The organism is Bacillus sp. MMSF_3328 (assembly GCF_030733525.1).
GTDB classification, from domain to species: domain Bacteria; phylum Bacillota; class Bacilli; order Bacillales; family Cytobacillaceae; genus Bacillus_AB; species Bacillus_AB infantis.
This window is the reverse complement of the sequence record NZ_JASHIV010000021.1, coordinates 1-57,671: the sequence shown is the minus strand read 5'-3', so window position 1 is coordinate 57,671 and position 57,671 is coordinate 1. Positions and strand designations below refer to the sequence as shown.

Annotated in this window: 49 protein-coding genes (1 of these 49 running past the window's edge); 4 read left to right on the top strand and 45 right to left on the bottom strand. The window is 41.3% G+C overall.

The window, feature by feature from the left end:
* From RBB45_RS22280 to RBB45_RS22110, 35 genes are all read right to left on the bottom strand, one after another.
* Positions 1 to 726: the 5' portion of an iron-containing alcohol dehydrogenase gene (locus RBB45_RS22280; protein ID WP_306010377.1), read on the bottom strand. Its footprint begins 468 nt before the window's first position; only the first 726 of its 1,194 coding nucleotides appear in the window; the start codon lies at positions 724 to 726; its stop codon lies beyond the left edge, outside the window.
* Complete coding sequence (locus RBB45_RS22275) at positions 726 to 1,826, bottom strand: Ldh family oxidoreductase (RefSeq protein ID WP_371931654.1); 1,101 nt, start codon at positions 1,824 to 1,826, stop codon at positions 726 to 728. Before RBB45_RS22275 ends, RBB45_RS22280 begins: the two co-directional genes overlap by 1 nt.
* The gene (locus tag RBB45_RS22270) at positions 1,798 to 2,490 is read right to left on the bottom strand and encodes an RraA family protein (RefSeq protein ID WP_306010375.1); all 693 of its coding nucleotides are present in this window, start codon (positions 2,488 to 2,490) and stop codon (positions 1,798 to 1,800) included. The genes RBB45_RS22275 and RBB45_RS22270 overlap by 29 nt, the downstream gene beginning before the upstream one ends.
* Before the next feature lie 83 nt (positions 2,491 to 2,573).
* Positions 2,574 to 3,596, bottom strand: a complete 1,023-nt coding sequence (locus tag RBB45_RS22265) for a LacI family DNA-binding transcriptional regulator (protein WP_224949188.1) — start codon at positions 3,594 to 3,596, stop codon at positions 2,574 to 2,576.
* 83 nt (positions 3,597 to 3,679) lie between these two features.
* A complete protein-coding gene (locus tag RBB45_RS22260; RefSeq protein ID WP_022544457.1) occupies positions 3,680 to 4,579 on the bottom strand; it encodes a carbohydrate ABC transporter permease in 900 nt (299 codons plus the stop codon).
* Positions 4,580 to 4,590: 11 nt separating this feature from the next.
* A complete protein-coding gene (locus tag RBB45_RS22255) occupies positions 4,591 to 5,481 on the bottom strand; it encodes a carbohydrate ABC transporter permease (protein ID WP_306010374.1) in 891 nt (296 codons plus the stop codon).
* A gap of 93 nt (positions 5,482 to 5,574) precedes the next feature.
* Positions 5,575 to 6,876, bottom strand: a complete 1,302-nt coding sequence (locus RBB45_RS22250) for an ABC transporter substrate-binding protein (protein WP_306010373.1) — start codon at positions 6,874 to 6,876, stop codon at positions 5,575 to 5,577.
* Positions 6,877 to 6,975: 99 nt separating this feature from the next.
* Entirely contained in the window at positions 6,976 to 7,443 is a 468-nt protein-coding gene (locus RBB45_RS22245) for an RpiB/LacA/LacB family sugar-phosphate isomerase (RefSeq protein ID WP_306010372.1), read from the bottom strand.
* Between the two features lie 31 nt (positions 7,444 to 7,474).
* Entirely contained in the window at positions 7,475 to 8,338 is an 864-nt protein-coding gene (locus RBB45_RS22240) for an NAD(P)-dependent oxidoreductase (RefSeq protein ID WP_306010370.1), read from the bottom strand.
* A 182-nt stretch (positions 8,339 to 8,520) separates the two neighbouring features.
* Entirely contained in the window at positions 8,521 to 9,252 is a 732-nt protein-coding gene (locus RBB45_RS22235) for an RraA family protein (protein WP_009792789.1), read from the bottom strand.
* A 707-nt stretch (positions 9,253 to 9,959) separates the two neighbouring features.
* Positions 9,960 to 10,646 (bottom strand): N-acetylmannosamine-6-phosphate 2-epimerase, encoded by a 687-nt coding sequence (locus tag RBB45_RS22230; protein WP_306010369.1) that lies wholly within the window; start codon positions 10,644 to 10,646, stop codon positions 9,960 to 9,962.
* Positions 10,630 to 12,165, bottom strand: coding sequence for a DUF4127 family protein (locus RBB45_RS22225; RefSeq protein WP_306010368.1), 1,536 nt, complete (start codon positions 12,163 to 12,165; stop codon positions 10,630 to 10,632). The genes RBB45_RS22230 and RBB45_RS22225 overlap by 17 nt, the downstream gene beginning before the upstream one ends.
* An 18-nt stretch (positions 12,166 to 12,183) precedes the next feature.
* Entirely contained in the window at positions 12,184 to 13,140 is a 957-nt protein-coding gene (locus RBB45_RS22220) for an acetylxylan esterase (RefSeq protein ID WP_306010367.1), read from the bottom strand.
* Between the two features lie 74 nt (positions 13,141 to 13,214).
* A complete protein-coding gene (locus tag RBB45_RS22215; protein WP_306010366.1) occupies positions 13,215 to 14,894 on the bottom strand; it encodes an ROK family protein in 1,680 nt (559 codons plus the stop codon).
* A gap of 12 nt (positions 14,895 to 14,906) precedes the next feature.
* A complete protein-coding gene (locus RBB45_RS22210; protein ID WP_306010365.1) occupies positions 14,907 to 17,486 on the bottom strand; it encodes a glycoside hydrolase family 38 N-terminal domain-containing protein in 2,580 nt (859 codons plus the stop codon).
* Complete coding sequence (locus tag RBB45_RS22205; RefSeq protein WP_306010364.1) at positions 17,487 to 18,833, bottom strand: FAD-dependent oxidoreductase; 1,347 nt, start codon at positions 18,831 to 18,833, stop codon at positions 17,487 to 17,489. It abuts the gene before it with no gap.
* A gap of 33 nt (positions 18,834 to 18,866) precedes the next feature.
* On the bottom strand, positions 18,867 to 19,691 hold the full coding sequence (locus RBB45_RS22200) for a carbohydrate ABC transporter permease (protein WP_306010363.1): 825 nt from the start codon (positions 19,689 to 19,691) through the stop codon (positions 18,867 to 18,869).
* Positions 19,692 to 19,708: 17 nt separating this feature from the next.
* Entirely contained in the window at positions 19,709 to 20,647 is a 939-nt protein-coding gene (locus RBB45_RS22195) for a carbohydrate ABC transporter permease (protein ID WP_224903642.1), read from the bottom strand.
* 229 nt (positions 20,648 to 20,876) lie between these two features.
* The gene (locus RBB45_RS22190; RefSeq protein WP_306010362.1) at positions 20,877 to 22,208 is read right to left on the bottom strand and encodes an ABC transporter substrate-binding protein; all 1,332 of its coding nucleotides are present in this window, start codon (positions 22,206 to 22,208) and stop codon (positions 20,877 to 20,879) included.
* A gap of 177 nt (positions 22,209 to 22,385) precedes the next feature.
* A complete protein-coding gene (locus tag RBB45_RS22185; protein WP_306010361.1) occupies positions 22,386 to 24,749 on the bottom strand; it encodes a glycoside hydrolase family 10-like protein in 2,364 nt (787 codons plus the stop codon).
* Between the two features lie 332 nt (positions 24,750 to 25,081).
* Positions 25,082 to 25,801, bottom strand: a complete 720-nt coding sequence (locus RBB45_RS22180) for a glucosamine-6-phosphate deaminase (RefSeq protein WP_306010360.1) — start codon at positions 25,799 to 25,801, stop codon at positions 25,082 to 25,084.
* Positions 25,798 to 28,203, bottom strand: a complete 2,406-nt coding sequence (locus tag RBB45_RS22175; protein WP_306010359.1) for a glycoside hydrolase family 31 protein — start codon at positions 28,201 to 28,203, stop codon at positions 25,798 to 25,800. Before RBB45_RS22175 ends, RBB45_RS22180 begins: the two co-directional genes overlap by 4 nt.
* Positions 28,204 to 28,272: 69 nt before the next feature.
* Entirely contained in the window at positions 28,273 to 29,091 is an 819-nt protein-coding gene (locus RBB45_RS22170) for a carbohydrate ABC transporter permease (RefSeq protein ID WP_306010358.1), read from the bottom strand.
* Complete coding sequence (locus RBB45_RS22165) at positions 29,088 to 30,023, bottom strand: carbohydrate ABC transporter permease (RefSeq protein ID WP_009792775.1); 936 nt, start codon at positions 30,021 to 30,023, stop codon at positions 29,088 to 29,090. The genes RBB45_RS22170 and RBB45_RS22165 overlap by 4 nt, the downstream gene beginning before the upstream one ends.
* A 71-nt stretch (positions 30,024 to 30,094) precedes the next feature.
* Positions 30,095 to 31,381, bottom strand: coding sequence for an ABC transporter substrate-binding protein (locus RBB45_RS22160; protein ID WP_009792774.1), 1,287 nt, complete (start codon positions 31,379 to 31,381; stop codon positions 30,095 to 30,097).
* A complete protein-coding gene (bglB, locus tag RBB45_RS22155; protein WP_371931653.1) occupies positions 31,381 to 32,475 on the bottom strand; it encodes a beta-galactosidase BglB in 1,095 nt (364 codons plus the stop codon). Before bglB ends, RBB45_RS22160 begins: the two co-directional genes overlap by 1 nt.
* A complete protein-coding gene (locus RBB45_RS22150) occupies positions 32,466 to 34,964 on the bottom strand; it encodes a hypothetical protein (protein ID WP_306010357.1) in 2,499 nt (832 codons plus the stop codon). Before RBB45_RS22150 ends, bglB begins: the two co-directional genes overlap by 10 nt.
* Before the next feature lie 128 nt (positions 34,965 to 35,092).
* Entirely contained in the window at positions 35,093 to 36,655 is a 1,563-nt protein-coding gene (locus RBB45_RS22145) for a response regulator (protein ID WP_306010356.1), read from the bottom strand.
* A complete protein-coding gene (locus RBB45_RS22140) occupies positions 36,648 to 38,414 on the bottom strand; it encodes a sensor histidine kinase (RefSeq protein ID WP_306010355.1) in 1,767 nt (588 codons plus the stop codon). Before RBB45_RS22140 ends, RBB45_RS22145 begins: the two co-directional genes overlap by 8 nt.
* A 2-nt stretch (positions 38,415 to 38,416) precedes the next feature.
* A complete protein-coding gene (locus RBB45_RS22135) occupies positions 38,417 to 39,058 on the bottom strand; it encodes a YesL family protein (protein ID WP_022544464.1) in 642 nt (213 codons plus the stop codon).
* 214 nt (positions 39,059 to 39,272) lie between these two features.
* Positions 39,273 to 40,571, bottom strand: coding sequence for a vWA domain-containing protein (locus tag RBB45_RS22130; RefSeq protein ID WP_306010354.1), 1,299 nt, complete (start codon positions 40,569 to 40,571; stop codon positions 39,273 to 39,275).
* A 490-nt stretch (positions 40,572 to 41,061) separates the two neighbouring features.
* Positions 41,062 to 41,427 (bottom strand): hypothetical protein, encoded by a 366-nt coding sequence (locus RBB45_RS22125; protein WP_306010353.1) that lies wholly within the window; start codon positions 41,425 to 41,427, stop codon positions 41,062 to 41,064.
* A gap of 247 nt (positions 41,428 to 41,674) precedes the next feature.
* Positions 41,675 to 42,217, bottom strand: a complete 543-nt coding sequence (locus RBB45_RS22120; protein WP_306010352.1) for a hypothetical protein — start codon at positions 42,215 to 42,217, stop codon at positions 41,675 to 41,677.
* A gap of 148 nt (positions 42,218 to 42,365) precedes the next feature.
* Entirely contained in the window at positions 42,366 to 42,866 is a 501-nt protein-coding gene (locus RBB45_RS22115) for a hypothetical protein (protein ID WP_306010351.1), read from the bottom strand.
* Between the two features lie 153 nt (positions 42,867 to 43,019).
* Positions 43,020 to 43,649 (bottom strand): DUF3221 domain-containing protein, encoded by a 630-nt coding sequence (locus tag RBB45_RS22110; protein WP_306010350.1) that lies wholly within the window; start codon positions 43,647 to 43,649, stop codon positions 43,020 to 43,022.
* 352 nt (positions 43,650 to 44,001) lie between these two features.
* On the opposite strand from RBB45_RS22110, the gene RBB45_RS22105 reads away from it, so the two are divergent.
* Entirely contained in the window at positions 44,002 to 44,460 is a 459-nt protein-coding gene (locus RBB45_RS22105) for a hypothetical protein (RefSeq protein ID WP_306010349.1), read from the top strand.
* A 354-nt stretch (positions 44,461 to 44,814) separates the two neighbouring features.
* Here RBB45_RS22105 and RBB45_RS22100 read toward each other — a convergent pair whose 3' ends face one another.
* A complete protein-coding gene (locus RBB45_RS22100; RefSeq protein ID WP_306010348.1) occupies positions 44,815 to 46,044 on the bottom strand; it encodes a multidrug effflux MFS transporter in 1,230 nt (409 codons plus the stop codon).
* Positions 46,045 to 46,544: 500 nt separating this feature from the next.
* Here RBB45_RS22100 and RBB45_RS22095 point away from each other — a divergent pair, with 500 nt between their 5' ends.
* Entirely contained in the window at positions 46,545 to 47,375 is an 831-nt protein-coding gene (locus RBB45_RS22095; RefSeq protein WP_306010347.1) for a nuclease-related domain-containing protein, read from the top strand.
* Here the strand turns inward: RBB45_RS22095 and RBB45_RS22090 are convergent.
* The 4 genes from RBB45_RS22090 to RBB45_RS22075 form a co-directional block, all read right to left on the bottom strand.
* Positions 47,332 to 47,688, bottom strand: a complete 357-nt coding sequence (locus tag RBB45_RS22090; protein ID WP_306010346.1) for a magnesium chelatase domain-containing protein — start codon at positions 47,686 to 47,688, stop codon at positions 47,332 to 47,334. The two genes, RBB45_RS22095 and RBB45_RS22090, sit on opposite strands and share 44 nt — an antisense overlap.
* Positions 47,658 to 48,245, bottom strand: coding sequence for a transposase (locus RBB45_RS22085; protein ID WP_306010345.1), 588 nt, complete (start codon positions 48,243 to 48,245; stop codon positions 47,658 to 47,660). Before RBB45_RS22085 ends, RBB45_RS22090 begins: the two co-directional genes overlap by 31 nt.
* Before the next feature lie 280 nt (positions 48,246 to 48,525).
* The gene (locus RBB45_RS22080) at positions 48,526 to 48,861 is read right to left on the bottom strand and encodes a type II toxin-antitoxin system PemK/MazF family toxin (RefSeq protein ID WP_306010344.1); all 336 of its coding nucleotides are present in this window, start codon (positions 48,859 to 48,861) and stop codon (positions 48,526 to 48,528) included.
* Positions 48,861 to 49,082 (bottom strand): hypothetical protein, encoded by a 222-nt coding sequence (locus RBB45_RS22075; RefSeq protein ID WP_306010343.1) that lies wholly within the window; start codon positions 49,080 to 49,082, stop codon positions 48,861 to 48,863. Before RBB45_RS22075 ends, RBB45_RS22080 begins: the two co-directional genes overlap by 1 nt.
* 530 nt (positions 49,083 to 49,612) lie before the next feature.
* On the opposite strand from RBB45_RS22075, the gene RBB45_RS22070 reads away from it, so the two are divergent.
* A complete protein-coding gene (locus tag RBB45_RS22070) occupies positions 49,613 to 49,750 on the top strand; it encodes an ATP-binding protein (RefSeq protein ID WP_306010342.1) in 138 nt (45 codons plus the stop codon).
* A gap of 1,216 nt (positions 49,751 to 50,966) precedes the next feature.
* Positions 50,967 to 51,308, top strand: a complete 342-nt coding sequence (locus RBB45_RS22065) for a DUF3221 domain-containing protein (protein ID WP_306010341.1) — start codon at positions 50,967 to 50,969, stop codon at positions 51,306 to 51,308.
* A gap of 327 nt (positions 51,309 to 51,635) precedes the next feature.
* On the opposite strand, the gene RBB45_RS22060 is transcribed toward RBB45_RS22065, so the two are convergent.
* The 5 genes from RBB45_RS22060 to RBB45_RS22040 all read right to left on the bottom strand — a co-directional run bounded on the left by RBB45_RS22060 (position 51,636) and on the right by RBB45_RS22040 (position 57,614).
* Complete coding sequence (locus tag RBB45_RS22060; protein WP_306010340.1) at positions 51,636 to 51,908, bottom strand: SDR family NAD(P)-dependent oxidoreductase; 273 nt, start codon at positions 51,906 to 51,908, stop codon at positions 51,636 to 51,638.
* A gap of 234 nt (positions 51,909 to 52,142) precedes the next feature.
* Positions 52,143 to 53,363, bottom strand: a complete 1,221-nt coding sequence (locus tag RBB45_RS22055; RefSeq protein ID WP_306010339.1) for a nucleotide sugar dehydrogenase — start codon at positions 53,361 to 53,363, stop codon at positions 52,143 to 52,145.
* Positions 53,364 to 53,768: 405 nt separating this feature from the next.
* A complete protein-coding gene (locus tag RBB45_RS22050; protein ID WP_306010338.1) occupies positions 53,769 to 55,013 on the bottom strand; it encodes a lipopolysaccharide biosynthesis protein in 1,245 nt (414 codons plus the stop codon).
* 5 nt (positions 55,014 to 55,018) lie between these two features.
* Complete coding sequence (locus tag RBB45_RS22045; RefSeq protein WP_306010337.1) at positions 55,019 to 56,143, bottom strand: glycosyltransferase; 1,125 nt, start codon at positions 56,141 to 56,143, stop codon at positions 55,019 to 55,021.
* A gap of 40 nt (positions 56,144 to 56,183) precedes the next feature.
* Positions 56,184 to 57,614, bottom strand: a complete 1,431-nt coding sequence (locus RBB45_RS22040) for a hypothetical protein (RefSeq protein WP_306010336.1) — start codon at positions 57,612 to 57,614, stop codon at positions 56,184 to 56,186.
* Between the last annotated feature and the right edge of the window lie 57 nt (positions 57,615 to 57,671).

The following is a 57,671-nucleotide window of genomic DNA, read 5'->3' as shown; positions in this document are numbered from 1 at the left end:
TGCATCAATGTTTTCACCTTGGATAACAGCTAATCTAAGACTCTTTGATATCAGCTTCATTGATTGTACAGATAATCCTTCAGATATTGGCTGGGTTGCTTTATTAACATAGGATTCCAGTGCATGTGTAAGTGCATCCATACCTGTTGCAGCTGTTATGTGCGGTGGCAATGATAAAGTTAACTCAGGATCACATAATGCTAAATTTGGACAAACATACATGCTGCCAACACTTAATTTTGCCTGTGCAGATGTATCGGATAAAACTGCAAATCTTGTCATTTCGCTTCCAGTCCCGGATGTAGTTGGGATTGCAATTACAGGTGCACCAGGTTCGGTAACTTTATCTAATCCCACATAATCTCTTATGTTCCCAGCGTTCCTTAACATAAGGCCAATAGATTTTGCTGTATCTAAAGCGCTGCCTCCACCAACGCCAACAACAATATCGCATCCTGTCTGCCTTGCGATTTCTAATCCCTTATCAACTGATTCGATAGATGCCTCTACCCCTACTTCAGTAAATCTGATAAATGGTATCTCCGCATCTGCAAGAGGCTGTTCAACTCGACGTACAATTCCTGCCTGGAGTACGCCCGGATCTCCTACCACCAGTACTTTTTTACCTCCTAGAGCTTTTACATGTCTATGGAGTTCATTAACATAGCCTCTGCCAAACTCGATGACTGTTGGAATCTCATAACGAAAAGAAGTTAAAGTTAACATTATTTAAGCGCCTCCTTATGTTGATCTGCCTCTGAAATTATTGCATTCATCAAATTTACACTATACTGGTCACCAATTAGCCTTAATTCTTCCACAACTTTACTTGGCAGCTCAATTCCATTTTTCTTTCGTTCCTTCACTTTAATTGACTCGATTTCTCCTGGAATATAAATCTTATCTACTCCAATTGCCCTTGGTTCAGCTTTAATTTCTCTCAAATACATGTCAATCCGCTTCTTAAATGTTTCAATTGGCATAAAGCTATTAATATCGATGGCAAGAAAGAAATGTCCGACATTTTGTGGATCATTCCAGTTTTCATACATATTATTCACATACCTTCCAAATCCAGCACCCGTTAAAACTCCGGCCAGAATATCTATAAACATAGAAATCCCATACCCTTTAGGTCCACCCAGAGGCAATACAGATCCTTCTAATGCATCCTGTGCATTTGTGGTTGGATTCCCATGTTTGTCTATTGCCCATCCCAAAGGTATGTCTTCTCCTTTTTGAGCTGCAACAATAATCTTGCCTCTTGCCACTACACTTGTAGCCATATCTAAAATAAATGCCTCCTCTTCGCCAGCAGGAACCCCTATGGCTAAAGGGTTGGTTCCAATAAAAGGCCTGACCCCTCCTGTTGGTGGCATTGTTTGTGATGCATTTGATAAGACCAATAGAATCATATCTTTTTCAATAGCTTTAGATACGTAGAAAGCACCTGTTCCAAAATGGTTTGAACCTTTAACTCCTACGATTGCAGCTCCTTTTTCTTTCGCTTTATGTAAAGCAAGATCAAGAGCTTTGCTGCCGACAATGGCACCCAATTGATTATGGCCATTCACTAATGCAGTAGCATCAGTTTCTTCCTCAATAGAAATTTCAGCAAAAGGATTCATCATGTTTTTTTCAATTCTCTTTATATAAATATCTGTACGAACGACACCGTGCGAGTCTATTCCCCGCAGATCGGCTTGAATTAACGACTCAGCTACAGTCTCAGCATCTTCCCTCTTAACACCTGCCTTTATAAAAACATCTGAGCAGAATTTCTGAAGTTTTTCCCAATCAAATTTTTGAGATACTCTCAAGTTCACATCCCCTTTTCTGTAATGTTTCATCAATCCAGCTTCGGTCAATCGTTCCATTTTCTATCGATTCGAAAATTTCAGACTCTTTTACTTCCTGTGCTTTTACTTTATATAACAATTCTTCAGCATTTTCCTGCGGGATAACAGCGATTCCATCCTCGTCCCCAATAACCAAATCCCCTGGATTCACACACATTCCATCAATTGATATGGGTACATTTATTTCCCCTGGACCATCTTTATATGGGCCTCGGTGGGTAACGCCGACAGCGTAAACAGGAAAATCCCCTTCTGCAAATGCTTTCGTATCGCGAATGGCCCCATCAATGATAAATCCGGTAATTCCATTGCGTTTTGCAATGCGGAGCATAATCTCACCAACAATTGCGTTCGTTGTATCCCCGCCTGCGTCAACCACAATTACGTCACCAGGCTCAGCAAGATCAATGGCTTTATGGACCAGTAAATTATCGCCGGGCCGTGTCTTAACAGTAACAGCTGTTCCTATCAGCTTCCCTTTTTTATGATAAGGCCGAAGCTTTGCCCCAATGGCATGCATACGATTCAAATTGTCGCTAATATGAGGGGTTACAACACTTCTATATTGTTCGATTATCTCTTTACTCACCCTATTTTTAATAGGCAGCACACGAAATCCAATATTGTTCATTATGGACCCTCCTCAGTTTAGTAGAATGCCCGGGCTAATTAGTTCCGGATTTTATTTCTTATTACCGTTTTATAACTTTTACATTAATAAGATTTATCAGCACCACAAGACTTCCTTATGATTAAATTAGGTTCTAACGATACAACTTTTTCAGCCATCTGGTCTTCTTTCCCTTCAATTAGATAAATCAACTTTTTAGCTGCTATAGTGCCCATTTCATACGATGGCTGATTAACCGTAGTAAGCGGGGGATTTAAATGCTTTGCCCAAACTGTTTCATCATAACCAATAAGCCCCAAATCTTGAGGAACCATAATCTGCTGGCTTTTTATACCTTCCAGGATACTCAGTGTCATCATGTTATTTGTCGAAAAAATTGCATCTGGACGATCAGGAGAATTAAGTAAACGTTTTACTGCTTCCTCAACTTCTCCTGCTTCTTCCCCAACTATTTGAATAAGAGACTGGTTTACTTTAATACCATTGTTTATAAGGGCTTGCTTATATCCTTCTAACCGCTCAAGCCTTGGACTTATTTCGGCTGGAGGGTATAAAAATATGGCGATTTTCCTTCTCCCTGTCTGGATGAGATGTTCAATCGCTACCCTGGCACCTTTAATGTTATCCACTGTAACCATATGAACATCTTGATCATATAGTTTTCGATTCATTAAAATAAATGGAAATTTGTTATCTGTTAATTTTTTATAAAGCAATTTATTTTTCAGAGTGGGGTTAATGATTAAGCCATCAAGCTGGTGCATCTGAAGCGAACGGATATGTTCCTCCTCCAGTTGCCCATCTTCATTTGAGTTACAAATCATCAGGTTATACCCGTAGCTTCTGCAAGTATCTTCAACCCCTTCTAATACACTGGACCAGAATTGATTCTGAAGTTTTGATAATATAATGCCTATGACATTTGTTTTAGTAGACTTTAAGCTTCTTGCAAGTGCATTGGGTTTATAATCAAGTTCTTCTATTACCTTCAATACTTTATTCACTGTCTCTTGTGTGTTTTGTTCGTGATTGCCATTAATAATTCTGGAAACTGTTGATTTGGAAACACTAGCTTTTTTTGCTACATCTGAAATTGTAACCTTCATGGTATTTACCTCATTTCCGCTGATCAGAAATACATTTTTAAGTATTAATACACGTATTTATAATTCATACGTTAGTAATGATCTTATCCTTTCACTCCGCCAGCTGTTATTCCTTCAATCAAATACTTTTGGAAGAAAATGAAGATAATAAACAGCGGAATAAGAGATAGTGTTGACATTGCAAACAATGCCCCCCATGAATTTTGGCCCATTGCATCCAAGAACATTCTCAGTCCTAATGCAACAGTGTATAATTTAATATCACTTAAATAGAGAAGCTGACTAAAGAAATCATTCCATGTCCATATGAACGTAAAGATAACTGTTGTTATAACTGCAGGTAATGCAAGAGGCATGATCAAAGTGTAAAACATTCGAATCGGGCCACAGCCATCCATTTTTGCAGCTTCATCCAACTCCTTTGGAATAGAGCGGATAAATTGAACCATCAGGAAAATAAAGAATCCGTCAACAGCTAAGAACTTAGGTAAAATTAACGGGATATAGGTGTTGATCCATTCCAGCTTGTTGAACATGATATATTGGGGGATTACTGTAACATGAAATGGAAGCATCATGGTAACCAGCATTACTCCGAATAGAACCTTTTTAAACTTGAAATCAAGTCTTGCGAAGGCGTATGCAGCCATTGAACAAGAAAACACTGTACCAATCGTACAAAAGATAACTAAGATAAAAGTGTTTAAAAAGAATCTTCCAAAAGAAACCCCTGATAATCCCGTCCATCCTTCTATATAGTTATCGAAATTAAAGTTTGTAGGTAAAAAAGAAACTCCTTTAAAAATTTCTGTTGGTTCTTTAAACGAACTGCTGACCATCCACAAAAGAGGGTATAACATGACTAAGCCAATTGCTATTATAATGACATGCAATAGCAGTTTCTTTGGCTGAAACTTCTTTTTGCTAATTTGGTTAAATTCTGCGGCACTCTGAATCGATTCAGCTGCTCTGCTCGTCTCCATCCCATTCACCTCTATTCTTGGTAATACACCCATTTTTTAGATGAAATAAATACAATTGCTGTCACAACTGAAATACAGGCTAACAAAAACCATGCCATTGCAGATGCATAGCCCATCTGAAATTGAGTAAAGCCCTTCTGATATAGATACAGTGTGTAGAATAATGTTGAATCAAGCGGCCCGCCCTTGCCTCCACTTACGATATAAGCAGGAGTAAACGCCTGGAACGCACTAATTATTTGCATAACAAGATTAAAGAAGATGATTGGTGTGATTAATGGGAGTGTAATACTAAAGAACTGTTTTACTGGCCCGGCACCATCAATGAGAGAAGATTCGTATAGTTCAACAGGCACTTGCTTTAATCCTGCCAAAAATATAACCATCGGTGCTCCGAATTGCCAAATAGTCAAAATAATCAGCGTGTAAAGTGCTGTATCAGGAGAAGATATCCAGTTCTGCCCCTCAATGCCAACCAGTGCTAAAACCTTATTTATTAATCCTTCGCCGCCGAATAACTGCCTCCATAGCAAAGCAATAGCAACACTGCCGCCAAATAATGATGGCACATAATAAATCGCCCGGTAAACCTGCAGTCCTTTTAAACCACGATTCAATAGTACTGCAACACCTAATGCAAACCCTAATTGTAATGGAACCCCTAAAAATACATAGATCAATGTTACCTTCACACTTTTTAGCCACTTAGCATCATTAAACATTTCGATGTAATTCGATAAACCAATCCATTCGGGCGCTGTGAACATATCATAACTAGTAAATGAAAAATATAGTGATGCAGCCATTGGTATAACACTTAATCCTATTAACCCAATCAGCCAAGGTGTTAAAAAAAAATATCCTACCCAATTCTTCTGCCAGCTGCGTTTCAGCGATTGCATACAAACCCCCTCCTTCATGAATGAGGGGCGCCCTATTCTTTGATCTTCTAATAGATCTATCAATCCAGGCAGCCCGCTCACTTTTTTCTAGGTTTATTTCAAGATACTTTCAGCTAATTCAATAAAATCCTCTGCTGCCTGTTCAACTGTTTTTTCCCCGAAGCTAATGGCACTGGCATTATCTGCAAATGCCTGTTCAACCTCATTTACACCAAGAGGAGCATATGCTGCAGGTCTTGCATACTTGACAGTCTCCTGAATATAGTCAACCGCTCTTTGCTGTGCCGGTTCTAATAATGGTTTTACGAAATCCTGCATTTCTGTCGAACCTGGAGCACCTTGCTCTACTTTAAATAGCTCCAAGGCTTTTTCTTCATTTACAAAGAAATCAATAAACTTTGCCGCTTCATCAGGATGTTTTGATTTCTCTGTGATGCTCAGGTAGGCACCTTCGATATATTCTCCTGATTCACCGCCAGCTTTTTGCGGCATTCTTACTATCCTAATTTCACCTTCATCAAATTGCTCCTGATAAAGGTGAATTTGGTTAGCAGGAATCTGCTGTAAGCCTGTTTTACCTGAGACAAATAGGTTTTGCTCAAGTGGGGCACTTTCATATTCAGTCATTGTTTCAGCATCGGGAATCAAATTTTCTTTTCTCAGCTTATCCCACATTGACCACCATTCAACAACTTCCTCTTTACCGAAAGCGATTTTGCCTTCATCGTTAAATAGATCTTTTCCGCTTTGACGCAGGAAATACCGGAATACTGGCTGAAGCTGGCCTCCGCTCATATTAGCAGCTCCCCAGATCTCTCCGTTTGATGCTTCATGGATTTCTGCCACTTTATCAACGAAATCATCATACGTCCAATTTGCGTCTGGATAATCAATTCCCAGTTTGTCAAATAAAGCAGTATTATAAGCCCAGCCTGGCATAGTGACACCCTTGGCTACCATAAACAAATCCTCTCCGACTTTGCCGCTATCAATAGTAGTCTGAGGGAAGTTCTCTAAATTTATCTTTCCAGTATCCACTTGGTCCTTTAAGTTTAGCAGTGCATTTCTTCGGGCATAATCAGAAACATAGAATTGGTGCATGCTTACAACATCCGGTGCATTTCCGCCGGCAACTTGAGTAGCTAATCGATCCCAATAATCATTCCAGCCGCCGAATTCACGTTTAACTGTAATATTAGGATTTTCTTTCTCAAATCTGTCTACGATTGAATTATAGATTTCATTGCGCTTTGTATCTCCCCACCAAGAGAAGCGGATTTCTACCTTTTCACCAGAATTACTGCCGTCTGATGATGATTTTTCTCCGCCTGAACAGGCGGATAAAATCAGAAAAGCAGATACAACCAAAAATAATAACGCTTTCATTTTAACCATTTTCATTCCCCCATTAGTAATTGGGTTGCCCCGAATGTTGATCATGTTATATTTGCAGGCTATTATTAAATTTTTATGATTCAATGAATCTTGCTCTACTTAATCTGCATTGAATTCACGGCTGGATCTCAGCTCAAGTTGTTCCAGTTTCTCTACTCTTCGCAATAAATGTTCTTCCGGGCTGAAAATAGCATTCACAAAAGACTTTATCAAATCCTCAGCAAGCCACGGGCCGATGATTTGTGCTCCTATGCACATGACATTTACATTGTCATGTTCAACAGACTGGTGGGCTGAATGAATATCATGGCAAACCGCGGCCCGTATACCATTTATCTTATTAGATGCTATTGCTGCCCCCACCCCTGTACCACAAAATAAGATACCTCTTTCTGATTTTCCAGAACGGACAGCATCACAGATCTCACTTGAAATGTCCGGAAAATCCACTGTTTCGCCGGAATAACAGCCATAATCCACAACATCACAACCAATGGTTTTAAAAAAAGGCAATAATGCTATTTTCATTTCAAAACCACAATGATCGCTTCCAATTGCAATATGCATCCTATATCTCCTTCAGATTAAAATATCCTCTTCAGGATGAAAGCGAGGATCTGCCAACTGCTGAGAAATCTTTTTCACCAGCGTCTTTTTCGGATTGTTTAAATAGATCAAGTACATAGTTTGCGAGCGGGAGCTGCTTGCCGTTCCCTTCATTTACAGCAATTTGGATATCTTTTTTCATAAGATTCAGCTTAAAGCCCGGCGTGAAATCTCTTCTTATAAGACCATCCATTTTATTTTCCAGCATCCATGAATTTCCTGAACTGCTGCCAACAACCGCCTTAAGCTTATCCATATCAATTTCAAGCTTCTCTGCCAGCGCAACAGCCTCTGCGGCGGCAGCCATGTGAATGCCTGCTAACATTTGATTTATTGCCTTAATCGCTTTTCCGTCTCCCACTGAACCAACCAAATAAATATTTGTAGCCATTGATTCTAGTATCGGCCTTAATCTTTCAAGAACGTCAGCATCCCCGCCAGCCATGACTGTTAATGTGCCATTTTCTGCACCGGCTGTACCGCCGCTTACTGGACCATCCAAAACAGGTATTCCTTTTTGCTGATAAGCAGCGTGGACCTTTTTCATCATTTCCGGAGATCCTGATGTCATTTCAATCAAAAACTGACCGGGAGTAAGCACATTAAGGACCTCTTCTGATAATAAAACACTTTCCATTTCCTTATCCGCAGGCAAAATACTGATTATAACTTCAGAATTCGATACAACATCAGCAGCGGAAGAATGTTCAACTGCCCCCATAGAAGTTAATTCTTCTACAGGCTTACGATTGTTATGTGCAGTTATATGGAGATCATAACCATTTTTTTGAAGATTTTTAGCCATTGGAAGACCCATTGCTCCAAGCCCAATAAATCCAACACGTTTATTTTTCACTTTTCATTCCCCTCTCAGAAGATTGAATTTTCAAATATTAAAGGATGTACCTCTGTTGTTTTTTTTATAAAAACACTTTATGATATTTGTATAGTATAGTTTTGAAGCCGATTTAAAAAAGTTGTTTTCATACCACTTTTTTAATCGGCCCTTTTTATATAATGCCTGATAAAGATTACTGATTAACCTTCATCTGAAACTGTTTCATCTAGTTCCCAGCCAAGGTTTTTATAATGCTTCCCTCTGCTCTTTTTATCATTCGATAGCTCCTGATGAGCATATTTCGCAACTTCTTTAGCTAACTTTTGAGGAACCGCCACAATACCATCACCATCTGCAACTATTACATCCCCCGGGTAAATTGCAACTCCGCCGATAGCTACCGGAATATCCTTTGAATCAAAGCGGATGCGTGTTTGATTCATGCCTTGTGAAGTAAATTCAGACCAAACCGGAATCCCTTGCAGAATACATTCATCTGTATCCCTTATTCCTCCCCCGTTCAAGAGATAACCTTCTACACCTCTTGCTTTAAAGTCCAGAGTATTATCAGAACCAAGAAGGCCTACATCAACACCACTCATATCCAGGACAACAAAGTCGCCTTCCTCAATATCTTCCTTCCAAGGGTAATTACCCACTTCATTGTAGTACCAGCCAACCCATTTTGAATATTCCTCTCCAGTAACTCTTGGATTTGGACCTTCAAAAGGTAAATAGCGGGCAGTGCGGGCAATTCCAACAGCTCTTGTACGGAATAATGGTTTGAATTTATGATTCACCGTTCCATAACCTTGCATCCCTACCCAATCTAATCCATCACGAACATCACAGACTCGTAAATCTTTATACAGCTCCAGGATTTCTGCACGATCAATTGTTTTTTCATTTCTTACTGTTTGATCTGTTGACATTTAGTTCTCTCCCTTTGTTTTAATATTTTTAAAGCTGCCATTTTCTTTAGCAACGTGTTACTTTGTTCGAAAGAGAATTCACCTCCTTAAAAGAAAGCGCTTTAAAAATTTACTTTTTTAATAAATGCTTGCGCATTTATTAGCTTACTGGCAGAGTTGAAAGTTCTTTAGAAGGCATATAAACGGAAGGAAGAATGGGGCTGAACGATTTTGGAAATCGTTTTTGGAAACCGTTTTTGGAAACCGTTACCCTACAATCTAAACAATACATATCAAGCAGAATTTAGTCAATTAATTTTTTTAATTTTCAAAACAATGTAAATAGTTTTATTTTTCGGATAAAACATTCTGCTTCATTTAGCTTAGATTCTTGATTATGCTTTCCTTTTATAGCAAAAAGTCTGAAGCTATTATAATGAGATTTAATTATTACAATATATTAATATTTTTTTGAAAAAATATTGATCATCCTACAGAAAAAGATATAAAAAGATCTGACGAAATTCTGTCAGATCTTTTTCTACTAATTAAATATTGATTTAATTTTTTTATCGTCTCATCTAATTCCCAACCCAGTTTCCTATAATCAAGTGGTGCCAGATACCATCAAGAAAAAAAGAGTAAAGCATATTTCACTTCACTCTCTGTGAAACTATTAATGTGGAACAAGATTTTTCGGGAGGTACCTGTCACCACTACTACCGCTACTACCGCTTTTCCGCCATCCCCACAACAAACCGCTCCGTAATCTGCTGCGGCCTCGTAATCGCTCCCCCCACCACAACGGAGTGCGCTCCATATCGCAGTACTTCCCCTGCCATTTCCGGTGTAAGGATATTCCCCTCAGCAATCACCGGCACGTTAACGGCTTCAGCAACGTCTCTTAGAAATTGAAAGTCATTGTGGTACAGCTTTTTTCCTGCTGTTTCTTCTGTGTATCCGTGCATGGTGGTTCCGACGCAGTCAAAGCCGAGTTCTTCTGCGCGGATACAGTCTTCAACGGTGGCGCAGTCTGCCATCCATTTTTGTTCAGGGAAGCGGGCTTTTGCTTCCTGCATGAATGCAGTGAGCTCTAGTCCCCCCGGGCGCAGCCGGCTGGTGGCATCCACAGCGATGAGGTCGACACCCGCTTGGACGAGCTCTTCGACTTCCTTTAAAGTGGGAGTGATATAGACTCCAGATCCCTCGTACTCCCGCTTGATGATCCCGATGATAGGCAAATCTACATATTCCTTAATTGCTTTAATATCCGCTACTCCATTCGCACGGATGCCCAATGCTCCGCCTCTTTTGGCAGCATCGGCCATGCGCTTCATGATTTCCGGCCCATGCAGCGGTTCATCCTCCAGTGCCTGACACGAGACGACCAGTCCTCCTTTAATTACCTCCAGCATTTTTCTCACTCCTTGTAAAAGATAGTCCGCATTCGAACATCCGGTTCCATGGCGCAAAGGTTGTGACCTTTGCAAGCTCTTTGTCTTTGAAGCTATGCAGGATCAGCTTTTTGAAGCGGCCGGTCATTCTCCGGTCGCGCTCTGCGTTCACATGGCGGGCTGATTCTTTTAAGTTAAAATAGTCCAGGTCCTGCTGTGGAAGGAAATCCGATACCATTTCCATCCGGACCTCTGCCTGGTAGAAATAATCATCAAGCAGATGATAGATGATATTCTCCCTGATCGTTTCGGGATCTCCATCAAGTCCTATGACTCCCTGGCAGATCGTTGTACCAAGTGTATTGCAGTTCGTGTTCCAGCCTTTATAGGAAAGAAGCTTATCCAGCACTTCTTCTTCATCAAGCAGGACAATCAGCTCGCGGTCCCCGCCATTTGCATAAGCGGAATCTGCAATGATGACTTTTTTTCCATCCTCTATAAACCTCTTAATTCTATCCACAAACGTGAGCATATTCCGGAAGCTTGTGTAGGTGATATCTTTTTTGTCCTGTTCCCATGACTCCTGCATCACCCGTCCCGGGGTATTGATGGCCAGGATCAGGTCTGCTTCCTCCGGCTGCTCTGTCAGCTGGCAGCCTGCCGCTATCACATGGGCCTTCAAGCTCTCGGCAAAAGGACGGTCCTCATACAGAGGAATCAGCTGCGGGCCAAGCGTGCTGCTCCAGAAAGGATAGATTTGGAGCTTTTGCCCTTTCAGCTCGCTGTAAATTCTCGCAAGCAGTGTAGCTCCCACTTCATCTGCGCCCGGATACATCTGGACTTTCTTATAAAGGCGGAGCTCCTCCCGCCTGGCAACAACAGCCTTCTGATCCAGCGCGGTATAGCCGTATTCCGCGCTGTCATCCTGCGGAATGGAGAGAAAGTCAATGACACCTTCTGAGACAAGCTCGATCATTTTAAGATTCATAGATAAGTTGAAGCGGCGGCGTTTTTCATAATCTTGTATGTATTCTCCGGGCAGCTTCCTGCTGATTTCCTCGAGCTGCTGTTTTTCATCATCTGTGAGCATCTCCCTGTCCTGCTTATCCAACAGCCAGGCACGAAGGAAAATTTCGCGGCCCCAGTGCTCATAATAGTCCGGCTCTTCATCTCCGGAGCTGTATTTGGGGGTCCTCATGATCAGATTGGAGGCAAAGATCGGGAGTGCGGGATGGTCCGCTTTCAAAGACCGCAGCCTTTCCATCCACACATCAGCAGCTTTTTCCTTTAAAAAATGAAGCCTTGAAGGAAGCAGGCCACCATATACGAGCATATCGATGCTTAAAATGAGGGCATCGGCATCCTTTACTGCTTCCTGAAGCCAAGTCCATAATGCCTCTGTATCAGCAGGCTGCCGTTTTCTGCCCAGCAGGTCCATTTCCGGTGCTGCTAATTCGATCTCTTTTGATGACTTGGCAATCATCTCGACAAAGCCGATATTGCAGGGGCGTTCATCAATCGGAAGATAGACGATTTTCATGGCCGGCACCTCTTTTCTCTATTTTTTTAGCCTTGAAGACATAAACTTCAGCTTTTCCTCTTCATGGACAGCCGGGACTTCATGGGCGTATTCCGGATAGGCCCGTATTTCTTTTGGCCCGCCGAGATGGTTGAACAGGGCAAATGCACCGGATGGGGGACAAACGATGTCTTCCAGACCGGCTGAAAGAAGGACTGGACATTCAATCATGCTGGCCATGTTCATGCAGTCCACATAACTGAGCGTCTGATATACCTGCTCTTCCGTTTGATGAAGAGGATCATGAACTTTGAAGTAGTGGGAAATCTCCTGATACGGTCCTTCCGAGGAAAGCTCCACGGAACGCTTGAAATGGGTGAGAAAAGGGATGTCGGCGAGTGCAAGCAGGATGTCATCCTGCAGGGCGGCTGCGGCAATCGCCAGTGCACCTCCCTGGCTTCCGCCTTCCACAAACACACTTCTCTTCCTCGACAGTTCCCTGACAGCATCAATGCTGCGGAAGCAGTCCATATATACCAGGCTGTAATAATATTGATCGGGATCCATCAGGCCGAGTGTCATCCAGCCTCCCGGACCTCCATTCCCATAATGATTTCTATCTGGAGACAGGACATTTTGTCCCCGCACCTCCACCATCAGTACAGGAATCCCCTGAATCACGTGCTTGAAGCTGTAATGCGGCTGCAGCGTGTTCCAGTTATAGCCGTGAAAAATCACTGCCGCTGGAGTGTCCGTTTCCGTTGATTCCGGTGCAACATACACCCCATGGATGCGGGAGTTCCGGAACCCGTCAAAATAAATATCATATACTCTCATTCCCGGAACCGGATAAACCCGCTCCATTACTTCTATATTCAGCGGATATTGACTGTTCTCCTCAATCCGCTTTTTCCAAAATGACTCAAAATTATCCTGCCTGGTCTGGGCAGGCTTGTAATGCTGCAGCTCCTCAAGGGGCATATTAAAAAGGTTCATCTCCCCACTCCTCTCCAAAAAAACAGGAGCAGGAACCGTCCTCATGGCCGTTACCCCTCCTGCTCAGGTTTAGATTAAATGATTTCCTTCCGTTCCTTCTGCTTTATGCCGGCCTGAAGCTCCTTCAAGATGATGTCAACCAGATAAAGGGCCGAGACCTCTTCGATCGAGCTGCTGTCACCGGCAATGTCCCCTGCAGATGGAATCAGCAGGCGCAAGTCTGAGGCATGAGCCAGGGGAGAGTCCTGCTGGCTTGTAATCCCGATCGTTTTGCAGCCGGCTTTTTTGGCCGTCTCCAGTATGCCGATGACCTCTTGGGCATAGCCGGTCGTGTTCAGTCCAACAACAGCTGTTTTCCTTGTGAGGGTTTGGACACTCATCTCCATTTGGTAAGGCGTCAGAAAAGCATCGGCTCGGATTCCGAGCTTTAACAGCTTAAACTTAAGCTGCTCGGCAACATGGGACATTTCATTGATTCCATAGAGATAGACCTGCTCTGAGCCTGCGACGAGTTTGTTTAGTTGTTCCATATCATTCGTGATGTGAAGCGCATCAAACTTTTTCAGCATGCTGGAGTAGGTTTCTTTTACTTCCGTAAGGCCCGGCATATCAGATTGCTCATGCAGCCTTGTGCTGACAGAGGCTTCCTTGGCCATCAGGCGAAGTTTATTATAAGAGCCAAACTCCAGCTTCTGGCAGAAGCGGGTAATGGTCGCTTCTGACACATTGATCTGCTTCGACAGCTCGGAAATCGTCTTGTTCGGGACCGATTCTACATTTGAAATAATATATTTGGCAATCAGCTCTTCCCGTTTGGTGAGCTTATGCTTATTTGATTCAATCATCGTAGTGATGCTTTTCAAAGGCTGCAGGGTTTCCTGCAGCAGGAAATGGCGCAGGGCACCGATCATCCCGGCATCGTTAAGGTTCCGGGCAATCTCGATTTTCGTCTGGCTGAGGATCGGCTCGATAATATCCTTTTTCAGATGCTTCTTGATAATCGGATACAGATAGTCCTTCTGAACGGTGATTCCCCCGCCTATGATGATCATCTCTGGATTCATCATATAGGCGATCGTGGCAATCCCTTTAGAAAGATAATAGGCCAGCCGCTCGATTTCCTCTTTGCACACCTCATCCCCAGCCTGGGCTTTTTCAAAAATCAGCTTGCCATCGAGTTCACTTTCCTCCATGCCAGTTCGCTTTGCGACATTTCGAATCAGCGTCCTCGTTGAGGCGAGCTCCTGAAACTGGTCTCCCTCAATAGGGATATAGCCGATTTCCCCGCCGCTGAAGCTGTGGCCCGTGTGCAGCTTGTTATCGAGAATATAGCTTCCCCCGATGCCGGTTCCGACCGTCAGGCAGAAAAGGCTTTTGGCATCCTTGCCTGTACCGATCCAGGATTCGGCAAGGCCGGCACAGTTAACGTCATTTTCAACCTCGACCGGCAGGCCGAACCAGCTTTCGAGCTCCTGCTTCACTTTCATTCCCGTATACTCAGGAATCAGGTCTGAAGCATAAAGGATCTCACCTTTTTTGGAATCAACCTGCCCGGCAGAGCTGATGCAGATCCCGCTGATATCATGCTGAGCCATCAGCTTCTTTCCGAATGCCTTCACTTTTTCTATGATGGCGGTTCCGCCCAAAAATGCCTCAGTCGGGGATTCGAACTTTTCCATGAAGGTTCCATCCTCGGCTAATACGCCGTATTTGAGCAAGGTCCCGCCTATATCAAATGCAATAAACTTTCTCATATCGATCACCTTCTATTTCATGGGATGGAGTAGGAGGCCTTGCGGATGGGCCTTTCTTTTTATGCGAATGGTCTTGATTTGCTTCGGCTGCAAGGAGAGAGTCAATTCGCGTTCCGCTGTGAATTCAGTGACCGTTTCCCCTGTAAAATCAACCTCTGACACTTCCGTTGGCAGAAAGCCAAAAATAAGTGCTGTACTGGCTTCTTCATCAGAAGGATTAAAAAGCCTGATATCGAATGAATCTTCTTCTTTTACCATAAACGATGAGAATGCAATCATATTGGAAGAGAGCTTAAAAAGTTTCTGTTCCTCTTTCTCTTCACATGACTGCTGAACGAGCACGGGCTGACGCATCACTTTGGCATGGTTCAGGGAGTGATGCTCCCTGCCGAGGACAAGAGCGTACTCAAACTCATAAGTCCCGATGCATTGCGCACCTGGCGTTTCGAACCCCGGTCCCGCTCCGTTTCCGCGTGTCCTGAGGTCGCGCCTTGAAAGCCAGCCGACACTCCGGATCATGGTAAGGAAAATCCTATCATTTCCTTCGAACTCATCCACCTCATATTCCTGCAGGCCCCGGTGCACCAGCTGATGCTCGTTCGCCATGGCGGAAGAATACGTGGGATACTGATTCATCACGGCTTCCTTATTTTTGGGCATATCAAAGTTTTTCTCGCGAAGCGTTTCTCTTTTTATAAGATCAAAGGCTGTGTCTCCATAGCTGTAATCCGCTCTGCCTGACGCAAAGCCGACACGCAGCTTCTGGTCTCTTGCCTTGTTTTCGACTGTTGTTTTAAAACTAATCGTTCTTCTGCCTTTATTAAGTGTGATAATGGTGGTCATCATGTTCATGACCGTATCCGCACCCGCCCCTGTCCTGCTATCATTCAGGGAAGCAGGCAGCGTCAATTCGTACTCAAGGACAGCAGACTGGAAGGTATCTCCCTTGGTGATTTCCCTGACCCGGGCAAGAACCGCTCTGCTTTCCACATCATTCACTGGCGGAGAGTAATTATAGGTATCTCCCGCATCCAGGGATGACAGGAACTGGTGCTGATCATGGTGGACCGTGCCTGTTTCCAGGTCTGTGATGATCAGACCGTGCCGGTCCCATTCCACTTTATAATAGTCGTTCCTAATGCTTTCTGCTTCAGCCGCCTGAACTGCACGAGCTTCTTTTTCCACAAGCCCGATCTTCACTCTCTTAATCTCAGCCCCATCAAAAGGCATCTCAAAAGCAACCTCGTAAACGACATATTCTCCATAATTCGGCTCTGCCAGGATGTCGTGCAGAAACTCCTCACGCTGCTCCCTGCTTATGATGTCAAAAGCAATTGCAGCATCATCTTGATAGAGCTCGATGGATCCACGGTCCAGCTGAGCGGGCACTCTGACCGCTGCCCTGACTGGATATATATCGGCAATGGGTGTGCTGTTGATTAGATAGAGATAGGGATTCTCTTTCTTGCTGTCCAAAAACTCAAAAGGGTACAAGCCGTTCAAGGTGTCCCGCGAGAACTGGCGGATCGCGCCCAGCACCTTTTTGGACCTTGTCTCCATTTCATCATGGACCTCATCTACACTGCAGCCGCAAATGCTGTCATGAGGCTGGTTCTGCAGAATCAGCTTCCACACATATTCCATAAAATGTTCTGACCGGCTGCTGGCGTTCGTCCAGACGTTCAGCGCTTCCATCACCCCGATGGCCTGGTCCTCGCACATCTGGTTCTGGTTCTTCAAATAAGTCCTGGTTGACAGGACGCCCGGTAAAATAAAGATTTTGGAAGGATCACGCTGCTCGCCATAGATCTCCCCCACGGGCTCTTCTCCTTTATAGGACTCTATAAATTCAGACATCAAGGACTGCTTGAACTTGATCCCGGGATTCTGCTCTTCAAGTCCCTTAATCCGCTCCTGTAAATCAGGAGCCGTAAATGTATGGTCCGCTCCGTTCATCACCAGCGCTTTGCCAAAGGTGAGGTAGAGCGAGCTGCCTTCCAGATAGGCTTTTGTTTCTTCCGCGTAGACATCATGCTTAAGGAAGGTTTGGTAGTATCCTTCAAACAACGGGAGGACAAAGGTGAACACCTTGCTGCTGTCCGGCCCTTCCCATGTATTTTCGAAATGGTCTGAAACAGCTCCGCGGAAAATAAGTGCCGTGCCAATGCCTGACTGCTTGAGAATCTGCGGCATCTGGCTGATATGCCCGAAGGTATCAGGCAGATAGCCGATATCGCAGGATGAGCCGGCAGCCTTTGCCATCTTCGTCCCGATCTCCAGGTTCTTAATCATGGACTCTCCGGAAACGAGGAATTCGTCCGCCAGCAAATACCATGGGCCTGCTTCAATTTTTCCATCCTTTATATAAGAAAGAAGCTTTTGATATTCTTCTTCCCCGACTACTTCACGATAATCGTCCAGGACAATCGTCTGGCCGTCGAGGAAAAAGTTTTCGATTTTCCCTTCCTCAAGCAGGGATTGGATATAGCGCAATCCGTTCCTGAGCTTGTAGCGGAACTCTTCAAATGTTTCATACCATTCCCGGTCCCAGTGGGTGTGATTCAAAATATGTACTTCTCTGACATTTTCCATTCACTGTCCCTCCAGCTTCTTTTTCAGGATGCTGCCATCAAGCTTGTTCAGGTCCGTCTTTTCCCGGATGGAAACGGCACAGGCGAGCCCGGCGGCCTGGCCCATATCCCTCACGGTCGGCTGGATCCTTAGAGAAGCCTGCATCAGAAACGTACTGGAAATATGGCGGCCGACCGCAATCAGATTATCCACCTCAAAGGTGATCAGCGAACGGTAGGGAATTTCATAATACTCTCCCTTTGAAAGCTTTGCTTCCTCAATATTTTCAGTTGTGACACTATGCACATCAATATACCAGTCTCCGCGGGCAATTCCGTCCTCGAAACGGGCCCGGTTCACATAATCCTTTTCTGTCATCGTATATTGGCCGGCAATCCGCCAAGATTCCCTGATGCCAAGCTGGGTGGCTTCTTTCAGCAGGAAGGCATGCTCAAAGCCCGGCATATACTTTGGTAAAAATTTCACAAGCCTCCTGATCATTTCCCTGCCTTTGGTCACCGCTTTTGATCTCAGCACCGGATCGGTCGTCTGATGGATGCCCGGGACATGCGGACAGTTAAAAGACATTGCTGTCGGCTTCCCCGGCTGGGTGAAAGCCTGAAAATAGCGGAGGTCTTCCTCCTGTAAGTCCCCATTTTCAAGGCCTTCCCGGAAAAGAGGCTCCAGCTTATGTCCCTTGCCAGGCACCATGGCGATTTCAAAAAAGTCAGGGTCCTCGATCTTGCAGAACGCTTCTCCCTGGGAAAGGACATATTTCCTGAGAGCTGCCACATCAATTCCCCCCATTTCAAACCGGAAGGAAATCTGCTGGTTCTCGCCATTTTTGTTCCCGGAATAGGCAGGCACGCCCGCCGAGCGGGAAAGAACGGCATCGGCTGTTGCATCAATAAACGTCTTTGCTTTGACTGCGGCCAGCCCGCTTGATGTATTGAGAACCACAAAAGTGATTCGTTTTTCTTCCTTCATGCAGTCCACATAGCTGCTGTCATAAAGAATCTCGCCGCCTCGCTCGGTGATGAGCTGCTCAAGGACAAAGCTTAGCGCCTCTACATTGAACCAGCTGCAGGTGGTAGTTCCATCATTTGTCCTGATATTTTCCTGATGAAGCCTGCTGATGATCAGGCTGTTGATTTTCTGTGCTTTTACGTAGGTTGGCATCATGGGAGAAACAAGGGAATTGGTTTGGGTGCCGCCAAGAGAAATCGTTTTTTCCACAATCAGTGTGGACAGGCCTTCCTCAAGAGCCGACAAGGCCGCAGCGGCTCCCCCGGTTCCCCCGCCGATAACGGCGCAGTCAATCTCATAAATGACCGGCAGCTCCCTGCCATAAAAAGATACAGTTTCCATCTGCTAAAAGCCTCCTTGTGGATCCGTGCTGGATCAGCCTTTGACTGCTCCGTCCGTTGCGCCTGAAATGAAATACTTTTGCAGCCAGATAAAAATCAGCAGCGTCGGGATCGTGGTCAGGATGGAGGCCGCGCTGATCAGCTTCAGGTTGGCGCCGTCGAAATTCTGCGACAGCTGTGCAAGCCCGATCGATAAGGTGTACATCGTGCTGTCCGTAGAATTGAGAAGCGGCCATAAATAATCTCCCCATGTTCCCATAAAAGTGAAAATCGCCAGGGTGACAAGGGTCGGTTTGACGAGCGGCAGGACGACCAGGTACCACACCTTGAACCGGTTGGCTCCGTCCAGGTAGGCGGATTCTTCCAGATCCTTCGGGATGCGCAAATATGCCTGCCTCATCAGGAAGATGCCAAAAGCGGTTGATACCTGCAGGACAATAAGCCCTACATGGGTATTGCGGAGGCCAAGCTCTCCAGCCAGCTGGAATAAAGGCGCCATATAAAGCTGGAAGGGCACCATCATGGTCGAAATAATCAGCGCGAGCACCACACTTCTTCCCCTGAAATCCATCCGGGCGAGCGGATAGGCTGCCAGGCTGCAGAAGAGAAGATTAAAGGGAATCGCAAGCCCTGTCACAATCACGGTGTTTAAAAAATAGGTACCGAAATTGGCTTTATCAAAGGCGGCAATAAAATTTTCAAAGGTTGGATTTTCGGGCAGGAAGGAGCCATAGATGCCCTCACCCGGTGATTTTGCTGCAATGAATAAGGTGATGAGGAACGGCCCGACGGTCACGATTGTGATGAGGACCATCGTTATATAGGCGACAGCTTTTTTTCTAAATTGGTTTGAATTCATTCTGCGTTCCCCCTTTATTAAGCTCTCAAATCATCTTCCCGCTTGCTGGTCAGCTTCATCTGGAGAAGCGATGCCCCAATGGCCATCACGAGCAGGACCAGTCCGGCGGCAGATGCAATGCTGACGTCCAGACTGTTGAACTTGGCATAGATATACATGACCAGGGTCGTGGTTGCACCGGCAGGCCCGCCCCCGGTAGTCAGCGCGATCTCTTCAAACACTTTCATGCCGGCGATGATCGTCATGACCGATACGAGTGTGATGGAAGGAGTCAGCATCGGCACGGTAATCCTGGTGAACTGCTGCCAGACAGAGGCGCCGTCAATACTCGCCGATTCATACACATCCTTTGGAATCGACTGCAGCCCGGCCAGATAGATGATCATATAATAGCCGAGGCCTTTCCAGATTGTGATGGCGGCAACAGCTGTAAGGGCTGTCGAGGATTGGACAAGCAGATTGGTCGGTGAGTCGAACAGGCCGATTTTGGCCAACAGCTCGGCAATCACGCCATTCTGCGAATACAGCATTTTCCACATCAAAGCGGCAACAACCATCGGGGTAATGACCGGCAGATAATATAAAACCCTAAAAACACCGGCGGCCCTGATCTTCTGGTTCACAAGGACTGCTAAAATCATTGGTAAAAAGACATTCAGCGGAAGCACAATCACCAAAAAGACTAGCGTATTGACGAAGGCGTTCCAGAAATCACTGTCTGTGAATATCTCTTTAAAATTGGCCAATCCAACAAATTCACCTGTACCCGCAATGATTTTATAGTCCAGGAAGCTCCATTTGAAAGCTTCAATGATCGGGTAGGCAAGAAAGGTGCCCAGAATCACGATCGACGGAAGCAGGAACAGCCATGGAGTCAGCGGCAGCTTGAACTTCTTGCGCTTTTTAGGTACGGATTTGATTTCAAGGTTTTGAAGTACTGCAGGTTCTCTGTTCATTTTGAACTCCCCTTTAAAAGAAACTCGGCGGCTTGCTCTCTATTGCTGAACAAATCCTTTTTATGACAATTATAGAATAACCGGGCATGTTCTGCGGCAGAAACATGAGAGACTAGCACTTTTTTATCAAAAGGCTAGTCTCTTGTCTGCAAAATTCATATAAGCATTGGCATAGTGAAGGTGAATGTTTCTTAAACGCTTCGCTATTTTCCCAGAATCTTAGCCTAGATTAGAATGTCACTTTCTCGCCGGATTTTTCGAATGCTTTATTCCATTCTTCTTCCAGCTGCTTCAATGCTTCCTCTGGAGTGATGTCTCCCTGGAGGTTTTTCGTGAAGATCGTCTTGGTTGCTTCACGAAGGTCTGCACTGTTTTCAGTTGGCGGGATCAGGACTTCTGCACGGCTAAGCGATTTGGAGGCTTCAAGCATGCCAAGGCCCTTTGGAGAATCGCCAGGGTTTGCAAAATAATCGTCTTCCAGTGATGCCTTTGCAGATGGAAGGACTGTTCCGGCTACTTTGGCAAACTCAAGCTGGTTCTCAGCATTGGTCACGAATTCAGCAAGAGCAACAGCCGCTTCCTTATTCTGTGTTTTGGCCGGTACAGCAAAGTTCATAACAGCTACGTTTACAGGAGCATCCGCATCATTCAGCGGCTGGCCTGCTTTCGATGCCTTGAATACATCAGGTGCACCAGATTCAACCGGGCCAAGGAATGTCACTCCGCCTTCGAGCATGGAGATGTTCCCGGCCATATACTGCTCCTGTCCTGTCTTGATAGAGCCTTCTGCCGCTTCCTGCGGGATGATTCCTTCTTTATACATCTTCTGAGTCACGTCAAAGAACTCAAGTATGTTTTTGTTGCCGGCCAGGTTTGCTTTCCCGTCTTTCACGATCGGCTCGCCATTAGACAAGGAAACCATTTTTTCCATGATCGTATTTCCGTCGTTGATCACCGGATAGTAAGCCGGTTTTCCTGTAGCTTCGGATACCTTTTTGGCAGTTTCATAGAGTCCCTGTAGGTCAGAAGGAAGTTCAGTTACGCCCGCCTGGCTGAAATGGTCCCCATTGTACCAGGAAACAGTTGTCGTCAGATACCAAGGCAGTGCATACAGTCCTCCATCATACTTTCCGGATTCAAACGGACCTTCCACATAAGCGCCATTTGCTTCATCGCTGAGTTCGTCTGTCAGGTCAAGCAGCCCGCCCTGTGCGGCAATATTGGACATATAGTGCGGGTTCAGGTTGACGAGATCCGGCACATCGCTTCCAGTAAGGGAAGTCAGCACCTTTTGTTCCATTTCATTCTGCGGGATATCCTGGATGACAACGTCCACTTCAGGATGCTCTGATTCGAAATCCTTCTCCAGATCCTTGAAATATGTATCAAACGGCTCCCCTGCCAAGGAAGCAGTCCACATGGTGACTTTTCCTGAAAGCTCCCCGTCCTTGGCTTGTTCTTTGTCTGTTCCGCTGCTTGTATCATCGCTGCTGCATGCTGCCAATCCTAAAGCCAGCATCGCTGTCATCGATCCTGCAGCCCACTTTTTAACAGTTTTCATTTGTATTTTTCCCCCTTGGAAAATAATTTAGAAAACGCTTCCATATTCACATTATAAATGCTCGCTTTTCTCCTTTCAATGCTTTTTGTAAATTATTTTTAATAATATTATTTTTTTGAAAATAATTTTCTAAAAAGGGATGAAACAGGCATATCCTGTTCATCCCCTATAGTCTCTTTAGTTTTGGCGGTCAAGGAAGTAGCTGACCCATTGCTTCGTATCTGCCAGCTGCACCTTCATCCGTTCGCCTACAGTAGAGGCAAGCTTCCCGGATTTTATGCTATGTTGAATTTTTGACTCTGCTTCCTCGAAAGCTTTTGAACTTTTCTCAGGATTTTTCCTGACAGATTTCTGGATATCCTGAAGCGCCTTGCGGATGTCATTGCCTTCTTTCCTAGCCAGCGCCCCTTTAGGAATATAAAGATGGTTGATCTCCTGCTGCATATCCTTCAGCACAGCATAGACTGCTTCAATTGGCTCTTCTCCAGGATTGACGGCCTTCTCACGCCACGGCCCTTTACCCAGTGCATCAACAGAAGGCGCACTCGCCTGGCCAAAGGCAAACATATTCACTCCGGCTGTTCCGTACTTGGCTGACATCACATCCTCCACACTCGCCATCTCACTCAAATGGTGATAGAAGGAATAAATGCCTGTATAATACATGGTCCCTTCCGGCATCAGCTTCTTGCTCGCCTGGACAGTGGATTGGATGCTGTTGAAGTCGTGTCCGTAAGCCTGCGGGATGACCCCGTCAATATCTTCCTGCCAGTCACTGATCAGGACGGCCTCAGGACCGGGCTCCGGTGTAGCGGTCAGCATGAATTTGGAATTGAGCTCCTTTGATTGGGTATGAAGCTGATCGACAAAATCATTCTCCCTCTGCTGAATCCAGCCGGCCCATTTTTCCCACTCTTCAGGCGTGCCTGTTGGACTCAGGTCCATTGGATCAATGCCGGTTTCCGCTTTATATAGTTCCCGGACCTTCCCGCTAAACCCATAGCTTTTTTCGAAAGGCTGGTGCGGATATCGCATATAGTCGATATTCAAGCCCTTGATTTCGTATTTGGACTGCATTTCTTTATAAATATCCAGCATGAAGGTTTGAACCTCCGGCTGGGCAATATCCAGCCAGTAATAGTTGCTTGAAGTATCCGGCTTTGGTTCGCCTGTTGTATTGGAGCGCTGGATGGCTGCCCATTCCGGATGCACCTGGAACTGGGATGGCAATCCAAGAGAAGAGTGGCCGATCATGAACCCATCTGTCCATGCCTGCACCGAAATGCCCCGCTTCTTCCCTTCCTTGATATAAGCCTGAAGCAGATCGCTGCCATACTGGCCATAGTCGGCATTCCTGAAGTTAGGATGCTGGGCCGGCAGACCATATTCGGTCATCGTTTCACTAGGATAGATGGTATAGCCCCAGAAAGTGGTTTCCAGATAAACAGAGTTGAAGCCTGCTTCCTCCATCCGGTCAAGCACCTGGTTAACGCCAGCAAGAGTCGTCTCCTCAGGACGGTACCAGATCGCCCTTTGCTCAGCGGCATGGGAAGGAAGAGAATAATAATAAGCATCATAAGCCAGTTGTGTTGCCTGGCGGGTAAGATCAAGAGCCAGAACCGGGTCAGCAGCATTGACTTTTTCGGCTTTTGCCAGAATGGTTTTTGCTTTTTTGATAGCTGCCTCCGCTTCTTTCAACGCCACATCCAGGTATTCCGCTTTTGCTTTTTCAATCGAGCTTTCCGCTTTAGTGATGGATTGCCTGCTCTGGAACTGGAAGCTTTCCACATCCTGCACAATCTCCACCACACCATTTTCATCCACAGTCACTTTTGCACCGATAATACTATTGCCGGAAATCCAGCTTGAAGCGACTCCATGGCCGCTGACAACAAACCCATTTTCCGGTATAGCTGAATTGCCGCCGCCAAGCTTCGTGACAAAGCCGTCTTCAACTGTTATCTCATAGCCGTAAGGATTTGTTTTCGTTGAGCTGCCAAACTCAGAGGTATACACAATCAGCTGATCAGGGCCGCGGAAACCGTCAAAAGGGGCTCCTGCCGGATTGGATTCCCGGGTCGGATCCACTGAATTAGACTGCATTTCAGTCCGTTTTTCAGCAGGTTCATAGAGAGTGACCGTTTCACCCTTCTCGAGCTGCTCCAAAAACCCTTTGATTTCAGCAGTCGTAGAACTCCCTGTTGAAAGCACTAGACCTTCTTCCGGAATGGCACTGTCCCCATCCGTCTCCCTGGCAACCCGGTATGTATTAATCCCCGTCTTCTCCAGGACCACCTCAGTGCTGCCTTTAGCCGTTTCCGTATAATAGCTGAATGTGTCATTAAACAGGACTAGCTTATTCCCGTTCGTCCGGTTATTCACATCATTCACCCTCAGCCAATCCCCCGACTCATCCTTCACACTCATGACGTCATCAGGGACATTCGCCTCCGCTGACACCTTTCCGCCTCCACCAAATGATGAGACTAATAGACTTGAAGCAAGAGCCGTTCCGCTTAGCACCTTCAATGATTTCTTCAACGTGATTTCCTCCCCTTCAGAAATTCGCACCCCTTTAATTGGCAGCGCTTCCACTACAGTATAAACAGGGAGGAGCATGGAATTCAATCAAAAATGTAACTTATTTTCAATATTATTTATTTTTTGAAAATATATTTCTTTATGAGCCAGGGGGACAGGTCCCTTGGCTCATTTTTAGACTGGGCCATGGGACCTGTCCCGGTGGTTCAATTCTAATGCTCAAAAAAAGGCCCTGAATCTTTCAGGACCTTTCTTTGTGCCTGGCTATATAAATGACTTGATATACATTTGTGAAACAGATGTGTGAAACAAGATTATTCGGGAGGTGCCTGTCACCTTCTAAAAGCCCCCTCCTCCAAATAAACATAACAATCCCTATGAGTCTGAAGAATGGTTGCCGGGAGCTCATTTGTGACTTCACCGTTTATCATCCTATATACTGCCTCAGCCTTATTGGCTCCATTCGCAATTAGAATCACTGTGTTACTGTCCATAATATGCTGAGTCCCCAGGGTGATTCCTTTTGATAGTTCTCTTTGGGTTTCAAAGTATTTTTGTCCGACGGATTTTGTATTTTCATCAAGGTTCACGACATGGGAGAGACAGTTAAATGAAACACCTGGTTCGTTGAATCCTAAGTGTCCGTTGACTCCTATGCCCAGGAGCATGAGGTCGATATTGCCATGATCCATGATATATTGATCGACTCTTTGGCACTCTTGCTGCAGGTCTTTTGCTTTTGCATCAAAGAAACAGATGTTTTCTTCCTTTATCTTCAGGGGGAGAAATAATGTTTTCCATAATGTCTCCTGGCAGCTGCCAGAATCATCCTTATCCAAACCAACCCATTCATCCAGCCCTACGAATTTGCACGAACCAAAATCGGCTTTTTTATCCGCTGCTAAATCTGCCAGAATTTCAAATGTTCCAATCGGCGTGCTTCCCGCTGCAAAGCATACCAAAGCATTAGGATTTGCATTTATAATTTCGGCTATTTTTTCGGCAGCAGCTTTGGACATTTCCTCATAATCTTTTAAAACAGATACGTTCATAACACACCACTTTCTATATCCTTTACCGTAAAGGGATATTTGCTATTAGTCTTTTCTCCGTTTATACGCACATCTCTTTTTTCTGTTCCGGGTAGGTAGACATTAATAGAATCATATGGAACTTTATAGCTTCCTTCTATATAAACATTTATATCCACAAGGCCGCTTGTTGTTTTAACCTTTACTGTTACATAGGAAAACTCCCCATTTTTATAATTCACAGAGAGGCCATCATCTTCATAGAATTTATGGGTGGTTTCTCCTTCTCCAGGGATAGGGTAAATGAGAATTCCCCTTTGATCTTCATGCTTATTATTGAAGGTTATTTCTCCGTCCCGAATAGGGAATGCTGAACCTGCCCTGGAGAACAAAGGGATTACGTCCAATGGTGCATCTGCCTCAATGGTTTGGCCGCCTTCCAGCCATTGTCCAGAATTCAGATCGTACCATCCGTTTTCCTCTTTCGGAAGATACACACTGCGCTTTGTGGCTCCTTTTTCAACCACACTGCAAACCAGAAGGTTTTCCCCCACCATAAAATCATCATTTTCAGCAAATGTGTTTGGGTCATTTTCGAAATAATAAAAGGTCGGAGTCAGAATCGGTTTATATTCCTGGTTAGCTTTGTAGAGTAAATGATAGAAATACGGAATCCACTTGACGCGCTCTTTCATGAATTTACTTATGATAGAAAGATGCTCGGGGTACATCCATGGTGCGTTGACTGTATCGTCTTCATTCCAGGAGTGTATGGTAAATCTGGGATGGAAAATACCATTCTGAATCCACCTGATCAGTAATTCAGGTTCAGGTGCAAGGCCATTAAATCCCCCGACATCATGGCCGACATTGTACACACCGGACAAGCTTAAGCTCAGCCCCATTTTGATATTAAAACGGAGTGTTTTCCATTCTGTAAAATTGTCGCCGGACCATGTCTGCACATACCGCTGCATGCCCGGGCACCCGGAGCGTGAAATTAAATAGGGACGGAGATTTGGTGCATATTCCTTTTGGGCTTCAAAAGAAGACTTTAACATCAGTAAAGTTTGAATAGGTTTGATATAGTCAACCGCAATGCTATTGCCAAATCCAAATGCCTGTGCACTTTTATCCCAAATTTCGTATTCATTATTATCATTCCATGTAGAGTCGATTCCATAGGAAAGAAGCTGTTCCTTCACCTTCTCCTTCCACCACAGGATGGTTTCAGGGTTCGTAAAATCAAGATAAGAACCTTCATCATCCCAATATTGCACTACATCCGGGTCCTGATTATTTTCAGCTTTAATGAACATTCCCCTATCAGCCAGCTCCCGGTAATGAGAATGATCCTGAAGCAGGCAGGGTTTGATATTGGCGCTAATACGCAGTCCATGATCATGAAAATACTGTATCATTCCCTGAGGATCAGGCACCTTGCCGTGATTCCAGTGGAATACATATCTCTTTTCGCCTATAGTTGTATATCCTGATGATAATTGAAAGGAATCACATGGGATATCGTATGTACTGCATGAATCAACAAATTTCTTTAATTGCTTTTGCGCATCCGGCGCATCGGTATAAGCCATTGTGGACCCAGAATAGCCAAGGCTCCATTTCGGCGGGAACACTGTTTTGCCGGTAAGCTTTGAGTATTTTTCCACTACATTCCGGATATTTGGCCCATAGATGAAATAATAATCCAAATCTCCTTTTTCAGCATGATAATACCTGTATAATCCATGATAATTATCCAATTCAGCACCCAGGTCAAATACCGAGTCTGAATAATTATCGTAAAACAAACCATATGATAATTGAGACTTTTGGTTATGAGTAATATAAAACGGTATATGCTTGTAAAGAGGGTCTGTAAATTCGGCATCATAGCCCATTGCATCAATGGCCTGCATTCTATAGCGCTTTCTTGCTTTATTGAGGGTCCCGCTCTTCTCGCCTAATCCGTAATATAGATCATCTTTATACCGTTCAAGATAATGGTAAACTCCTTTGCCCAGCTTGTTGTTATAATTATAGCTTTGTGTTTTTCTATCATTAGAGATTAATACGTCCTCGCCATTCTCTTTCGCATACCAGGAAATAATAAATCCATCCAGCCGGATAACAGCCTTTAACAGTTTGGTTTCGATTATTATCTGATCATTTCCGATCTCACGCTGATAGGCTGGCAGCGAGAAAGGAGATAGATCAAATCTGTCTCTCCCTTCAAAAGGGATATCTTCTGCTTCTGGCGCAACCGTCCAGGTAGCTGTTAAAGCAGGCTGATCTCCTGTACTCATAAACACTCTGCACAGGTCTTCCTCAAGAATAAAGAAATGGATGTGCTTATTATTGCACGCAAAGATCAGCTGATTGTCCTGCTCTTTTACTAGTTTATATCTCCACTTCAACCTCATATTTTCACCTTTTTCTAAAAACAGAGATAAACCTGAAGGGTCATCTCTGTTTGAATGGTTATTTAAAAATCAATCTTTCATGCCGGAAGTTGCCAGTCCCTGTATAAATTGCTTCTGGAAAATCAGGAACACGATCAGCACTGGAACCATGGTCACTACTGACATAGCAAGCAGGCTTCCCCAGTCAACATTATATTCACCAATGAAATTAGACAGTGCCAGCTGAATGGTATATTTCGTCGGGTCGCTGATTACGATCAAAGGCCATATAAAGTCATCCCATCTCCACATGAAGGAGAAGATGGCCAGAACAGATATGATTGGCTTTGCTATAGGCAAAATGATTCTCCAAAAGATTTTCCATTCTCCTGCTCCATCTATCCTGGCAGCTTCAAGAAGATCATCCGGCACTGTTAATAGGTATTGACGTATTAAAAATACCCCTGTTGGTGTTGCGGCCGGCGGTATAATAATGCCCCACAGCGTGTTATATAAGCCAAGTTTACTGATGACAGTAAAAATCGGTGTCATGATTACTTCAAGCGGGATCATAAGTGTAGAGATAAATCCTATCAGCAGGAATGTATCGCCTTTAAATCTGTATTTCGCAAGGGCATAACCAGCCATTGTGTTAACCAGCAATGTGAGAAAGGTCGCCGTCACAGTGACAATCGTACTGTTCCAAAAATATCTGCCAAAATTACCTTTTTCAAAAGCCAGCGTAAAGTTTTCTATCGTTGGATTGTCCGGGATAAACTTAGGAGGCCAGCTATATAATTCGTTTGAATCTTTTAACGATGACAATATCACCCATATGACAGGAAAAATAAAGATAATCACTAGCAAAGTCAATGCAATATACAGGAGCAAGCCAGGCTTCTTTTTCAATCGATTGAGCCTCCTTTCGTCCACTTGAATTGGATAATCGTAAAGATGGCAATGACAATAAACAGAACTACTGACATGGCACTCGCGTAACCCAATTCACCTTTTTCAAAGCCAAATTCGTAAATATACTGGACCAGGAAGGTTGTTTCCTTTGCAGGTCCCCCGCCTGTCAAAGCCAATACCAGCGGATATTGCTTAAAAGACTCAATCAGCAGCAGAATCAGCACCAGCAAACTGGTCGGTTTTAACAGCGGCAGAGTGATCGTCCAAAACATTCTGGCCTTTGAGGCGCCGTCTATTTGGGCAGCCTCATAATAAGAGGTTGGAATACTTTGCAGGCCAGCCATGAAAATTATCATAAAAAATCCGATTCTGGCCCAAACAGTCCCAACGACAACAGAAATTTTTGCAAAAAGCGGATCTGACAGCCAGTGTACAGGTTCAAGCCCCGCTGACTCCAGCATGTAATTCAAGATTCCAAAGCTGTCGCCAAAAATCCATTTCCAGGTAACGCCCACTATGATCGCTGATAACATGGTCGGCCAATAAAAAATGGCGCGAAAGAAGCCTTTGGCTTTAATTTCCTTAATCAATAAAACTGCAATGCCGAGGGAACTCACAAAAATGAGCGGCACTACTGAAAAAGCATAAATGAAGGTATTGCCGAAAATCCCCCAATACTCGGAACTGGCAAACACTTCTTTATAATTTTCCAATCCAATAAAGTTCATCTCTGACAGGCCATCAAAATCAGTAAAAGAATAGACCAGCCCTACAAATGCCGGTACAACAATAAATATGAAAAAGATTAGAAAGTTGGGAAGGACAAACAGGTACGGAGCAATTTGTCTATTAAATTTGTCTTTTCGAAAGGAGAATCGTTTAGCAGGACTTATTGCTGATTGTTCATTGATTTTTGGTTTCACCTTCATCACCTACTGTCCTCTGTTTTTAAAAGTGGTGACCACCCATTATGAGGTGATCACCACTAATAACAAAACTGTTATTCTTGATCAGCAATAGCCTCTTCTAATAGCTCTGCAACTTTGTCCATTGCTTCTTGAGATGAAATTCCGCCGCTGAGTGCTTCTACAACCGCATCTCTCATATCAGTTGTCACTTTTGAAATGACTACCTGATTGCCCCAATCATTTGCAGCAGCTTCTGGTGTATTTTCCAATTCATTTGAGAAGACCTTAAACATTTCTTTGCCAAATTCATAATCCAATTCGTTATTGTCTTTTCTTGCACTTAAGAATAGTGATTCCTGATTAAATTTGGCGTTCACTTCCTGTGATGATAGGTATTTAATAAACTCTGCTGTTTCATCTTCAAGTCCAGTATTTTTGAAGCCCATGATATACTTCCCGCCTGGAACTGAAGAACGGATTTCTGCTTTTGGAAGGTAAGTTACACCCCAGTCAAAATTTTCAATATCCTTATAGTTGCTCAGCATCCAGTTTCCGGCTAAGTGAGCGGCAGCAGTGCCTGAACGGAAAAGGTTATTAGGATTTTCTCCACCCAGCCAAACTGATTCAGGAATGACCTCATCTTTATGGAGCTTAATAAAATTATCTAAAGCAGCAACACCGTTTTCATTGTTAATGGCAGGAGCAGATAGATCTTCTGTAAAGATACTTCCGCCAAATTCATAGACCATCGTTGAATATCTATGAGGAGTAAAGTCTACTAATAATCCGTATTTTGCTCCGCCTTTTTCTTTTACTTCTTGAATGGCATCTGCGAATTCATCCCAAGTCCAGACATCATCTGGTGACTGCGGAACTTCTACACCTGCTTTTTCAAACAATGTTTTATTGTAAATCAGACCGTTTGCCGTCACATCCATTGGCGTTGCGATGATTTTGTCATCTTTTACATAGTAAGGCTTGATAGAAGGCAGAAACTGTGAAGTAAACTCTTCAGCACCGCCCACATATTCAGTAAGATCCAGAGCCTGTTCTGCAAAGATGCCCGTATCAGTCACACGTGCCAATGCAGGCGGCTTTCCTCCTGCAATCATTGTTTTTAATTTAGTATTAAAATCAGCATACGCAACTTCAATTAAATTGATTTCAACATTCTCATTTTCTGATTGATAGTCTTTAATAATGTCTCGCATAACATCGCCTTCAACACCATCAGTAAACCAAAGATAATCAAGAGTTACTTTTTTGTCTTTAGACCCGCCGGAGCCATTTGAGCTTGAGCTGTCAGAGCAGGCTGTTACACTGATCAAAAGAACGGCAGCCAGTAATGACATAGAGATCATTTTAAATACTTTTTTCATCAATATTTCCCCCTTTTCATTGAAAACTCCATTGATTCTATTAACAATAAGATGGTCAGCGCCTGGCCGTATGTCATTGGGCTGATCGGGATGTTCTGATAGAAATCACGATCCATCCCGACTGGTGTTCCGTATGAAACTTTCTGCACTACACCTTGATGATCTACTTCACGGATGACTGCTTCTAAGGCATTTAACCCTGTCTGCAAGTATTTCTCATCCAGATAGCCTTTTCGTACGCCTTTCAGTATGCCAAATGCAAAAGCGGCTGTTGCGGAGGTTTCCTCATAAGACTCCGGATCATCCAGGACTGTGTGCCATAGACCGCTGTCCGCCTGCAGTTCTGCTAATGCCTTTACCTGGCTGTGCCAGGTATCCAGCAGATAATCTTTGATGCCTTTTTCCAGCTCTGCAATTTCTAAGTATTCCAGCAGTCCGCATGTATACCAGCCATTGCCTCTTCCCCACCTGACAGCACCGTAATTATGGTTCTCGTTAAAGTCCCAGCCATGGAAGAAAAGACCTGTTTCTTTGTCATATAAATATTTAATATGAATGAGGAACTGTTTTTTCGATTCTTCGATATAGTCCGGACGGTTGAAATACGTACCTGCTTTAGTTAGAAACAGCACGGTCATGAACAATGTATCAATCAGTATCTGGCCGTCATTGGGATCACCGGTTATCATGTGCTGCAAAGCGCTGTCACCGGTACGGATCATATCTTCCATAATCCATGTACTCCACTCATCACATATCTTGATGTATTCAGGATTTTTTGTTTCTTCCGCTAAATACATCAGCGTCAGCAATGGCGACATGGTGTTTACATTTTTCTCCGGCAGTCCTTCTTCAATTCTTTGATCAAACCAGTTTAATAGAAAGTCGAGGGTTTCTTTATCATTAGTCAGCTTATAATATTTATATAGTCCATAAATCCCTACACCTTGCGGCCACTCCCATAAATGGATATCTATCAGCCCGATTGGGAATTCTTCTATAAAACTCTCATCATTTTTCAATGATTTCATCGCATTCGTAACAAGCTTTACTTTTGAGTCAATCAGATTTGCCTTTATGTCCATTATGTCCATTGTTCAAGAACCCCTTCCGCCTGCTGATTTCCGTTTGACTGGATATTATCATTCACCTTGAATGGTGAATTCCATGAACTATGGATAACCCCGTGAACGGGATCCTTGAAAATGACTTCTTCTTCATCAGCATGAATCTCAGCCCCTGCCATACTATCTATAAAGTCACTGAAGGCAGGAAACTGATTTACATGGCTGTTGCGGATGATCCAGCTGTTGTCTCTTCCTTCGGATATCAGCTCACGATTTTTATTCTGGCCTTCCTCTTGAAGACGGATTCCATTTTTGGCGTATATAGCAATATAAGAATCATCTATTCTTCCGAAGCACCATTTTTCAGTTATTTTGACCTGGTCAAAAGCAGCAATTGGAAAATAGGCATGCGTATAGGCGATTTCATTTTCAGGGCTGATTTTATAATGGACCATCGCAATATCCCTATATTGGTCTACCTTCGGCAATATGCCATTTCCAGCCCAAAAGCTCGGCCTGCCTGTTCCAAGCTCTGCTTCTTCTCCCGGATGGTTAATCCACACGGTCGCTTCCGGACTGAGTATAGAATGGATCACATGTTCCGAGTAGCCATTTTTCCAGAGCCTGTATTCGACCGCGCTTGATAATAAACCGTATCTATTCTTAAACGTATAAAGATCAACAAATCCTTCTGACCCCTGGTGATGCTTGAAGATAATGTTTTCATTAGGCTTTAAATGAATGAGTGATTTATATTCAGGCGGTTCATAATTTGAGATAGAGAAAGATACAGCTGCAAAAGTGGCATTGTTCAGGTTTCCTTCTCCGTAGCCTATCCAGAGTAAAGAAGTAGTGGCGTTATTATAATTTCCTTTCAGCTCTTTCTCGTATATACGGCCATGAGAGCAGGAAAGGTAGCCATTATGGCTATTAAGAGCCATTAATCGAAAGGTTGTGTCCAGGGCCTTCTTGGCTTCCATTTTCAGCAGCTTATCATCTGCCAGGTCATAGATCTGGAAGAAGCCCATCGCATTAATCGGTATATAAGCACTTGAATTCCATTCTGCCAAACCTTCTTCATGGAATTTGTCAAACCACTTCTGAAGCCTTTCCTTCGCTCTTTCAGCATGAGCGGCCCCTGTTATATTTGCATTTGGGAATAGATCATCCGGGAAAAGCTGTCCTGCCAGATATTCACAGGTGTGGAACAGCAAAGCGTGGTTTTCACTGAAGAACCACATCACATCGTCTCCAGGCTCATCAAACCAATAGCGGTAATTCAAAATAGCACTCTTGCATTCTTCCCAGAAACCTTCCTCAAATAGTTCTGTTTCACGGAAATCGATCCAAAATCTGAAAAGCTGATTCAAGTAGAAATCACTGCAGTCATATCTTGCATTGATTACTTTAAGCGTGTCCCTTACTATGGACTCTGCAAGGTCTTTATCTGTTCCAGTCCTGACAAGGGCATATGCACGGTGAATATCGCTGCTCCCGTATCTGGCGATAAATGATAGAGCTTGCTCTTTTCTTTCCAGTAAACTATCCTTTATGTCTACAGGCACCAGTTTATCTGGATACAATTGAAGGAACATATCTTTTTGGATCGCTATTGATCCATGTTGAATGGCTACCTTTAATAAAGCATTGCCCATTCCCAATTCTTCAACTTTCCCAAAAGAAACTTCACTGGATCCAGGAGGCGCAGCTTTTGCCAGATCATGCTGTTCTCCCCACCATTCCGTTTTAAAGCTGCACTGCAGCAGGACTTCTTCCTTTAAAGGATTTTCAAAATGAATGATAACATCTCCATTTTTAACAACATCGCTTTGGAAATAGGCGCCCTTTAGCGCATTCTCTAAGGAATGAATGTCATTAGCTGCTAATTTCCCGATCGGAAGCATCATTTCCAATGGTTCAGTTCCAAGATAATCTAATCGGAAATAATAAAGTGTGTCCCGTTCTGCCAGATCTTCATAGAAAATCAAAAACTCATTGTCGCCTTCTTTCAGGGCTGCCTCAAACTGAATATTCTTCTCAAGGTTTCTTGTGTAGGGCGAAAACTGCAATACTTTTTCCCCATTGATCCAAACGGCTGCACTGCCGCAGGTGAACATTCTAAAAGGAACCTTCTGCTCTATATCTGATCGAATATGAGTAAGGGCCCATGATTTCAGATGGGTGGGCTGCTGCCAGAATCCGGATTGTTCCACCTTTTTATTTTTCCAGGGAAAATAAAGCCTCCATTCTTTCGCTGTTTCCCCGTATAACAGTGGTTTTCCTGGGAATGCTTCCGGGATATGTATTTTATCTATGCTGATTTCATTATGGGCGTCTATAAATTCTTTTCTGCTTGGATTTTCAAATACAGAGAAGCCTTCGGTTAACCAGCGGTTTAAATCGCCAGTTACATTCATCGCAAGGCGTCTAAAGGATTTCTCCTCTTCAAACGTACCTGCGATGAGCCACCGGTTTACCGGCTGGCCAGGCTTCAATGGATATTTAATCTGACTCAACGGTTTTCCTCCCTCCCTTTTGTAAACGCTTGCATTTTTCATAAAAAAAATCCTTCTTGTTTTTATTCTATCGAATAAGAAGAAGGGTAAGATGTTGAAAATTTTGAATATTATGTTTAAAATTTTGACTATTTGCTTTTCTTATATTGAGATGGAGTTGTACTCATGAATTTTTTAAACACCTGGCCGAAATATCGTGCATCTATAAAGCCAACCCTTTTAGCCACTTCGTTTGTTTTTAAATCCGTAGTATCCAAAAGCTTTTGAGCCATCTGCATTCTTTTTTCTGTAACAAAATTAATCAGGTTTTCACCTGTCTCTTTTTTAAATGTTCTGCTTAGATAACTTACATTCACATCAAGTTTATCAGCGATATACTGTGCACTCAGATCAGGATTGTCATATTGCTGCTCGATTATTTTTTTTGCCTGCTCCACAATCCCGATATTGTTTTCACTCATCTCTTCGTATAGATGACTTTTTATGTTGATGATCACTTTCTTCATGAAATCCTGTAATTCATCTATTGATGTGCATTTCTCCAGCTGCCCGTATCCGACAGATATTTTAAAGTGTTTATCCCATTTAGATACGAGCAGTCCCAATTTAATGAGAAGCTCCAGGCATTGATTTAAGATGAACGGCTTATCATATGTGTACTTCAATTCTTTAAAAAGAAGTTCATATTCTTCCAAAATCCTTTCAAGGCTCCGCTCTTCAAAAGATTGAATAAAGCTTTCCAGACTGTTTGTGTTTTTATCCTCAGAATGTCTTTGCTTTTGATCATCAAAAATATGAACTTTCCCTTTTCCTGCAAAGTAACTCCTCTTCAAAGCTTCAGCTGATTGCAAGTAAGAAGAATGTAAACTGTTTACAGATGAATAGATTCCGCCAATACCGATGGATACACTTAAATGATCTATTGCTTTGAGGCGGTCCAAAATTTTATCTGATACATCCCTAACTCTCGTTTCCAATACCTTGCTGGGGACACCTATTGGAAAAGAGGGCAGAATAATCATCTGATTGTCATTAGCTACATACCGCACTGTGATATTATTCTTCTTCAATATTTCCTCAATGTACCTTATGATAATCGGGCTGGGTGCTTGATTCTCTTCATAAGCATCAACTTCAATTGTTAAAACGGCTCCTTTTCCGAAAGTGAGATGAAAGCTTTCTATTTTATCTCTCAGATCTTTCGAATGAACAGTCCCTTTCACTGTAATATCATATAATAATGATTGCTCAATCAACGGGATATTCTCCTGGAGAGCAGACTCTAAATATTGATAATTCTTATCCTGTTCTCTTTTTTCCTCGATATTCTTCACAGCATTTCTAATCACATTCATCACTTCTTCTTTTATTGTAGGCTTGAGCAAATAATCAAAAACACTGTATTTGAGAGCTTCCTTAGCAAAAGTAAATTCATCATGCCCAGACAGCAGAATCATAATGGTATTTTTATAATGCTGATGAACATAGCTGGCCAGCTCGAGCCCTGTGCAGCCTGGCATGACAATATCCGAAACAATGATATCAGGCCTCAGCTCGTCAATCATTCTTTTCCCCTCCAGGCCATTCATAGCAATACCTTGAATCATACAGTCCAGACTGGCCCAATCAATCTTCTCGGATAACCCTTTCGTGATCATGGGCTCATCGTCAATAATAAGAACTTTATACATTCTTATAGCCCTCCCTATGAACAGGCAGCGTCAATTCAAATACGGACCCGACATTTTCATTGCTGTCGATATTCAATCCGTATTCTCTGCCAAATAGCAGCTTTATGCGATTCTGAACATTCAAGATTCCATTTCCTGTCCCTTTATTCTCATCCCGGTTCACATAAACTCCTTTAAGCAATGCTGACATTGTCCTTTCGTCCATCCCAACACCATTATCGATTATTTGAATATGCAATAGATCATTTTTCACATATCCCTTAATGAGCAAATAACCATTCTCCAGTTTCTTTTCTAATCCGTGAATCATCGCATTTTCAACGATCGGCTGCAGGATCAGTTTGGGGACCAGGCAGTTCTTTGCTGCTTCGTCAATTTGCATTGAATAATGTATTTTATCCTGGAACCGGATCTTCTGGATTGTCATGTAATCATCGATATATATTGCTTCTTCTTCCAGCCTGATAAATTCCTTATTGTTGGATATGCTTGATTTTAACAGTCTGCTTAACGCAATTGTCATTTTGCTCACTTCATCTGTTTTATCAAATTGAGCCATCCAGTTAATAGCATCCAATGTATTGTAAAGGAAATGGGGATTGATCTGGGCTCTTAGTGCCCTCAATTGGGCTTCCTTCTCATTGATATCCTTCTGATAAATATCTGAAATCAGATTGTTGATTTTATTCATCATTTTATTAAAGCTATCCCCAACTCTTCCAAGTTCATCTTTGCGGTTAATTTGAACCTGGACATGGAAATTATCTTTTTCCACCTCATCCATAACAAGCCGCAATTGATTCAGCGGTTTTACAATATAATGTGTACTGATCCAAATCACAACAATGCCAATAACGATAGCCACAAATCCTATTAAGAAAATCGTTCTCCCAATTAATACAGGTCCTGCTGAGATCTCATTCAGACTTACTAAGGAAATGATTTTCCAGCCTGTTAATTCAGACTGATAGTTATTCACAATCATCCTTCCGTCCCCCGGTATATCCACAAAAGACTCGGAATCAATTGAATTATAATCCAGATCTGATGCCCATGAAGTAAATGCATCATTTCCACTGTCTTCAGCATTCGTTAAAACAACATTATTTTCCTGATCCAGGATGATAATATGCCTTTCTTCAGTGGGATCATACTTCAGAATCCGGTCTTCCAGGTAAGAGGTTTTCATCGACATGGTTAAATAGCCAATTTCATTCATCTTGTATGAATGAATGCCGTATATCAGCCGATTGGCCGTAATGACCGAGTTTTCCACTTTCCATGTTACTCTCCCGCTGCTGTCATACATATTGGGGCGAAGTTCATTAAAGAAATTGAAGTCTTTATTATTAACACTTCTTCTTAAGTTCACCCTGAGATTTTCAGTATCATATAGATTGATAAGGTCAACCTCATTGAACATAACCGTTTCATCCACCACTTGGGATGCTAAATATTTATTCAGGAGATGCATCTCTTTCCCCGTATCATATTTAATTTGCAGCAAACGCTGGATTTCATTGTTAAACGTAACCCCATCCATGACATCATTAAAAGATTCCACCATGTCATCAATACTTTTACTAATCTGGGTGACCATCACTGTGTTATATCTAATCGCTTCATTAACCTGTATTTTAATGGCAATATTATATGTGAATACTGCTGTCAGCCCTATGATTAAACTGATACTAAGCGCATTCTGGAACAATAATTGATTCTTTAAATGGCGGAACTTTGGAAAGCGGAAGTATTTCATAGCTATACCGCTTTATCTGCTGAAAAACTATGAGTGGACTTCTTTTTCATATTAATGATCGTATTGCCTGAAATCCACATAATAACCATACTTGTTAAGCTTGCACCAAAAAAGAAGAGTACAGGCTGAAAAGTCGAGAAAATCAAGTAAAGGAGGATGCCTCCCATGCCAATGCCAATTGTGCTAAGCGGCCGGTACACGCCCAAAACACAGGCATATTTTATACATTGCATAATAGTAAATTCATGCAAAACGTAGATAGGAAAAATGTGCAGCAGCACTATTACATATAAAATTGCCAAAACCACCACTAGGGCCGCAAGCACCTGAAAAGGCAAACCATTCATAGCCGAGAAAAGATGCCAGTCAATAAAAAGCACTGTCCCGGCTGTTATCAGGATTAGCCCCAGCCTGTTACCCTTTAAAAAGTTCTTCTTATAAGCGGAAAAGAAATGACTGAATATGGGTGTATCCCATTCTCCCTTTTGGTATTTCCTCGCAATCTCGAACAATGAAATGGTTGATGGAAAAAGACCTAACACCACTCCACCCACTAAGGTAAAAATGACCCATAATATATTTAAAATGGCCAGCCGCATAATCCATTCACAAAGAGTATACAAGCCTTGAACGAAGCCTTTCATTCTATTTACCCCTTCCATGGAACCGATTACTTTTTTCTAATATAACAAAGATGGAAGGTGAACGGGATATAAATTTTTATTATTCTAAATTTTCATACACTAAAGGCCCAGAAACTTTCTGGGCCTTTCTTTGTGCATGGCTATATAAATGACTTGATATACATTTGTGAAACAGATGTGTGAAACAAGATTATTCGGGAGGTACCTGTCACCACTACTCCATCGCCTCAAACAATTCATCCTTCTTCACAGTGATCTTCTCCTGCGCCGCTTCCTCAAGCCTCCCGCTGTATTCAGCAAGAACACTTAAACGCTCATCCGCCATTTCCGTTATCGCCTCTACATCCTCAGACGTAACTTTCTCCTGACTCTCAAGCTCCTGAGCTGCCCCCTTCAACACCTCATTCTCCACCCCAGCCATATTCATAAAATTACTTCTAAGCTTTTGTACGTCTTTACGGAGTTCGACACTTTTGAAATTGATATCAATGCCGTTCATGGCTTTTTCGTTATTTTTCCGAATGGAGGAGATTGCCTCACCCATCAGTTCATTGAGTGTATTGGTCAGCTCGAGCTTGGAGTTGACTGTATAATATTTTCCGTTGCCCGCTTCAGCTGTTTTCTTCAGCTGATCCTGACCTGCATCATCCACATCAAAGCCGATGATATGCACCTTCACATTTAGGTCGGAATCTGCCAAAGCTTTTGCTTCCTTTACCGGGTCACCCTCACAGGTTTCGATTCCATCGCTGACGATATAGAGAATATTTTCTGTATCCTCTCCCGCCTTTTTCTTTAGGTCCTCATATCCTGCCTTGATGGAAGCCGCCAAAGGCGTCCAGCCGCTCGGTTTGAATTTTTCTAATGCCGCCTTGAACGCAGCTTGATCGTAAGTATTGGCGTCATACATAACCTCGGTGCTTGCACAGGACATGGCTTTATCCTTGTCATCCCCAGTCCCTTTGTGGCCGTATGTGCGTAGACTCATGATGGTATCCTCCGGAAAACCGGCAGCAAAGTTCTCGACCGCTTCTTTGGCCAGGTTCATTTTCACACCGCCGCTTACCTGTCCATTCATGCTTCCGCTTGAGTCGATCTGGATGCTGATATTCTTCGTTTTCTGATCTTCCTCTTCTGCTCCATACTCCCCGAAGGCAGGCTCATAATTGACCAGCGCATCATTCACTTCAGAATAATCAACGGCAAACCAGTGCACCAGGCCGTTGTACACTTCCTCAGCGGTCATACCTTCAGCTTCGAAATCTGCCATCACCTCTTCCTCACTCATATTGGCTTCTTCCGATCCTTCATCCATGGCCTTTTCTATTTTTTCCCCCATCTGCTGTTTGACAATCTCTTCAGCTGAAGTGGCCGCCTCCGGATACTGGACCGGCTCTTCTTCAATTTTTACCGATTTTACATCTGAGTAATCTGCTGCTGACGGATCTTCCTTGGAGCAGCCAGTAAAAATCATCATGAATGCCAGTAAAGATATATAATAGAATTTGCGCAATGAAAAAAACTCCTTTTCTTTGAGTTATAAGAGTACCCTTAGCAAAGCTAAAGAATCAGTCATATTGACATATACCCATTTTTCAAAAATTTCCTTTTTTGTACTATATATTAACTATCATGTGTTTTTATTTTCGTCAAACACATGCGCAGAATTGTCGAAGTTTGTCTGTGATTTTATTCCTGGTATCTCTTTAAATCGAGAGTTTTTTACTGTGATAAAAGTCTGGAATTGTTACTGAGAGAGAGGTTTATAAGAAGCTTTTTATAAGTGGATTCAATCCATTTCTCTTAATAGGTGAAAATATGAGTCTTTAGGATTATTTTTACTAGCAATTGTAAGAAGATAACTCTTAATTTTTGATTCGAGATATGGAGGTTCATTTGAATGGGAGCTTATCCATAAAAAAAGAGAGTGAAGCTATTTAACTTCACCCTTTGTGAAACCATTATGTGAAACAAGAATAATCGGGAGGTACCTGTCACTGCAACTAGAATTTATATACCAGTCTTTCTACATCATCCCCCTCGTACTCTATTACAAACCCGTGTTCCATCCAAAACTTCTTGCATCTCTCATTTTCAGGATACAAAGAGATTATCCTGTTTTCATACATCTCCTTGAAAGCCGAAATAATCTTGCTGCCAGTGGCTTCCCCTTTCTCAAAAACCTCAAAATTATCTATCTCTATGCTATCTGGGCCGTAGCTTCCTCCAAAAGAAAAATCAATTAAAGCTACAATTTCATCATTCATCTCAACAAACTTTGGCTCAACGGGAATTCTCCAGCTTAATGTTAAATTTTTTGATTCCTTAAGGTCCTTTACTTGATCATCAGTACAGTCTATAAATATCATACTATCGCCCCAAAATCATCATGATTATTGTTTACTGCTAAAACGGCAGTTGATCAAAAATATTAAGATCTATAAGTAACTATGGTTAATAGTGCTTTTACCTGCTCACTTATTTAATCTATTAAAAAGAGAGAAAGTACCTTTGGACAAATAACTGCATCTTGATTCCCCAAATTTTGGGGGAAGACCCCAATATTAGAAGAACTCGTAAACAACAACATCCGGGAATTGATAGGCACCTAAAACCTTACATCAACTCATAAAAAGACTCTTTCCCCAAATGCGGTGTGTACTCACGGATTAAACGTTCCAGGTGATCCGGTCCATCAAGATAAATCCAGTCATCAATACCGCCAATATAACAGAATCGTTCCACTTCGAACGTACGCTCATCTTTGTCAATGAGAGTAAAGCGGAGCGATGTTTCATATTGTTTATACTTCTCCAGCAATGGCTTGGGCACTGGGGCAGCATCGAAGGAATCGAATGCCTGATAGATATAAACAGCATCCTTTTTGACATCCGTTTTAAAATCTTCAATGATGGAGTATTTCTTCATCCCCTCTTCAATCAGCCGGAGCTCGTCCGCTGTAATAGGTGAGATTGCCTGTTTTCTCAGATACATTTTCCCGTTTGGCTCTTCATAGATTTCATATCCTTCAGGGACATTCTCAATATCTGATGCGCCTTCAGCCTTTTTTGAAAAATGGTAAGAAGGGTTTCCTTTCTTCGTTAGCCGGCTATGCAAAAAGTATGTATCACCCCTGAAGTTTTTGACAGACAAAACCATATGATTTCCACCTTTCCATGGCAATCTTTCACCTGCAGAATAGCACAGTGAGGATTGGCTTGTGAACATAATAAAGTCGATAGTATAACGGGACTTCCCCGCTCAATTCTAACAGCCTCTTCTCTCGCTGAAGGTGAGCCAGTTCTAACTACTCTTCAAACAAATCAGTCTCAAAAAAAGGATCAACCCCTATTTCTCTATAAAAGTACTTTATTGGCGTATGTCTATTTAAATAGTCTCTATTCGGGATTAAGACTTCCCTTTTCAAACGCTCATACAATTCCTTATCAATCTCCAGGGTGGAGTCTGCATACTTTTGACTGTTTTCCTCTTCAATTCTAATCAAAAAAGAAATGATATATTCGTACATGACTGGGAAGTCTTTTTGTATATGCTGATGGTTTTCTGTAAAAGCCTGGATGTATTCCTCCAATAGATGCGGCTGGTCTAAAAAAGGAAAACGGCAAAGGTAGTACCAATTCCCAAAATATACTGTAAAAACCGCTATGCTGTACCGACGGGTTTCCTTATCAGGTGCACCAAAATATCTATAGTATGCTTCTTCCTCGAAAATTTGACCTGTATCAAAGTATCCGATTTCTATGCCATTAAGTCCTTTTTTAACCTTTTCGATGATTTCATTTGGCAAACATACTCCTCCAAACCAGCAGCTTTTGGTTTATAAATCCGTTTAGTTTGTACTTAAGCGGGAAAGCATTACTCCTACCCATCCCCCGGCATCAGCTTTTGAAGAGAGTTTATATCTGAGAAGTGTTCATTAGTTGAAATCGCGGACCCTCCTTCATTCCCCCAATACCTCCACCCGATATGCCCCTGTCTTAGGAGGAAGCGACTCTTGAGCCATTCCCTGATGAGTAACTGATACTTTTTGTCCCACTTCTAGTTTCTTAAATTCTGTTTCACTAACATAAAAAATCATGCCATTTCCTTCTTGGTAAGCAATATCCATCTTCTCTTCTTGTGTTCCATTCTCAAGCATCTCATCTGAAATCTTATCTATCACCAGGATCTGGTGGGCATTCTCAGTCCACTTTAAGGCAATAACTCCCTCAAATACAGGCTTCATAGAACAAATGCAGTCCACAACTTTCACCTTTATGGCTCCTGCCTGCGCTGGGGCTGAGGCAGCTTTATCTCCATTATAGTAGACTATTACATTTTGCCCTTCTTTAAGCTTTTCCTGACGTCTGCTATCTAGATTGGATATATTAAAATATGTTCCTTCTCCCCCATAAACCTCTGCAAGCTCCTCGAAGCCTTTCTCCTCCATCTCTTTTTCAGTCGCAGGTACAACCCAAATTTCGGAATCACTTTTGCTTATGATATAACCTTTTTCTTGAACTGAACCCAGAGTACAGGCAGATAACAATAAAAGTGAGCAAAATAGTAACAGTATTCTAATGGTTGTCATTCCTCCCCCGTATGATTGCAGTTAAGGTATTCCTTTTATTTACAATTATATTTGAATTGGCTTGATTAAAGAAGGACAATACAAGATTTTGTGTATTATTAAAAACAATCCTATTTTAAGCAAATTGATGACAGGAAAGCCAATACAAGGCTGCTTCTGACTACCTTATGAAAGGGATAAGAATTAATCAAACGTTTGATTAATGACAGCCAAAAGCACGGTACCATGGAACTTTTTTAAACTGAGCCATGGGACCTGTCCCCTTGGCTCAAAAAAATATCCCCACACCATGTCCATTTTCTATTCACATCTATATATAAGAGATGAACAAACAAAATAGGAGTGATTGGGAATGCGGATACAGATGAATGGGCCGAATCAGGTTGAAAGGCTGGTCCGGTGGAGAGATGAGTTTGATTATGTGGAGGGCTTGTTGTTATATTTGCTTCTTAAGAGTGCTGCGATGATGAAGGATGTGTTGCCGTTTGGTGAGATTGTGCTGAATATAGGGCAGTATGTCTGTTCTATTCATTTACTGCGGAGAGGCCTGTGGTTTTACTACTTGAAAAAGAGGGATCTTAAAAGCTATTCGTGGATTCAGCATTTGATAAAGCGTTTGGAAAAGCTCGGCCTGATTACGGCGGAGCGACTTCTGCATGGTTTTTTGTTTACGGTGTCTGGTATGGAGGAGTCTGCTAATGGTCGAAAGCTGGCTGAAATGGAAGAGGCAAGTACAGTCAAGGAACAGTCTAAAAACAGAAAGAATCTTTTTTATTTGACTGCAAGTGAATTGGTCGTGGATGACTCGTGAATTGAACCTGAATACATAATAGAGAAAAGAAATAAAAGAGAGAAAAGAAAGAATAAAAACAACAACAACAGCATCTCTGAAGAAGTCTAGAGAACAAAAAACGCTGCTGAACACTTCATGGTAAGGAGGAGCAAAGACAACAATCGATTTGATAGCGATTGAACAAATCTATGAGCTGCCTGTTCGACTTAGCAGCTGACAGCATCTCTTGACAGCAATGACAAATACTACACCGAAGGTGGCCAAGCCCCGATATTCCGAGCCAAGAGACCTGTCCCCTTGGCTCCACGCAAAAAAAAAAAACCTCCCCTCGGTCCGTTACCGAGCAGCAAGGTGTTTTTCAAATTTTATATATCACAAGTTATTATGAACAGACACGCCTGGTCCTTTCTGACGCAAAGACCCTTTCCTCACCAACAAGAAGTAAGACAAAAAAGCCAACAAGCTTGCAGCCAAAATAATAATCCCCATCGGAAGCGCGGAGTACTCACCCGCTACTCCAACAAGTGGAGCGGTTATGGAACCAAGCAGGAACGGCAGCACCCCTAATAAAGCAGATGCACTTCCGGCCACATGCCCTTTCGTTTCCATCGCGAGAGAGAATGATGCTGTTCCAATAATACTGATGGACATGACTAAAAAGAAAATAGGAAGCGCAACTAACAGAAGCGGTGCCTTTAGTAATAGGGCTGTCAGCAAAAGAATAGCAGCTGTATTGGAAAGCCCTAATCCAATTTTTAAGAATGTTTTTTCCGGTATATAATCTGCTAATCGGCCAACGAGTTGAGTTCCTATGATTAAGCCCACTCCATTGACTCCAAATAAGAAGCTGAATACTTGAGGGGATACTCCATAAATATTTTGGTAGACAAAAGAAATACCCGACACATACGCAAAGATTCCGGCTGTTGTAAATCCTTGTGTAAAGGCATATCCAGCAAATTCACGATCCTTTAATAACATGCCAAAGTTCCCGATGACTTGCTTGAAATTTCCCGGTACCCGTTTTTCAGCTGGCAGCGATTCTTCCAGTTTCAAGCTGACAATGAAGGTGAAAATTATGCCGATACCAGCCAGGACAATGAAAACTCCTTTCCAGCTCGTAAACGTCAGAATCGCACCGCCTATAATTGGCGCAATAATGGGACCAAGATTTCCAACCAACATTAAAGAAGCAAAAAACTTCGTTAGTTCCCTTCCGCTAAACAAATCCCGTACAACGGCTCTCGAGATAACCAGTCCTCCTGCAGCTGCAAAGCCTTGAATAAACCGGGAAACGATCAATGTATAAATATTTGGTGCGATGGCACAAGTGACAGAGGATAAAAAATACAAAGTAAGGAAGATGAGCAATGGTTTACGCCGGCCATGCACATCACTCATAGGCCCTATAACTAATTGACCTAATCCGAGTCCTAATAAACAAGTGGTCAAACTGATTTGAACCAGCGAAGCATTCGTATGAAAATCATTAACTATAGTAGGAAATGAAGGCAAATACGTGTCAATCGTAAATGGACCTAAAATGGCCAGTGACCCCAACAGAAAAGCTAGCTGTACTCTTTTTTTCTTTGATAAGTTCAATTTTCTATCGCCTTTCTATTGAAGTAGATTAATGGTTTGAAAGTTCCTTTGTCATTGTATAACTTTATTCAAGGTTTTTCACTTATTATGCAACTTTTTAAATTGGATTTTTTGGGATATATTTTTGATATAAATTGATTGGTTCTCCATGGACCTACTAAAAAAGGGCGAATGAGCCAAGGTACCTGTCCCTATCCTGTGGCCTCACCCCTTAAATGTTTCGGAACACTTAGCTTCTAACTGGCTTTATTCTGCGCACAAGTGGCTCATTTACTTCGCAATATTCAATTAAAGCAAGGTAAACTGTTAAATCTTATTTGTTGAATTCTATTTATTCTTATTTGTGGAAAACTGTTCATTCTAGTTTATCGTCTACCTTTACATTAACTAACACTTTTATCCTTCACCCAATGATGATGAGCCCTCGATTTTTTCGTTGTGGTTTAATTTTATACAAAAAGTTACAATTAAAATAATACTTAAGTAGCAGGGAGAAAATAATGCTATTATTCCTAAACTTTTTAAAGAGGAAAAAGAACGAGGACAAACCAAAACAAGCTAATGTGACCACGTCAAAACCAAAAAAGGCGAATGAACAGGTTGCTACTCGAAAAGGTGAAATTGGAGAATACAAAATTGATATACAACTGGATCAGCTGCCAAAGGATTGTCGGTACTTAAGCGATCTTCTAGTAAAGAATCCAAAAGCAAAATCAGGGTACTCCCAAATTGATCATATGGTTTTAACTCCATATGGTATCTTTGCCATTGAAACAAAAAACTATCAGGGGACTATTTATGGTGGGAAAGGTCGTGAAACATGGTTGGTCAATGGAAAGTTTAAAATAATGAACCCTTTTGTACAAAACTATGGGCATATAAAAGCATTAACGTCATTCATTGATAAAAAGTACCATGATTTATTTATCTCAATAGTATCTTTTACAAAGCGCTGCACTTTTAAAGTAGACTTAGATTACCGTAAAATTGCTTCAGATGAAATTATAGTATATGACATAGAGCTGTCTGATTTTATTCATCGGAAAGTGTCGGTCCTGAAAATTCAATACAAAGAACCTCTCTTAAATGAAGATGATATTATAGCGATTTATAATGCCTTTACAAATGCAAATATTACTAATCCAAAAGCGAGAGATGAACATAAACGTGCATTAAAAACAAATACATCAGATGAAAGAACTAGCTCTGGCTCTATTTCTACTTGTACAGTTTGTAATAAACCTGTTTCTGATAAAGTTAAAAGTTATTGTTTAGCGAATAAAAAATTCAACGGTAAGGTCTATTGTTATGAGCATCAAAAGAGCCGATAAAGGCGGTGCTGTCGGGGATATGTACATCCAGTCCTTTTAGACTGATCAATGTACTGACCGCCATTGCCAGATCAAACATTGGACCATTTTTCTTTTGTTCAGCCGGCGAGAGATGAATGACAATCTTTTGGCCGGACAGGGAATAGCCTAAAGCGTGCAGGGCAGCTGCCACCCGCTCCTTCGATTCTTTGACCGAGGCATCCGGCAGGCCTGCAATAATGATAGAATCTGTTCCGATTGATGTCCTTACTTCCACCTGCACAATATAGCCTTCCATTCCTTTTAATCCAATACTGGCCGACCTGGCATACATAGCAGCCCCTCCTCAATCTCTTCATTTTTTTCAACAAATTTGCGATATTCATCTTCAACGGGTTCACGGAAATAGGACAGTGTTCTATTGTGGGCAATATGGGGATTATTCTGTGTGAGGTCAATATAAGAAGGATAGCTGCTCCAGGGGTAGTCATTCAGATCACTGACCATTTTGGCTTCCAGGGGATTGCGGTGGATGTAGCGGCTTGCTTCTAAAAAGTATGCATCTGTTTCAATCAGCTTAGCACCGTAACGCCCCTGGAATACATGGCCGTCCGTCTTCAATCGCTGATTCAGATAAATGGCGTAGCGGGAATGCATTTCTTTCATAATATGCTGGATATGATGCTGTGAGGTTTCAAGCTGGAGATGAAGGTGGTTGGTCATGAGGCAATAAGAATGAAGAATAAAAGGCATCATACTGCGGACATCTTCCAATATCGTAAGGTACATCTTAAAGTCCATATCTTCCAGAAATATCGCCGCCCGCCGATTTCCCCTGGCAACAATATGATACAGAGCACCTGGATACCAAACCCGATGCTGTCTGGGCATTAAATCCCTCCTTCTAAAAAGAACGTATGTTCTATAAATTAATTGTAAGCCAATTCCTTTATCTCGTCAATCTAATATAACAACTAAGAAAAAATCCCATTGTAAATTAATCTGCTGAGTTATAATACTGAATCAAGTTAGTGTTATAAGACTCTTCCCTACGAGGGCTCCTAAATTAAATCTCTTACACTTTGATTCTTTATTGAATATGAATAAGGACTTGAAAGTGGGTTCAGACCCCCTATATGAATCTATTGTTTCGTGGATTTGGTGCTTGATTTTAATTGAATATATAAGCTGTTAGGACATTATTCAGATCTTTAGGGCTCAACGTTCCGCGGTATGTTTCCGCGTCCTCAAGATCAAAATATTCCTCTGAATCTATTTCAGCATAGGAGGGTTTGTCTAATTTTGCATGCTGCCAGCTTATAATTCTAATGCGGTTAGGAAACTTGGGAGTCGGACCAGAACCCGTAATCTTTATCGTAAGGGCTAAAGCGGTCCCATTTGGAGAAATTGAGATAATTAAAGCCGGACGCACTTTATAAGATGTGCCGTCCGGCGGAAGTGGAGGTTTGTATGGAAAGACAACATCATAAATATCCCCTGGCTTCATTAGTCTTCCATCCATCTTCTATGCTTTGGATTTCTATAATCTGCATTGGTGACAATTCCATCTTTACTTACCTTAAGTGCCTCTGTCTGTTTTCTAAAGGCAGTATTAGCGATTTGATTGGCTAAGAACTCATTTTTTGCTTCTATACTCATACCTCTTCTTCTAAGGCTATGGCCTCTTGCAACTTTTCCTGCCACACGTGCCCTTGCTAACTTAACCACTTTCTTTACCCTCCTTCTACTCATTTGCAGCACCTCTACTTAGTTGTTATAAACAGTATATGTGAAAAGATGAAATGAAGCGTGCTACTTACGCATATTTTATCTAACTAAGCATTAAGCAGTCAAACAACTGGAATAAATATACATCATACTCAAATAATTATTAATGATTTACCTAAAGATATGTAAAAATGATTTACAACTCCTCATGCTGTCTTTTCCTGCAAAGCAAAGTTATATGTAATTAATCAAACATTTGATTAAACCCTCACGCCTGGTACATTACTTGTCACTAAGTGGTAAATGGAATGTCATTGATGGTACATTTCATTGGCTGCTATTATTCATAAAGTAGAGTATCATTTACAACTAACACTTTAACCCTTCACTCAATGTGGCGTCTTGCCCCCGCTTTAGTTCCCCGATTTCAACCATTTTGGATAGTGACTCCGTCAATTTTAAAACAACTAATACCATCAATTCCCGAATAAAGTGGAACATTAATAAATAACACTTTAATACTTCACTGGATGTGGGGTCAGGCCCCCGATTTCTCAGATTCGAGACTGACAGCAGCTTTAGTAAATCGCTTGATCCATCATGCGCATATCATAAGTTTTCATGGAGAGAGTTACCGTCTTTCTAATGCACTTTCCAAAGAAAGGTAAATATCATGGGTGGCAAACCTCTGCAGTTTTTATTGCATTACTCTGCACTTTTTTCTTGCAAAATACAACAGTCCCATACACTTGCTTCAATATCTGTTCCTTATTAAAAAATAGTGTATTACTCTCCACTCTTACTTTATAAAGTTCAACACTGTTACTTTGCAAAAGAGAAGTAGCGAGGGAGATAAAATTTTTGCGGACCTGATTAGACCTCACACAAACACTTTAACCCTTTACTAAATGTGGGGTCAGGCCCCTGGTTTCTTGGAAATCTGTCACCCAGCAACTCCGGTATTCTGGAGTGGTCTGTCTGTATTCTCTGACGGAGCACTGAAGTAATCCATAGTTATGGAGGAGCAAAGGCTTATAAATATATTGTATACATACAGTCTTCTAATAGTTTAAAAACAATTGAGAAAGTAAATTAATACTTCCCTTTCATTTTATGCAGTAAAACTATCTATATTAGGACAGTTATTGCCCCCATTGACAGATAGAGTAGATTTCCATAACAGCAGCCCTGCCAAATGGCAGGGCATCCTTTGAGTTAGAAATCTTCGAGTATTTTGTTTCAAGTTAGCAATTTATCTTTACTTGACGGTTACAGGGAGTTCTTTGTGTTCCAATAATCAGACTAATACCGACACTTTAGCACTTCATTGAATGTGGGGTCAGGCCCTCAATTTTCGAAGGATCTAGAAAGACAATCTTCGATTACTTCAGTAACCAGACTGAAAAATAAAAGCCCTACCAGATTCCTAGATAGTTAATCTGTAGGGCTTTTTTATACATTGGTAACTCTGTTGGCGAAGCCTGGTAAATTCCTTGGCAGACAGTGGTCAAACGGGTGGTAAGATCTCTTGGCTGCATTCATACTGTATGGGGTCAATATAAGAAGGATATCTGCTCCGGGGTAGTGATAAAGATCACTGGCCATTTTGGCTTACATCGGAATACGGTGGATGTAGCGGATGGCTTCTGCATATTCCTTGGCAATCCAAAAAACTTGCTATCATTAGCCGTTCCTTATTAAGTCTCTTACTCTTTAGTGCTTCACTGAATGTGTGACCAGGCCCCCGATTTTACGGCCATGATTAGATCTCACACAAACACTTTAACCCTTCACAGAATGTGGGGTCAGGCCCCGTTTTCCAAGGAAGATGTGATACTTGCTAACGTCACAACCATTGGCGGAAAAAATTAAGAGGTCAATCAGATGAAAAAATGGATAACGATCATCAGCCTGATGGCAACCATAGGTATTGGCATCTTCATCTTCACCGAAGCCAAAAGCACTCATACAGGCTATATCATTGGTGTATTCGAGAATGTCATATGGCTTGTCGAAGATTCTGGGGAAAGCATTCAGGGGAAAACGGAAGAGGAATTAAGTGAAATCTATAAATTCAGAGGGACTTTCTACGACACTAAACGCATTCCATTTTTTATAAAAAAGAATCTCAAGGTCGGCCAGAAAGTGAGAGTGTTTTCTGATGGCAGGGCCTATGAAACTGCTCCAAGTGAAGATGAAGCGACGTTTCTATTTATATTAAAATGAGATCTGGGATGCCCACCCGACACGATTTTTAATTATTATATCAGCTCGAACAAGACAGCTGCTAAACAAGGCAGCTTTTCTTATTCCACAAAAGGACAGTTTAGAACAAGAAGGAATTTGTAAAACACCTATTATTCAATGGAGTTACTACTTGCGGGGAGTGACAGGCACCCAAACCCTTAATTCCTTGGCGGACAGTGGTAAAAAGGATGGCAAGGGTGGTAAGATCTCTTGGCTGTATTCAGTATCAGAATGAAATACAGAAAAGCGTTATTTGATAACCAGAGTGTTGAATCTTAATTGATGAAAACTGTTTAATCTTATTTACTAAAAATTGTTGAATTCTACTTGACGGTTACAAAAGTGAATCACCCCAACAAAATCGTGTTGCTCAAACAGAGCTTGAACAACCGGCTCTATCGTTACATCAGCTTGAATAAACGTGACCTTTTTGGATATCCGCTCAATCCGGTCAATAACATTACGAGAACTATTACTCAAATTATCAACAATCACCACATCATAACCACTAGCAAGCAACTCCACACAAGTATGAGAACCAATATATCCAGCTCCACCGGTGACCAACACTTTCATCATCTACATGCCTCCTAAAAAAGCCCTGCCAAATGGCAGGGCTTCCTCATATTGAAGTTAAAAAATCTTCGACCATTTTGTCTCAAGTTATCAATTCGACAAATATCGGGAAGTGACAGGAACCTCATACTAAAAATAATCGCAAGGGTGGTGAGATCTCTTGTCTGTATTCAAATACTTTAACCCTTCACCGAGTGTGGGTCAGGCCCCCGGTTTCTTAGCTGATTCACCTCTACCTTATAATTTATAAACGCCATCAAACGTACAAATGTTTTTAGTATCAAGTATGAATTTATCCTTAATTAGCTCCATATTGTTTTTAATATGGTCATGACCTATCATTATTACTAGAATTTCTATTTCATTGATAAAGTCTTCAACATTCATAAATTGATGGTCAACAATTCTTGTCTTAACCAATGGGTCGAATACTTTAACACCATAAGCTAAATGCTCATCCATCCTTTCTAAAAGTTGTAATGTTGGACTTTCTCTTGTATCATCAACATTTTCTTTATATGTTAATCCATATAACCCAACTTTTGAAATATCATTTATACGATGCTCTCTCATAATGTCCCTAATTCTACTAAGTACATGCGTTGGCATTGAGTCATTGGTATTACGAGCAGTTAAAATTAGGTTAGCTAATCCTGGATAGTCTCCTACTAAAAACCATGGATCAACTGATATACAATGACCCCCAACACCAGGACCAGGTTGTAATATATTTACACGTGGATGTTTATTTGCAATCCGGATTATTTCGTACACATCCATATTATCGGATCTACAGATTTTAGCTAGTTCATTTGCAAATGCTATATTTATATCTCTAAAGGTGTTTTCAACTACCTTAGACATTTCTGCTGATCTAATATCGGTAACAACAATATCACCTTTACAGAAATTTGAATAAAGAGCTTTAACCTTATTTCCTATTTCGATATTATCGGCACCTATTGTTCTTGAATTATGTTCAAGTTCATAGATCATATTTCCCGGAATAATTCGTTCAGGGGCATGTACTAAATGAATGTCTTCACCAATTACAAACCCTCTGTTTTCAATTTCAGGACGAACATATCGATCAATTGTGCCAGGTGTAATCGTAGATTCAAGAATTAATACCGCACCTTTTTCGCATACATCAAGAACACTATTTACAGCTGATATTACATACTTTGGATCTAGTTTCTTACTATCTTTAAGATAGGGTGTAGGAACTGCAATAATATAAGTGTGCGCCTTTTGGTATTCAGTTGAAAATTCAATACCATAAGAGACAGCATCTTGAAACAGTTCTTCTAATCCTCCTTCCTCAAAAGTAAGTTTACCTTGTTGTAAGGAGGATACTAAATTTTCATTTTTATCTGTTCCAACTACTTTAAGTCCGCTTTTTGAAAACATTAGTGCTGTTGGTAAACCTATATAGCCTAGTCCTATTATATTTATCATTAAATAACTCCCTTTTTTTCCTTTATACTAATAAATAAAATGCCAAAAGACACTTCCAATTACCATTGTTCTATTGTTTGAGTAAAAGTTAAATAAATTTGAACAAGTTTAAAATTGCTAACTATAGTGAAAAAACTAAATATTCCAATTACCAAGCTAGCTATTCTCTTGCACTGAATTTAAGAACTAGTTAATTAACATAGTTTATTTTCAAATACTTTAATACTGAAAACCTTATTTAAATGGAGTAAAGCCCACAATTTCCAAAAGAAAAAATTTACAAATTTCGAGACATCCTTGGGCTATTGCCACTACTAATCGAACTAATATTTGGTATGCATCTTTTTTGCTTTAGTACGGTAACTTTATAAAAGGTGTAAATTCAGGATTGAAAAGTGTATAAAACTACTTGGCGGTTTCAGTACTTAATTTGTACATATAAAATAACATTGTTCCATGTATTAACATATAAATAACGGATAATAAAAATAAAAAAGATTCTATTTGTATTTTATTAATAAAAACAATTAAAAAGATAGTTAATTCACATACAAGTAAAGTAGCTTGAAATACCAACTCCAAATTTTGCCTTTTTGATACAATAAAACTTGTAGTAAGTGATTCAGTAATTAACCTTACCGCGAACATTGGAGCTAATATTCTTACATATTGACCCGCCTCTTTCCATTCTGAACCAAAAATGAAATGAAATAGCCATGGTGCTAATATTCCTAAAAAGGTCATAGTAGGAATTATGGTAATTAGTAAAATAAAAAGCGTTTTCTTGAATGTTTTTTGAAAGTTGCCTACCTCCTTTTTTTCTCTTACCGCATTGTCAAAGAAGACCCGTGCAATGTTTGCACTTATTACGGAAAAGGGAATTCCAAGAACACGATAAGATAGTGAATACAGTCCCAATTGTGAAGTTGAATAACCTTCCTTAATAAACAGATTTATACTTGAATAAGTAACAGTAGTTAAAAGTGCAGAAGAGGCGTTAAACATAGGTTGATACCTAAATTCAAAGAACACTTTTTTTAGTTCATTAAATTTAATCAATTTAATTACATTAAAATTCTTTCGAACATCCTTCGATTGCTTGCCTATACCAGCAATAGAACCTAAAATGTTTGAAGATACCAACGCTATGATTCCTAGATTTAGTAAGCCCCCTAGTACTAGTAATGAATTACTGACACAAGATTTAATAACTGTAACAGATGAAATAATTTTGTATAAAGATTTCCTATTATTATATGATAAAAAAATATTGTTTACTCCGTATACAATAAGTAGAATAATTAAGCTTATGATTATAATTAAAAGGTTTACTCCTGTAAATTCTTCTCGAAGGAACAATAGCCCGTATGTTGCTCCAAGAGTTATACTAAGTACAACACATAAGTTTATGCAAAGTTTAATAATGGAATAAGATTCTCTTTCTGACTTCGCTATAACAATTGCCATATCATATTTCAAACAGATTACAGGTCCAAATATGGATATTGCTGTAATAATAAGTGTATAAACTCCATACTCTTCTGGAGTAAATAGCCTTGTTGTTATAGGAGAAACTAAAAATGAAATTAACTGTGCAATTACTGAACTTGATGCTAGTAATGATACTGATCGGATGAACTTATTAGACATGGTTATTACTCCAAAGCTTTAATTGAAGGACTTCTATTTTCTATAAATATCTTCCTAACATTCTCTGCAATGCTTTCATTATAGTCATTGACAGATATTTCACTAATGTAATCCCTAACAACATCTCGAAAATCCTCAATACTATTACTGACTTTTAATATACCTTTATAAAATTTATCGTCAGCTACACCTGTAAATGTTTTATCACAGAATTCCTTCAATGGTATATTTTCGGTTGTAACTATAGGTAGCCCTTCTGCTAAATATTCATAAACTTTACCGGAAGCACAGAACATATTATTCAAATCATTTTTATGATAATTCACAATTCCAATATCACATTGTTTTACAATATACTTTAGTTCTGGTAATGGTACTTTACCTATAAAGTGAACGTTTTTTATGTTCTGTTCCTTTATTAACTTATCGACTTTACTAATGTCCTCTTTATTGCCACCGCCAACTATATATAAGCCATAATCATCTGAAAGGTTTTTCATAGAACTTATCAATTTATCAGTGCCTCTAGCTACAGAAACTCCTCCCGTACTTATTATGTTTATTTCATAATTAAACATTGAGGAATATCTATTTGCCATAACCCGTTTATCATATATTCCATTAAGTACTCTTACATTTTCAAAAACAATTGGCTTTTTTGAGAGATTATAGTGGTTATACATTAACTCGGCTCTTTGGCTGTTCGCGCATAAAACTACATCAGCCCGTTTCATAAGTTTAACTTCACTTTTACAAAGAAGACGCCCCCTCCAACTCTTCATATCTTCAATGAAATACAACTCTCTTACGTCTTGTACTATAAATTCAACTTTACAAAAGGGTTTTATTACAAATGCTGCTATAGCTGCAAAGTAATTATCAATTACAAGTATATCTATGTTTCTCATTTTTATTGCTGTTATCAAGGATTGAACTAAGAAAGAAAAAAATAAATAGATACCTAAATATTTATGATTACCAATCTTAATAATTCTCTCAGTTTCTGTTGAATCCTTATCCTTTCCACAACAAACTGTTGTTACCTTCCCTAACTTTTTTGCAATATTATTTAACTCAATCAAACGCCCATCGTAATCTATAATTCCATAAGATAATAATAATACTTTCATTCATAAACCTCATTTCTAAGAACGATTAATTATCAACCGGTTATATACCATACCGTTTTTTTAATTTGAGGGTAAAAGCTGTAAAAAATAACAATCCGGCTGTTCCTAACATAATAGATGCATTACTAATTAGCGGAGGTGTATTTACAAATAGATTTGTCGCAAATCTTACAAGTACGTACCCCCAAACATACATCATTTCATATGATTTACTTTTATATAGTTGTTTTTCAACTTTTGCCGAAATGAAAATATTAAACAAAGCAAATATTGGTGCCAAAAATATTCCAAAGAATAAAACACTGTATCCTATGGCCGAAATAACATGACCAGTTGGTCTTTCAATGCCGTAAATGTAAGTATTGAAGATTTCAGATGTTAGTACCCCATCTCCTTTTAAAAGGAAGCTAACTCCAAAAGTAGATCGTAGAAAGTCATAGAACATATTCCCAGTTCCAACATCTATTGACTTAAAAAAATCTAAAGTAATCGCTACATTTTCTGGACCAAAAAAGTAACTCTGTAGGGTTCGTGATAGCCAAGAGATATCCGCATTAGAATTAGACAGTGCTGCGGAATATGAATCATATTGAAAGGCTCCAAAAAACTTATAGATACTCATAAGAACTAAAATAACCGTAGCAGTACTTACAATACTAAATACAATCTTTTTCTTAAAACCTGGAAAAGATCTGATAAGAATCCATATACATATGACTGCAGTATATACTTGAGCCGTTCTCCGTTCGCCGACAATTATAGCTACATTTAATAGTGCAACTAATAATGATAAGTAAATATAAAGTTTATTGAAAGTTTGTTCATATTTCCTTTTGCAATAACTAACTGTCCACAGGAATACAAGGAATATTCCAATAATCAAAATTTGTCTTGCTAGAACTAATGAAGTAGTTGTTATATCACCTATTCTTTCTGAACTATTAACTGGAATATAAAGAAAGTTCAACAAGTTTGAGTTTCTTCCAATCGTCAAAAATACTACAAGTGCCAAAAGAATAAAAGAGAGGTATACAAATCTATTACCTTTCAAAAAAGATATTTGTGAACTAGAATTAACATCTTTATTAGAATTTTTTATAGATATAAATATTCTACAAAAAATTGCAACGGCAAAAATTTCATATATCATCAACGTTGTTGCCAAGTGAAGGGATTGGGCAGAAGGATTAATATAGTTAAACCCTGCATAATCCCCAGCAGTCGCACAAATCGGGGGCATTAATACAAATCTTATCCATTCCATCCCAATTATTCCATAGGCGGTAAAAGGAACACTTGAATGACGCAAATTTTCTAGAAATAATAAATACAATATAAAGAAAATTAATGGAAAAAAGATCATTTGTTCATAACCATTCGCAAAATTCTCATAAAACAACAGTGATATTATAAATCCTATTCCCGAGGATAAATAAATGAATACATTAAATAAATCGTTTTTTACTTTCATTTCTACCGCCCTAATTCATTCTTTTAAATTTCTAACCAAAACTCTTTTAAACTGCAT

Coding starts and splice junctions, on each gene's coding strand:
- RBB45_RS22270 (WP_306010375.1), bottom strand. CDS start 2,490: ATGAACAATATTGGATTTCGTGTGCTGCCTATTAAAAATAGGGTGAGT.
- RBB45_RS22265 (WP_224949188.1), bottom strand. CDS start 3,596: ATGAAGGTTACAATTTCAGATGTAGCAAAAAAAGCTAGTGTTTCCAAA.
- RBB45_RS22260 (WP_022544457.1), bottom strand. CDS start 4,579: ATGGAGACGAGCAGAGCAGCTGAATCGATTCAGAGTGCCGCAGAATTT.
- RBB45_RS22255 (WP_306010374.1), bottom strand. CDS start 5,481: ATGCAATCGCTGAAACGCAGCTGGCAGAAGAATTGGGTAGGATATTTT.
- RBB45_RS22250 (WP_306010373.1), bottom strand. CDS start 6,876: ATGGTTAAAATGAAAGCGTTATTATTTTTGGTTGTATCTGCTTTTCTG.
- RBB45_RS22245 (WP_306010372.1), bottom strand. CDS start 7,443: ATGCATATTGCAATTGGAAGCGATCATTGTGGTTTTGAAATGAAAATA.
- RBB45_RS22235 (WP_009792789.1), bottom strand. CDS start 9,252: ATGTCAACAGATCAAACAGTAAGAAATGAAAAAACAATTGATCGTGCA.
- RBB45_RS22230 (WP_306010369.1), bottom strand. CDS start 10,646: ATGCTGGAGGTAATTAAAGGAGGACTGGTCGTCTCGTGTCAGGCACTG.
- RBB45_RS22225 (WP_306010368.1), bottom strand. CDS start 12,165: ATGAAAATCGTCTATCTTCCGATTGATGAACGCCCCTGCAATATCGGC.
- RBB45_RS22220 (WP_306010367.1), bottom strand. CDS start 13,140: ATGAACCTTTTTAATATGCCCCTTGAGGAGCTGCAGCATTACAAGCCT.
- RBB45_RS22215 (WP_306010366.1), bottom strand. CDS start 14,894: ATGAGAAAGTTTATTGCATTTGATATAGGCGGGACCTTGCTCAAATAC.
- RBB45_RS22210 (WP_306010365.1), bottom strand. CDS start 17,486: ATGGAAAATGTCAGAGAAGTACATATTTTGAATCACACCCACTGGGAC.
- RBB45_RS22205 (WP_306010364.1), bottom strand. CDS start 18,833: ATGGAAACTGTATCTTTTTATGGCAGGGAGCTGCCGGTCATTTATGAG.
- RBB45_RS22200 (WP_306010363.1), bottom strand. CDS start 19,691: ATGAATTCAAACCAATTTAGAAAAAAAGCTGTCGCCTATATAACGATG.
- RBB45_RS22195 (WP_224903642.1), bottom strand. CDS start 20,647: ATGAACAGAGAACCTGCAGTACTTCAAAACCTTGAAATCAAATCCGTA.
- RBB45_RS22190 (WP_306010362.1), bottom strand. CDS start 22,208: ATGAAAACTGTTAAAAAGTGGGCTGCAGGATCGATGACAGCGATGCTG.
- RBB45_RS22180 (WP_306010360.1), bottom strand. CDS start 25,801: ATGAACGTATCTGTTTTAAAAGATTATGAGGAAATGTCCAAAGCTGCT.
- RBB45_RS22175 (WP_306010359.1), bottom strand. CDS start 28,203: ATGAGGTTGAAGTGGAGATATAAACTAGTAAAAGAGCAGGACAATCAG.
- RBB45_RS22165 (WP_009792775.1), bottom strand. CDS start 30,023: ATGAAGGTGAAACCAAAAATCAATGAACAATCAGCAATAAGTCCTGCT.
- RBB45_RS22160 (WP_009792774.1), bottom strand. CDS start 31,381: ATGAAAAAAGTATTTAAAATGATCTCTATGTCATTACTGGCTGCCGTT.
- bglB (WP_371931653.1), bottom strand. CDS start 32,475: ATGGACATAATGGACATAAAGGCAAATCTGATTGACTCAAAAGTAAAG.
- RBB45_RS22145 (WP_306010356.1), bottom strand. CDS start 36,655: ATGTATAAAGTTCTTATTATTGACGATGAGCCCATGATCACGAAAGGG.
- RBB45_RS22140 (WP_306010355.1), bottom strand. CDS start 38,414: ATGAAATACTTCCGCTTTCCAAAGTTCCGCCATTTAAAGAATCAATTA.
- RBB45_RS22135 (WP_022544464.1), bottom strand. CDS start 39,058: ATGAAAGGCTTCGTTCAAGGCTTGTATACTCTTTGTGAATGGATTATG.
- RBB45_RS22125 (WP_306010353.1), bottom strand. CDS start 41,427: ATGATATTTATAGACTGTACTGATGATCAAGTAAAGGACCTTAAGGAA.
- RBB45_RS22120 (WP_306010352.1), bottom strand. CDS start 42,217: ATGGTTTTGTCTGTCAAAAACTTCAGGGGTGATACATACTTTTTGCAT.
- RBB45_RS22110 (WP_306010350.1), bottom strand. CDS start 43,649: ATGACAACCATTAGAATACTGTTACTATTTTGCTCACTTTTATTGTTA.
- RBB45_RS22105 (WP_306010349.1), top strand. CDS start 44,002: ATGCGGATACAGATGAATGGGCCGAATCAGGTTGAAAGGCTGGTCCGG.
- RBB45_RS22095 (WP_306010347.1), top strand. CDS start 46,545: ATGCTATTATTCCTAAACTTTTTAAAGAGGAAAAAGAACGAGGACAAA.
- RBB45_RS22090 (WP_306010346.1), bottom strand. CDS start 47,688: ATGTATGCCAGGTCGGCCAGTATTGGATTAAAAGGAATGGAAGGCTAT.
- RBB45_RS22085 (WP_306010345.1), bottom strand. CDS start 48,245: ATGCCCAGACAGCATCGGGTTTGGTATCCAGGTGCTCTGTATCATATT.
- RBB45_RS22080 (WP_306010344.1), bottom strand. CDS start 48,861: ATGAAGCCAGGGGATATTTATGATGTTGTCTTTCCATACAAACCTCCA.
- RBB45_RS22070 (WP_306010342.1), top strand. CDS start 49,613: ATGTGGGGTCAGGCCCCCGATTTCTCAGATTCGAGACTGACAGCAGCT.
- RBB45_RS22065 (WP_306010341.1), top strand. CDS start 50,967: ATGAAAAAATGGATAACGATCATCAGCCTGATGGCAACCATAGGTATT.
- RBB45_RS22060 (WP_306010340.1), bottom strand. CDS start 51,908: ATGATGAAAGTGTTGGTCACCGGTGGAGCTGGATATATTGGTTCTCAT.
- RBB45_RS22055 (WP_306010339.1), bottom strand. CDS start 53,363: ATGATAAATATAATAGGACTAGGCTATATAGGTTTACCAACAGCACTA.
- RBB45_RS22050 (WP_306010338.1), bottom strand. CDS start 55,013: ATGTCTAATAAGTTCATCCGATCAGTATCATTACTAGCATCAAGTTCA.
- RBB45_RS22045 (WP_306010337.1), bottom strand. CDS start 56,143: ATGAAAGTATTATTATTATCTTATGGAATTATAGATTACGATGGGCGT.
- RBB45_RS22040 (WP_306010336.1), bottom strand. CDS start 57,614: ATGAAAGTAAAAAACGATTTATTTAATGTATTCATTTATTTATCCTCG.